Genomic DNA, 54,025 nt, shown 5'->3' on the forward strand with positions numbered 1-54,025 from the left:
GTGGTTAGATGTGTGGAGGGATATTTTTCAGCCGCGGAGAGGGGCGGACGTTGCGGGCGTGGTTTTTTTTTCTGGGAAAAGGGCGGAGGGGGGGGGACCGGCTTGTTTCCCGGGGAGCCGGGCCCCAGCCGTGCGTCCGCCGCCCAGCCGGAACCGGCGCGGCGTCGGGGGCCTCGGCGCCGAGCGGCGCCCCTCAGAGGCCCGGCTTCGACCGGATCGCCCCGGGTGTCCGCCGGGACTGAACGCACCCGGCGGGGCGCAGAACGGCGGTCGCGCGCCCGCTCGCCGTGGACGACCCCGTAGCGGCCAACTCCCGCACACCGGTTTCGGCGTCGCCGAGGAGATCGTGGTGGCCGGTCGTCAGTACGTGGGCCCAGCACGTCGGCGGCCTCCCGACACCGAGTCCGTATCCGTGGTGCTCTCCGTGGTCGGCACGGAGGCGGTACGCGCCCCGCGGACGGCAGTCTGTGGGCACGGTGATCGGGCCGGGAGGCCGGGAAGATCACGACCAGCGATTGAAGGAGCGACCATGGCCGGCACCGCCACCAGCACGTACGAGGGGTTCACCGCGGATGAGCGGGCCGCGATGAAGGCGCACGCCCTGGAGCAGAAGAAGGCGGCACGCCGTGCTTCGGCTGCGGAGAAGGCGGCGGAGTCGGAGCGGGACGTGCTGGCGAAGATCGCCGAGATGCAGGACTCGGACCGCGTCATGGCCGAGCGCGTCCACGCCGTCGTCACCGCCAACGCCCCGGTCCTCGCCCCGAAGCTCTGGTACGGGATGCCCGCCTACGCGCTGGACGGCAAGGTCATCTGCTTCTTCCAGAGCGCGGAGAAGTTCAAGGCACGCTACGCGACGCTCGGTTTCAGCGACCTGGCGAAGCTGGACGAGGGCCCCATGTGGGCGGCCGGTTTCGCGCTGACCGAGGTGACGCCCGAGGTGGAGGCGCGGATCGCCGAACTCGTACAGCGGGCGGTCTGAGGCCGCGCCTAGGTCCGCGTCGCCCGGCGGGACCGGGTCGGCTGTGTCGCCGCCGTCGTTCGTGACGGCCGCGTCGAGGCGCGGCTACCGGAGGGTCATCGGGGCGAGGCCCAGGTCGGCGAGCGCACGCGCGCCTCGGGCGCCGTGCTCGCCGCCCGCGAGGATCAGGGTGCGCGCCGACTGGTAGCGGCAGCCGGCGGCGTCGAAAGCGCCCGCAGCGGCGACCAGCCGATCCCCGTCGCCGTCGAGCAGGGCCGCCGCGCGCTCCACGAGGGCGGTGGCGACGGGGTTGCCGGCCACGGCGGTCCGGGCTTCCACCAGGCGGGCGGCGGCATCGGGAGCGGCGGCGAGCACGGAGGCCTCGGCGCGCAGTGCCACGTACCAGTGCAGCCAGATCCAGGTGGTCCACCGCCGTACCCGTGCGGGTTCGGGGGCCGTGCGTTCCAGCGCTGCTCGGGGCCGCCCCTGGTGGAGCATGAGGATCGCGTCGAAGACCGCCCCGTACCCGCAGGTGTTCCACGGCGAGGGGTCGACCTGCGCGAGCAGCGCACTCCAGTCGCGGTGGGCTTCCTGGTCGTCGCGCAGCCCGTGGATCGTCGCCATCGCTGCCGCGGGCGGACCGAGAACCGCCCGGGCGGGGCTGCCGGCCCGCTGCCAGGCGTCGCGGAAGCGGAGGCCGGCGGTGAGTGCCTCCTCCACATCGCCCGCCAGTGCGGCGGCGACGAGGAGCCGGCCCGTGGCCCGGTGGCCGACCTCGGCCAGTTGCGGGTGTTCCGCCAGTTCCCGCGCCCACTGGCGGGCGCCCGGCAGGTCTCCCACGCCGAGGGCGGCCTCGGCGGCCTCGCCGAGCGCCTCGATCAGCTCGTGGGTGCCGGCCGGGCCGTCGGGTGCGGACGAGACCAGCTCGACCCGGCGCCGCGCCGTCGCCGCCGCCGCGAAGGCGTCCCCGGCCCAGCTCAACGCGCCGGTAAGGGTGTCGAGGGCAGCGGGCTCCGCGAGCGGATGCCTTGCGAGGCGGGCGAGATCGACCGCTCGTTCGGCGGAGGCGATCGCCTCCTGGACGGTCGTACCGCCGGAGCCGCCGGCCGCGCGCGCCGCTTCGGGGGAAGCGTCGTCCGTGTCACCCGTGTCGTCCGTGCTCTGCGCGGCGCCGATCGCGTGGGTGAGGGCGCGTCCCGCCTCGGCCAGTGCGACCGCGGCCCGGGCGGAGGGGTCGGCACCGGCCAGTTCCCGCGCTTCAGTGATGAGCGCGTCGGCTTCCTGCGGCGGGAGGGTGCGCACGAACTTGCTGGAGAACCGGTAGGCGTTGCTGACGGCGGCGGCCAGGTCGCGGGCGGCCGCCGCGCTGTCGCCCGCCCGGACTGCGACGTCCGCGGCCGCCAGGTGGAGGCGGTACAGGTCGTCACCGTGCAGGCGGCAGGCGGCGACGGCCGCGGCGTGCCGGAGCATCGACGCCGTGTCGTCCGGGGTGACGGCGAGGGCGGCGGCCTGCTCGTAGCGCTGCTGGGATTCCCCGATCAGATGGCGGCTGAAGGCCAGCTCGGCCGTGCCGCGAGCGAGGCGGTAAGCGTCGGCGCGCTGCTCCGGCCGGCTCTCCGCCCACGCGAGGGCGGCGCGCAGCTCGTCGGCCACCCGGTCGAACCGGGCCCGCCAGTCCGCTCCCGGCACCTGGAGGTCGGCGCTTCGGCCGAGGCACCAGTGCAGGTGCCGGGCCCGGGTGTCGTCGAGTTCGCCGGCCTCGGTGAGGCGGTCGGCACCGTACTGGCGCAGCGTTTCCAGCGCGCGGTAGCGGGTGCCGTCCGGGGAGAGCGTGACGGCGAGCAGGCTCTGTTCGGCGAGACGGGCCAGCCCGTCGGCGGCGGTCGCCGCGTCGAGTGCGGCGACCTGTGCCGCCGCCCGGGCGGTGAACGGTGTCACGAACACCGACACCCGGCGCAGCAATGCCCGGTCGGCCGGGTCCAGCAGGTTGTGGCTCCAGTCCAGCGCCGCCCGTACGGAGCGGTGCCGGTCCTCCGCCCGGGAGCCGCCGGTGAGCATGCGCAGCGGGTGGGCCAGGGCGGCGGTGATGCCGTCCAGACCGAGCGTGGGGTAGCGGGCGGCGGCCAGCTCGATCGCCAGTGCCATGCCGTCCAGCCGTGTGCAGATTTCGGCGATCTGATCGTGCAGGGAGGGGTCCAGCGGCCGACCCATCGCTGTCGCCCTGTCGGTGAACAGCGCGACCGCGTCCGACCCGCCGTCGCCGGCCGTCGACGGGGACGACGGGGACAGGGACAGCGGCGGGACCGGGTACACCCGCTCGAACGGCACCATCAGCCGGGACCGGCTGGTCACCAGTACCCGCATCCGTGGACAGGCGGCCAGCAGGCGTTCGAGGAACAGTGCGGCCCCGTCGACGACGTGCTCGCAGTTGTCCATTACCAGCAGGGCGTGGCGGTCGGCCAGCGCGGCGGTCACGGACTCGGCCATGTCCTGGTCCAGTTGCTCGCCGAGACCGAGGGCTTCGGCGACCGCCGTTGCGATCATGGCGGGGTCGGTGACGGGGACCAGGTCGACGAACCACACCCCGTCGGCGAACGCGTCGGCCGCGTCCGAGGCCACCGCCAGCGCGAGCCGGGTCTTGCCGACCCCGCCGGGGCCGACTGCGGTCACCTGCCGGTGTTCCCCCAGCATCGCGCTCAGGGCGGCCCGCTCGCCCGCCCGGCCGATGAACGAGGTGAGCCGCGTCGGCAGCGCGGGCGCCGGGCGCGAACGCTCGGAGCGCGAGCCTTCGGTGCGCGACCGTTCGGACGCGCGGCGGGCCAGCGCCCGCCGGTCCGGCACCTCCAACTTGCGCAGCAGTGAGGAGACATGGGTCTCCACCGTACGTACCGAGATGTACAGCCGTGCTCCGATCTCGGCGTTGCTGAGATGGTCTCCGACCAGCTCCAACACCTCACTCTCGCGAGGCGAGACATCTGCTCCCTGTGCCATGGGCGCCATTCTGTCGCACGCTCGTTCGCGCTCCTGTTCCGTGAGCGCCTCCGGCCGTCTCCGTGATCCTCTCCGTGGTCACCACGGATGCGGGCCGACCGTGCCGGGCGTGACGCTGTGACGGCACACGACTTCGACATGACTTCAGGAGCGCCCATGTCCGGCCCGTCCACCTCCGGAATCAAGACCGTGCTCCACCCGGTGTCCGATCTGGGCCGGGCCAAGGCGGTGTACGCGGCCCTGCTCGGCGTGCCCCCGCACAACGACACGCCGTACTACGTCGGCTTCGAGGCCGCGGGACAGCACATCGGGCTGGTGCCGGGCGGCGGACCGCAGGCGATGACCTCACCGGTGGCGTACTGGCACGTGCCGGACATCGAGGCGACGCTGGTCGCGGCGGTCGCCGCGGGCGCGACCGTGACCGAGCCCGCGCACGATGTCGGCGGCGGCCGCCTGGTGGCGACCATCGCCGACCCCGACGGTAACGTCCTCGGCCTCCTCCAGGACCGGCAGGACCAGGCGGGCACCGCTGCTCGCTCCCGCGCCCAGCGCCGTGTCGACACCGAACACCGGCTCGCCCACGACGTCGACGTCTGGGTGGCCACCGCCTCCACCGACGGGGCGCCGTACCTGGTGCCGCTGTCCTTCGACTGGGACGGCCGGGCTCTGCGGGTGGCCACCCCGGCGGACAGCCCGACCGGCAGGAACCTGGCTGCCACCGGGACCGTCCGCCTCGCACTCGGCCCCACCCGCGACGTCACCATGATCGACGGCACCGTCGAGGTCCACGCCATCGATGCCCTCCCGAAAGAACAGGGTGACCGCTTCGCCGAACGCACCGGCTTCGACCCGCGCGCACTCGCCCGGGCCTACCGCTGGTTCCGCATCACACCGCACCGCATCCAGGCGTGGCGGGAGGAGAACGAGCTGGCCGACCGCGACCTGATGCGGGAGGGCCGCTGGCTCGCCTGACAGTCCGAGTACGGATCCTCATGCCGCCCTGCACGAGGTAGGGGAAGGAGGCAGAGAGCCGGGCGGCCGGGCACGCAGCGCGGGACGCACCGCGCCACCGTCGAAAACAGCCAGCCCGTAGAACGGTTGACGGAGCATCACCAGCGGTCCTGCGCGACCTCGACCACGACGGCGCGTCCCTGGCCGAGCGCATGCGGTACACCGCGGAGTGCCGACCGGGTCGGCCGGAAGCGGGGGTGGGAAGAAGCGGCAGCCCCTTACTGGACCAGCTGGGTGTGCGGGTGGCCTCCACTCGCCGGGCAGGCGTACAGCTGGAGATGATTGGCGTCCAGCACCGTGATCTCAGGCGGATTGGACCAACTGTCGCCGGACTCTCCGGGGACCCGGTCCTCGTACGGTATCCAACTCGTGCTGTGGCGGTGCCATTCGGAGGAGGCGATGGTCAGCAGCGGCGTCATCGCGGTACTGCAGGCCACACAGAACCGTGGCACGGGGTCGGTGAGCCCCCAGGGGGCCCAGCCGCCGATCTTCCAGCCGGGGGCGTGGGACAGCGCCCTGTCATAGAGCTCCTCCGGGCCGGCACCGTCGACCACGATGCCCGCCGCCCGCCAGGGCGCGGGGTCCGTGACCTGCTGCTTCAACTCCGCGGGGAGTTCCAGGTAATCGGGGTACTCGGTGACCTGCTCCGGCGCGAGCACGCACGGCTCGGGCACGTAGAGGTCCTCGTCCGCGTCGAACGGCTCGGGCGGCGCGGCCAGCACGTCGGTGACATCCGCAGCGGTCCGCCAGGACAGTGCGATCGGAATGCTTGAGTCCGGCGCGTGCTCCGAAGGGCACCACATGACCTGCAGCAGGTCGGTCCGCCCGGGGGGTCGCAGCAGGGGTATGTCCCGCGCGTACAACTGGGCCACTGGCACCAGGGGGTGCGGGCCATCGTGCTCGATGCGGCAGTACGGCCAGGGTTGCTGTGCGGGCCACAGCAGGGGCCCGCCGATCGAGCTGTCGTACACCGTGGGAGAGCCGGGTCGCGGGTGCAACCGGACGGCGGGGCGGGCCAGCGGGGCCAGCGCGGGGAAGAGCGCGGCGATGTCGACCGGCCGCGGCGGGGTGGTGCGTGTGCCGTTCATGGCAATGATCTTGCCAACACCCTCTGACAGCGAGCCAACCCAACAGGGCGAACCGCACCCCTCCTGCGTGCGGCACAATCGGTGAAGTGCTCGCTCCCGCCCTCTGTCGACGGTAACGACGCTCCCGGCTTCCGGAGCGCGATCAACGAAGTCTTCCCGAAACCCGCCATCAAAGGTGCTGGGTTCGGACGAAGGCCACGAAGGGGCCGGCTCCCGTGTGGCGGCCCTGGCGATGGTCTCCACGTTCGTCGAGTCCGTCCGAGTCCGCTGGCGGCCCGTGAACGAACCTGCCCTCGTCGCCCTCGTCCGGGTATTGGCGGTTGCTCACCGGAGGGTCTACGTATAGGGCCGGATGGCCACCGTGACATCCATGTTGAAGACGTTCGTCCCCGCCGCGGACGGCAGACCCAGGGCCCGGTCGAGCGCGCGACTCAGGGGGCCGCAGCCACTGGTGCCCGGGGCGGCGAACGCCGCGTCCTGGGCACCGAAGGCGACGACCAGGGGATCCCTGGATATCACCCGGGTCAGATGGGTGTCCTTGAGCACCAGGTGGACCGCGTCCTGATCGCTGCCCACCGAGCAGCCCGACGACGGCCGGGCCGGCAGCCCGTGCGGCGAGCCTATGGTGAACCTGAGGTCGAACTCGCCGCGCCGGGTGTCGTCGGACAGGAAGTCCGAGTAGCCGCCGTACTGCGGAGTCAGGGTCAACGGGGTGCGTCCCGCCCGGATCGGCGCAGCGGTCATCTGCCCGAAGACCTGGCGGAATTCGCCGTCGACACGGCCTTCCGCAAAGCTGATCTTCATGGGCTCGGTGAGCGGCTCGTCTATGGCGCCCATGCGCAGATGCCCCGTGGCGTGCATGACCTCGCAGCGCCAGGTCCCGGGATCCGCGCCCGCGGGCAGCTCATCGACGGTCGGGCAGGTGGAGAAGTCGAACTCGGGCAGATCCATGGCGCGTTCGGCTCCATGCGCGGGTGCGGCGCTCAGGACGAGTCCGGCAAGCAGGGCTCCCGCAACAGCACGTGTGAAGCGGCGGACTGTGCGATTCGAGGTCACTCGGTTCGGCGTCATACGCCACAGGATTGCAGACCTTTCTCTGCAGAGAAAGGTCTGCAGAGAAAAATCTGCTTTCTGGGTAGACTGCCGTCATGACGAAAGAGCGGAGAGCGGAAGCGCGAGAGCGGCGCACGGTCGACAGTCCCGAGGTGCTCAAGGCCCTCTCGCACCCTCTGCGCCTGCGTATCCTGCGCCACCTCGGCGCGGCGGGCCCGGCCACCTCAACCACGCTGGCCGCCGCCCTCGGCGAGAACACCGGGACGCTCAGTTACCACCTGCGCATGCTGGAGCGCAGTGGCCTCATCGAGGACATCCCCGAGCGCTCCACCGGGCGTGAACGCTGGTGGCGCGGGGTGCGCGGGCTCGACATCCGCAGACCGCCGCGGGGTGAGCTGACGGAGGCCGAGCGCGTCATGTCGGCCGAGCTGGACAGGATGAGGATGGAGGAGGACCTCGAGCTGGCCCGGCAGTTCACCGCCGAACAGGCGGACTCCGAAGGCTGGATGCGGGGTTCACGCAGCCTCACCCACCTCACGAAGGGTGAGCTGGACGCGTTCCACGACGACTATCTAGCCCTCCTCGCGCGCTATGCCCGCGGGCCCGAGGACGCCCCCGACGACGCACGCCCCGTACTCCTCCGCTGGTTCGGCCTGCCCGCTGACTGACCGGCAGCCGACCGCTGAGCTGCCTGGTTGGCCGACTGACCGTACGGGTGAGTCGAGGGGAGGGGACAGGTCGGGCCGACGTCTTCACAGGCAGCCACGGTTGCCGGAAGCGGCGCGGGCTCAGATGGGCCCGGTTCAGGGAGGGTCCTCAGAAGCCGCCGGAGCCAGTTGCGCTACCGGACCCCGGATTGCCCGACCCCCCGGCATTGCCGATTACGCCGGCACGGGCCGAACCTGACCGACGGGGCTTCGGCGGAGGCTTCGGCCGCCGGGTTCGGTGTGTCTGCAGCTGAACGGAGACCCCGGCCTCCGACAGGAGCGCATCCAGGGCCTCCTTCAGCTGCCGCCCGTCCGTATGCCTCGGGTGACCACAAGCCAGCTCGGCCGAGTCGCCTGCCCCGACCAATGCGACCATCAGGGTTCGGGTGGCCGGCAGGGGGTCGCCCTCGTACGGCTCGATGATGCTCTCGACCAGATCTATGCGCGCCAGGTCGGCGATCGGCATCCAGGGGTCCGGCCGGCTCGCCCGGATCAAGCGAAACCGGGGCAGGTCCCCGGCCGGGGCGAACCGAACTCGACGGACACGGCGCAGCGCACCAGCAGCGGCGAACGGAGCGGCGATCAGGGAGCCGGCCGCCGCCACGAGGCCGGGCACGATCAACGCGCTGGGAAAATCGACGCCGAAGAAAGCCATGAAAATCATGATCACGACTCCCACACAGCCGAACACGATCAGCACCCGCACCAGAGACGCGAACGCGATCAGCACCGCATGGCCGCGCGAACCACCGGTCTCGCGGAAGACGAGGTCGGTTGTGTCACCGTCAGGTCCAGGCCGCACCGGCCCACCGGCAGTCATGCGATCCAGCCTAGACCTGGCCGTCGACGGGCAGAAGGCGACGGACAAGCCGAGACGAGCGGACTTGACCGCCGGTTCCCGCTCACAGTGCGCTGGCGCGGCTCCTCCAGGTCGCGGGCCGCGGCGGCCACTCCGAGCTAGCGCCGCACCTCGCCGGCCCGGCAGGTCAGGTCCTTGGCGGGGAGCCTGCCTGTGGTCAGGTAGATCGTTGCTGCCTGGTCCGCGCAGGGATTGCCGTCGGGTGCGTAGAGGACGCCGTGTCCCTCACCACCGGCGACGGTGAGCATCCGGGAGCCGCGCAGGGCCAGATGCATGGCCCGGCCGGCGAAGAGGGGCGTCTGGGAGTCCCATTCGTTCTGAGTGATCAGCGCGCCGACCGTGTTGTCGATCCTGGTCTGCGGCTCGCTGCCCCGCTGCCAGAAGGCACAGGGCGCGATGGCAGCCGCGAAGTCGCCGTACAGCGGATACCGGGCCTCGTCACGGATCACCTCGCGGCGGTACCGCTCGGGGTGTGAATGCCTGCTCGGCCGCCTTCGCCATGTCCTGGAACATCCCCCGGTAGATCCGGGTGGGGTCGGTCGCGCTGTCCAGCACGATCCGGTCGGCCCGCTGCGGGAACAGGTGCATGTAGACAGCGCCGAGATGGGTTCCGTAGGAGATCCCCAGGTAGGAGATTCTCTTCTCGCCCAGGGCAGCGCGGATGATGTCCATGTCACGGGCGTTATTGCGGGTGGTGAGGTGCGGCAGCATGTCACCGGCCCGGGCCCGGCACTTCCCGGCGAAGGTACGGGCCCGATCCACGTCCTTCGCGAAGGTCTCCGCCTTGTAGGGGTGGTCGGCCTGTTCCTCGGCGGTCAGCCCGCAGCTGACGGGAGAGCTCTGCCCGACGCCCCTCAGGTCGAAGCCGACGAGGTCGTACCGCCGCTTCACTTCCGCGGGGAACTTCATGAGCGGGTCGGCAGGCAACTGCAGTCCCGGTGCGCCGGGGCCGCCCGGGTTGAGCAGCAGAACACCGTGGCGTTCCTTCGCGCTGCCCGCCTTCAGCCGGGATATCGCGAGGCGGATCGTCCTGCCGCCGGGGTCGCTGTAATCCAGCGGGACTTTGAGCGTCGCACACTGGAAGGTGTCGGGGCCCTTCGCGTCGCAGCGTTTCCATCGGAGCTTCTGCTGCGTGGACTGCCGCAGGGGGTCCTTGGCAGTGGAGGTGTCGGATGCCGTGGGCGCGGCGGAGGCCGTCGCGGGCGCCAGCGCCGAGAGGGTGGCCGCCGCGAGGCTGGCGGCGAGTAGGGGGACCTTGCGGGTGTTTCCGCTTCGCACGGTGATGCTCGTCCTTGTCGGGGAGAGTGGGCAGCCGGTCCACCGGTGAGGTAACGGGAAGGCCGTTCAGGTTCCGTTCAGATGCCCGCGGACGCACTGCGCGTACTGGTGGAAGCCGTCCGGCTGGTAGCACTCCTGCGTCTTGTTTGCAGAGCTGGGCAGCGGCGCTCTGCTGCCTGCTGCCTGCTGCTGGCGTCAGCTCTGTGCCTGGCGGTGACCTCCGCCCTGCGGTGGCTGGCGCCCAGGCTGCTGGGTCCGTCGCCGGCCGAGCGGCTCGCGCTGGCGGCCGAGCGGGAACGGGCACTGGCCGAACGCAACAGACCGGCCCACGAGTTGCACGACTCGATCGGGCACACCCTGACGGCCGCCACGATCCAGGCAGCGGTGGCGGGCGAAATGCTCTCTGCCGACCCCGTGGCGGCGCGGGCCGCCCTGCGCAGCATCGAGGAGTCGACCCGGGCCGCCCTTGAAGACCTGGACCATGTGCTGGGCATGCTGCGCGAGGAGAAGGCGGGCACGGCGCCGGCCCGGACCCTGGCCGACCTGCCCGAGCTGCTCGACCGGCTGCGGCACGCGGTCGCGGTGGTGGAGCCGGAGCTGCCGGGCGACTACGCACAGTGCAGGGGACGCTCTCCCGGGCGGCGTACCGGATCCTGCAGGAAGGACTGACGAACGCCCTGCGGCACGGAGCGGGCGGTCCGATCCGGGTCAGGGCGGCGACCGCGCCGGACTCGCTGGAGCTCGGCGTGGTCAACCGGACCGGAGCCGGCGGCGGATGAGCCCGGGTGCCTTCCCGACGTCCGGGCACGGCCTGCCCGGCCTCCTGGAGCGCGTACGGCTCCTGCACGGCGACATCGAATCCGGTCCGGACGGACCGGAGCACTGGCGGCTCGCGGTCCGGCTGCCGATGCGCTTGCCCGCATGATCGGCTCACAAGCGCACGCAGCGGTCGCTACCGGCCCCGACGCGAACGCAGCCGTCCCAACCGACACCTCCAGCTGCACCACCCTCCTGATCGCGGACGACGACGACGTGACCCGCAGCGGCCTGCGCACGCTGCTCGCCCTGCAGCCAGGGATCACCGTTGTCGGGGAGGCCGTCGACGGCATCGAAGCAGTCGAGCGGGCGCGGCAGTTGCGGCCGGACGTGGTCCTGATGGACGTACGGATGCCGCGCCGCAACGGCATAGAGGCCACCCGGGAGCTCCTCGCCGGGCCGGCCGACCCGCCGAAAGTCGTGGTGATCACCACCTTCGAGAACGACGACTACGTCACCGCCGCACTCAGCGCCGGAGCCAGCGGCTTCGTGCTCAAGCGGCTCCCCGTCCCCAAGATCGCGGAGGCGGTGCGGGTGGTCGCGGTGGGCGAGGCCATCCTCTTCCCGGCGGCCCTGCGCCAGATGGTCACCGCCCGCCCACTGGGATCCGCCGAGGCGCTGCCGCAGGCGGCGCTGACGAGCCGGGAGGAAGAGGTACTGCGCCTGATGGCCACCGGCAGGTCCAACCCGGACATCGCGGAGTCGTGCAGGGTGAGCCTGGAGACGGTGAAGACGCACGTGGGGAACGTGCTGACCAAACTCGGCGCGCAGAACCGGACCCACGCGGTGGTGATCGCCTACGAAACCGGCCTGGTCGTGCCCGGGTCACGGGCTGACATGACATCACCTGGTCTGACCCGGTCCGCCTGTGCCGCTGGACCAGCCGCCGGGCCGCCGTCGACCCGACCTGGAAGACCCTCCGCGACCGCCGTCTCGAAGGCGGCGGAGTCCACCAGGCCATGCTCCGCATCGCCCGACTCCACAACCCCCCTGGCCGAACTGGCTGCCCGTGACCGGCGGAGTCAGGAGACCAGTAGCGCTTGGGCGATGGCTTTCTGCTCGGGCTGGAGTGTGACCGCGCCGTCCTCGATGTCCCAGAGGCAGTTCTGCAGGACGCGGCCGAGTGTCCATCTGGTGGCCCGCTCCCGGTCCAGACCGACGACTTCTGTCATGGGGTGGAAGCGATGGCGTATGGCCCCGGGCACGTCTGCGGTGCCGATGATGTCGTCCCACCGGTTTCGCAAGGCGGGCAACAGCTCGAAGCCGGGGTCGCCGGCAAGGGGTTTGGGGTCGATGGCGAGCCAGGGAGCCCGTCCCGAGACCTGCAAGGACGGAAGAGGGGCGAGAACGTTGTCGTAGTGCAGATCCCAGTGCAGAAGCCGGTCGCCGGGCTCGTCGAGTAGTTCCCTCACCGCAGCCGCGCACGTAGCGAGCAGTCGTCGCTCAGAGGGGTCCGCCAGAGAGCGGGAGTATGCGGGGACCCGCTCGAGCATGGCCCGGGCAATGTCGGCCAATAGCCGCAGGCCGGCGGGGGCCGGAACGGCGGCCAGGTGCTTCAGCAGCTCGGAAAGGTGCTGGAGAGCCGCAGTGCCGTCGGGCACCGTCGCGAGGGACCGGGCGGCATCGAGACGTTCCAGGAGCATGGCCCCGGAGTCGGGGGCGGTGTTCAGAAGTCCGACCGCGTGGCGGGCGCCCCAGACGCGCAGGGCGAGCGGCTCGTCTCGCGTTTCCTCGTCAACGGGCTGAAGCTTGAGTACCGCGGGCGAGCTGTCTGCTTGGAGCACCGGCAGTACGAGTGCGACAGCCCCGTGAACGGGCGGCCCGTCCAGTCGCAGACTCCAGCGGTCCAAGAACTCCTCGGCCAGGGTCGGCAGGGCAGCGGTCCATGCCCGCCAGGCCTCGCCGTTCTGGGAGACGGCCAGGGCCGCTGGAACTCCGACCTGGGACTGAGACCGGCTGAAGGCCACGACGCTCCCGAATAGGACGGTGCTGGGGTGTCGGCGTGCCTGACCGTCTTCGTCATCGAGTCCTTCGGGCCGCCGTCGTACGATCGTACGACGTCCTCCTTGCTGCCCGCTCTGTGGCTCCCGGTGCCGTTGCGGAAGGCTCTGAGCGCGATCCACCGGTCGGCCCGCACGCCATCGCGTCTCGTCGCTCCGCGCGCCGGTCGATCCGGGGGCGTCGCCCAGGACATGGTCGTAGCGGCTATTCCACCGTGGTGATGGGGATCGCCGCACGGCCGGGAGAGACGGTGTTCGTGTCGGGCGGGCCTTCTGCGGTTTGCTTCCACACGCGAACGTACTTGGCCTTCTGCGCCCAGGCTCCCAGGTCCGAAGTGTCGGCGCTGTAGTCCTGCCAGGCCTTGCCCCGCTCGCCGTCGTCGGGGAGCCAGGAGTCCGGTCTTGACTCCCACACGGTGACGTTCGTGACCCAGCGCAGTGTTTGGTGGAACGGGTCGTCGGCAGGCACGGTCGGCGCCCGTAGGGAGCCAAGCCGGCTCAGACCCAGGTGGGCGAGCGAGTAGGCGACGGCAGCTTCTCCTTGATCCCGCTTGTCGGGCTGCACCCTGACAGCGGTCCCGCCGAAGTGTGTCGTCTCGTAGAGGATTGCCTGGACCACCGGGCCGGCGTCGTCTGCCATGGTTCCCTCTCCTGCCCGCCTGCCCGGCGTCTTCCCCACGGCGGCAAGCGCATCCCTCAACGAGCCGGCCAGACGCGATGTGGGTGACGCCTGCCGAAAATGCCCGGCTTTACGTCACTGGCCTGGCCTTCACGGCCCGCGACGCCCCATCCCGCGCAAGCGGCGCGGAGTAGCGGGCGTAAAGCCCCGGAAAGGCACGCGAGCGAAACTACAGCGGCCCTCGTGCGGGCGATAGGGTATGAAACGCGAGGAGGAGGGTGTCATGGGTGAAGCTGCGACAACCCCCCGCGAACGATACCGCCAGCAGGTGCGCGCGGAGATCAAGGAAAGAGCCTGGGAACAGATCGCCGTCGCCGGGGCGTCGGCGCTCTCTCTCAATGCGATCGCCAAGCACATGGGGCTGAGCGGCGCTGCGCTCTACCGGTACTTCGCCAACCGTGACGAGCTGCTCACGGAGCTGATACGAGACGCGCACCAGAGTCTGGTCAGCGCGTTTCGCGCAGCCGCCGCCAGAGGCGACGCCGACCTTTCCGGTCTGGCTCACGCGCTGCGCCAGTGGGCTGTTGATGATCCGCAGCGGTACTTTCTCATCTACGGCACACCAGTGCCGGGCTACCGCGGTCCGGCGGATGTCCTGGTGAGCGCGTCGGAAATCATGCAGATCCTCCTCGATGCATGCGCCGCGCTTCCGCCGGACGCTTCACCGACAGCGTTTGAGCAGCACTTGGAAGGTCACGGTGAGTGGGCGCCCGGGCATCTCGCGCGACCTGGAGCCCTGCGCCTTGCCGTCACGTTCTGGACCCGGTTGCATGGCGTTCTTTCCCTGGAACTCGGTGGTCATTTCACCGGTATGGGCTTGGATCCCGCGCTGCTCTTCCAAGCCGAGCTTGACCTCCTGGCAGGCAGCTGAAGGCGGGGCCGCCTGGCGGGGCCGACAGGCGGGCAGGGCGATCGATGCCGGTAGTTTTGGAATTCGACGGAAGGGCACAAGCTTTTATATCGGCCTTATGTGGAGAAGAGGTGCCCCATGGGCATCATCGGCTGGATTCTGATGGGACTGCTCGCCGGACTCATCGCAAAGTTCCTGATGCCGGGGCGGGACCCCGGCGGCTGCATCGTGACTCCCCTTATCGGTATCGCCGGGGGTCTTCTGGGAGGATGGCTCGGCAAGGTCATCTTCGGAGTCGACTCCATTGACGGGTTCTTCGAGATCTCCACGTGGATCGCCGCCATTGTCGGCTCCCTCATCCTCCTGGCCGCCTATCGTCTTGTCGCTCGCGCCAGGGATTGACCGGCAACACGCACGATGAGGGCCGAGGGCGCCGGTCCGCTTCAGTCGCGGGGCGGAAGCAAGGGGCCGAGCGGGCCCAGGTCGAGATTCAGGTCCTCCAGGCAGAACCCGTGCTGGGCGCACAGGTCGGCAAGACTGTCGTGCAGGGCCATGAGGGTCGCGCCGAGTTCCTCTTCTTGTTCGTCGGTGAGGTCTCCGGCGTCCACCCGGCGCAGGGCTTGGCGTTCGATGAGCTGGCGCAGGAGCTCGACGAGGGTGAGGACCAGTTTCAGGAGATCTTCTTCGACGGTGTCCTTGTCGGCGTGGATGCGGTGGGCCGGGCGTGGTGGCCGGTCGCCCTGGGAGGCGGGCGGCGCCTGGATGAGTCTGAAGGCCCGGGACATGGTGTCGCCGACGGCTTGGAGGCTCGGGGCCGGGCCGGAGCGGTGTGGCTGCCCCGCCCCATGCTCAGTACTCACTGCTGCCTGCTGGTGGGGCCTGCGCCTCGGGAGGGGCGTTCTGGGAGCTGACGGACACGATGAGGGCGCGCAGCGATATGCGGACGAGGTCGATGTCCGCGATGGACAGGACGATGTCGCCGGCGACGACCACTCCTCCGCTGAGCAGCCGGTCGAGGAGGTCGACCAGCGCGACCTGGCGGCCGGGCAGCGGTTCGCTGTGCTCTGCGAGGGTCATGAGGTGCTCTCCGGGACGTCGTCCGGGGCTGACGCTTCCACCGCCGGTGGCATGGCGAAGGAGTACGGGGCCCAGGGACCGGTGACCTCGATGCGGATGTCGGGGAAGTCCTGGGCGGCGTGGGCGATGGCGGTCTGGAACTGCTCGGCGTGCTGGTCGGGGATGAGGTAGGCGTCGTTGAGGACGTTCTCCTGGGGGCCGGTCAGGGCACCGCTCTGCGGGGCGTGGCGTACGCGCTGGGAGGTGTAGCGGGAGGCGATGGCCTCGATGTCCTCGGCGGCCCGCTGGGCTTGCTGGTAGATCCTTTCGCGTGCGTGGTGCTGGGCCCTGCGGCGCTGGAGGTATGCCTTGCCGGGGGTGGTGGGGGCGGCAGCGTCGGGGTCGGCGGGAGGGTTGGCCGTGGTGGGCGCGGTGGGGGCTGGGAGGTAGATCTTGACGCCGTACTCGGTGTGGGCGTCGAGCTGGGCCAGCCGCTGGGTGAAGGTGCGGTGCTGTTCGGTGAGGGCTTGGCGGGCCCGGTTTTCGTCCTGGTAGACGGTGGCCATGCGCAAGGGCAGGACGGTGGTGCGGGCGGCGATGGCCTGCACGACGTCGTGGTGGGTGCGGGCGACGTTTTCGAGCCACTGCAGATCCTCGAAGTGATCTTTGAGGGCGGTCTCGTTGAAGTCGTGGTACGGGACCGGGCTGATGACGAAGCCGAGGTCGGCGGGGCCGGCGTCAGGGATGTCGGCCAGGAGCTGTACGGGGGCTCGTGCGATGCCGCGCAGGTCGGGGAGGAGCTGTCGCAGGGGCTCGGTGGGCCGGGCGACGGCGTAGACGTAGGTGAGGGTGTCCCGGCCGGTGTTCACTGCGGACGCCCCCGTGTCTTCCTGCCGGCAGATCCGCCGGCTTCTTCGCCGCGTTCGGTGGGTTGCGGCTGTTCGAGCCGGTCGCGGCGGAGGGTCTCGAGCTCGGCGCGCAGGCGGCGGTTCTCCTGCTCCAGCGGGCTGCCGGTGTGCCGGGAGGACAGGGAAGGGTCGTGCTCCCACCAGTCGATGCCCATTTCCTTGGCTTTGTCCACGGAGGCGATCAGGATCCGGAGTTTGATGGTGAGCAGCTCGATGTCGAGCAGGTTGATGCGGATGTCGCCCGCTATGACGATGCCCTTGTCCAGGACCCGCTCGAGGATGTCGGCGAGGCTGGACGAGGAAGTCGACCCGTACGGGACCGGGGCGCGGGAGGGGAAGGCTCCCATTCGGCCGGGCAGGGGTTCAGTCACGGTGGCGGCCTCCCTTCCCCGTCAGGGTGTCCGGTTCCGGAAGTCGGCGATCTCGGCCAGTCGGTCGATCAGCTCGTTCTCCCGGAGGTCGAACTCTTCCTGGTCGATCTCGCCCTGGAGCAGCTGCTGCTCCAGGGAGGCGAGCTCCCGCCAGATCGGGGCGGGGTCGTAGTACTGCTCTTCGGCCTGTTCGACGATCCGCTGGGCGACCCAGGTGACGGCACGCATCGGCGCGAGGGGAAGCGTCAGCAGTTGGGTCAGCAGTCCCATGGTCTTCCTCCCTTCCGGCGAGTGGTGGCGGCGGTCACTGGACGAAGCTGTAGGGGGGCAGGGGGCCGTTGAAGCGGAGCTCGATGCCGCTGTCGATCTCGCGGGACAGGTTCGCCTGCGCGGTAAGGAAATTGTCCTTCTGATCGTCTGGCACCAGAAGCGAGAGGTTGAGGAAGTCGCTTCCGGAGGGCGGGTGGGCGACGTGCTCGCGGGCGAAGGGCAGCAGGGCCTGGACCAAGCCGGCAGCCAGTGTGTCCTGGCGTGCCCGCACCTCTCGGGCCACCAGTTCCCCCAGAGCGAGCGGCAGCTGCGGATCTGGGTCGCCGGCACGGATCCGGTCGTTGAGGTCCTTCGCCTCGGGCGACTCCAGGAGGATCAGCCGCAGCAGCGGTTCCTCGTCCTGCTGGGAGGCTCTGAGGTGGTACTCGGCGCAGCTCTCAAGGCGCTGGAGGGTGGCCAGGTAGCTGTCGGCGTTCTCCTGGAGGACCTGCCGGACCGCGAGATCATCGGGGGCGGTGTAGCCGAACTGCAGCGGCAGGACCACGCCGTCAGCCATCAGGCGCTCCTGCACCTCCTGGTGGACGAGGAGGTCACGGCGCTTGGGCCGGATCTCCTCGGAGATGTCGCTGACGACCGCGCACAGGGATCCGGCGGTGACCGTCCGCAACGGTGTGGGGTGGCTGCCCACGCCGGCCATGCCGTCGAGGCGGTGGGGATGCGCCTTGGCAGTGATCGAGTACACGTAGAGCGCCATCGGTTACTCCTTCTCCCGGCGTACCGGGCGCCGGGCGGGGCGCCGCCGCCGGGGCGCTTCCACTTCTTCCTCTTCCTCTTCCGGCTCCGGCTCCTCACGTCGGGACGACTTGCCGGTCAGGGAGTCGGCCACCGCTTCGACGGCTCCGCTCAGCGCCCCCTTGGACTTTCCGCGGGCGCCGCTTTCGAGCATGTTGCCCATGACATCGGGCAGCTGGGCCGGTGCCTTGCGGCCTGCTTCGAGGTCGAGGCGGTTGCATGCCTCGGCGAACCGCAGGTAGGTGTCGACACTCGCCACCACGATCCGTGCGTCGATCTTGAGAAGCTCGATGCCCACCAGGGAGACCCGCACGAACACGTCGATGACCAGGCCCCGGTCGAGAATCAGCTCCAAGACGTCGTAGAGGCTGCTCGTGCCTCCTCCTCCTCTGGCGACGCTGCCGCCTTGCGGCACCATGGTCATGGCGCCTCCTTTCCCCGGCGGCCTGTTCTCAGGTCGGCCGGTCGATCATTCCTCGGCTGTAGCGGCGGGTCCGTTCGTACGAGATCAGCTCGCCCTCCTCGTCCAGAGCGACTCTGTAGCTGGCCATCACGCTGGTGGTGTCCGGAATGCGTTCCAGCTCCACCACCTCCACCTGCGCCTCCCAGCCGTCCTCGGTGGGCTTGAGCGAAGAGACCGAATCAGGGGCCCGGCCAAGGAGTTCAGCCAGCTGTTCAACCGCCAGCCGCATCGCCGACGCGGCGCCTGGTACACCGGAGCGCCGCCGGGAAGCAGCGCGGCGGGACGGTTGCCGGTCCTGCTCTTCGCCCTCGCCGGCAGCTCGCGGAGAGACCCGCCGCGGGCGTGCGGGTTCTGCTGCGGCCATAAGCCACTCCCTTGGGGAGACAGCCTCACAGAAACTAGAATGTCACTGAATATGCGTATAAGTCTCGCAGTAGGGGCAGGAGCTTTTCCGAGGAGCGCCCCGGCATGCCTGCTGTCGTCGGTTGGCAGCGCCAACCCGGTGGCCCGCTGTCTGCGGGTGGCACCGAAGAGTCCGCAAGTGCCCTGGTAAAAGGGGATGATCATGCAGGACACGACCAAGATCGCGCTCGCAGCCGCCCTGGCCGGCGGCTACGTGCTCGGCCGGGCCAAGAAGGGGCGCATGGCTTTCGCCGCGGCGACCTATCTCGCCGGCCGTCGTTTCGGCCTCGAGCCCGGACAGCTGCTGAAGGAGGGCGTCGCCAAGGTCAAGGAGATGCCGCAGTTCGCCGACCTGGGTGACCAGCTCCGAGGAGAAGCCCTCGATGCCGGCCGGCAGGCCCTGACCGCCGCGGCCAACCGCAAGCTCGCCGACCTCGCCGGCTCCCTGCACGAGCGCACGCTCGAGCTCTCACGTGTAGGCGCACGTCGGGACGAGGACGACGAAGACGAGGAACCCTACGAGGACGAAGAAGCCGAAGGCTACGAGGAAGGCCGGGCAGAAGAGGACTACGCCGAACCCGAGGAAGAGGAAGAAGAGGAAGAGGAACCGGAAGAAGGCGAGGAGGAGCCGGAAGAGGAAGAGGCAGAGCCGGAAGAGCCGGAAGAGGAGGAAGAGGAAGAAGAGGAGGAGGAACCACCCCCACCGCGCCGACGGGCCCGCTCCACAGCCGACGGCCGCGCCGACAAGACCCGCCCCGTCCGCAAGCCCGGGCAGCGGCCGGCACCCTCCAAGCCCAGAAAGAGCGCTCAGGCCAAGAAGGCCGCACCCGCGAAGAGGACGACGCCCGCCAGGACGACAGCGGCGAAGAAAGCGCCGGCGAAGAAGACACCGAGCGAAAAGCCGGCGGCCAAGGCCGCGCCCGGGAGGAAGAGCACATCCTCCAAGACCGCCGCCGCGAAGACCGCCGCCAAGAAGACCAGCGCGGCACCGAAGAAGCGCACCACACCTCAGAGCGGCGCGCGCAAGACAGCAGCCAGGAAGACCACGGGCAGCAGCCCGGCCGGCAAGGCGGCCGCCAAGAAGACGGCGACCCGCAAGCAGTCCGCGCGGAGGTAGGCCATGGCAACGTCACACCGCGCCAGCGGGAAGGAACCCACCTCAGGGCTGGACCAGTTGCTCACCGAACTGTCCGGTTTCCTCGCCGCCCAGGCAGACCAGCTGGCCGAGAAGGCGACCGACAAACTCGGGGACATAACCGACCAGCTCTACGACGTCGCCGAGCAAGGCGGCAAGCTCTCCGATGTCGGAGGGATCGGCGGCCGGCTCCTGCAGGGCGACTCGCCGTTGAAGGCCATCGCCGGCCAGGCCCTGGGGAACCTGAAGGACAAGGTGGTCGACACCGCGTCACAGGCGTTCGGCAAGGGCCGGGGCCGCAAGAGCGGCGGCAAAGTCGTCAACATCGTCGAGACGCTGGACGTGGGCCTGCCGTTGCGCACCACCTACGACCACTGGACGCAGTACGAGAACTTCAGCAGCTTCGCCAAGGGCGTCCGCGACGTGTCGCGCAACGACGAAACCACCAGCGACTGGAAGGTGAAGGTCGGCCCCTCCACCCGAGCCTGGAAGGCAACCGTCCAGGAACAGATACCCGACGACCGCGTCGTATGGACCTCCGCGGGCGCCAAGGGAACCACCCGCGGCTGCGTCAGCTTCCATGAACTGGCTCCCGCGCTGACCCGGATCGTCATCGTGGTCGAGTACCACCCGGCAGGCCTGTTCGAGAAGACCGGCAACCTGTGGCGGGCCCAGGGCCGCCGCCTGCGCCTGGACCTCAAGAACTTCCTGCGCTACGCCACCCTCAGCACCGACGAGCCGGAAGGCTGGCGCGGAGAAATCCGAGACGGCGAAGTGGTCCAGACCCACGAAGAAGCCCTCGAGGAGGAAGAACAAGGCGAGGAAGAACAGGGCGAGGAAGAAGAGGGCGAGGACCAGTACGAAGACGCGTCCGCGGGCGCCGAGGAATCTGACGAGTACGAGTACGAGTACGAAGACGAAGACGAAGACGAGGGCAACACGGACTACGCCGACGAGCCTGGTGAAGAGGACGAGGAAGCCGAGGAACCCGAAGAAGAAGAGGACGAGGACGAATACGAAGCCCCTCCGCCCCGGCGACGCAGGCGGCAAGCCGCTTGAGCCGACGCGACCGCACCGCGCCGCGCATGGCGGACCGGTCCGCCATGCGCCTCGGGTCCTCTCCGGAATCCTGCCTGTCTCTTGCGAGCCCGCCGGTCGCTGCCCATCCTCTGAAGCCGGCAGGAGGCGGTCGTCATGTTGGTCCCGAGGCGGCGTAGACGTAAGTGGGGTAGGCGCCGACGCCGGAACCATGCCCGCTGGACACCTCGCTCCGTCATCCGCCGGATGTTCTTGCGGCTGACCGGGTGGGGAGTGCGCCTCATGTTGTGGGGTACGCGGCGGGCGCTCCGGCGTCTGCTGCGCGCGGTGTTCCTTGGCCAGGCGGTCCGGCTCTGTTGCTGCGGGCAGGGAGCTGACCGGAACCGGTCGTCGGCACGAGGGATCCGTACAGGGAGGCGCGGGCAGGGTTGGCGTTTCCGGCGCAGTCGGCCGGAGGGCAGGACACTTCCATCCTGTCGGCCGCGGCTGTCAAAGCTTCAGCACGGTCATCGGAACTTGTCCTTGCCCTTTTCCTTGGTCCGGCGCGCCTGACCGCGTGCCTCCAGTGCGGCGCCCTTGGCCGCCAGGGTCTCCTTGCCCATGGCGTGGGCCGCCTTCCTCACTGCCTTGCCGGCGACTACTTCGATCTCAGCCTTTGCCTTCTCGCCAGCACTCATGTCCGTCCCCTTTCTGGTGCACCCGCTTGGCGTGTATCCCCGTGACCGCCTCGCAAACGGTCCGGGCCACCGGGTGGTGGCAATTTCCCGCGGACTCGGTACCCGGCCGAGGCCCACGAGCGCGGGGAGGCTGTGCCGGTGCGGCGACGCCGTCGCGCGCACCCCGGACACCGCCCTCGTCGAGGTCGGCAGGCGGTCTCAGCGCCGTGAGGGCGGCACCAGGCGCAGCACCGCGTGCAGCAGGGCGTCGATGCTGTCGCGGGCTGGTTCCTCGGGCGTGACGTGGGTGAGCAGGCGGGCCAGGGCACGCAGCAGGGGCGGGGAGGCCATGACGCGGGGATGGAGCACCGGCCGGAAGCCGTGCCGGGCGAAGATGAGGTCTCCGGCGAGGTTGCCCAGCCGGAAATAGCGCCCCCAGCGGCGGTGGATCTCAGCCGGGTACTGGTGCAGCGCGTGTTCCCGCCGCGGTCCGGCCGGCCGGGCCAGAGCCAAGGCGATGATCTCGGCGGCCACCTCCGCGGCCTCCATGGCCTGGGCGATGCCCTCACCGCTCCACGGACTGACCATGCCCGCGCTGTCTCCGACCAGCAGCAGACCCCGACGGTACTGGGGCCGCCGGTTCAGTCCCATCGGCAGGGGGGCGCTGCGCAGCGGTGAGTCGGCGTTCTCCTCGCGGATGCCCCACTCCTCGGGCAGACGCGGGAGCCAGTGCTGCAGGGCCGCGCGCAGGTCCACCGGTCGGCCGTGGCGCTGCGGCAGCGCACCGAGGCCGACGTTTACCCGGCCGTCCCCGAGGGGGAAGACCCAGCCGTAGCCGGGGAGGTCCTGCCCATCGGGTGGACAGCGTAGATCTGCCCACAGCTCCAGGTATTCGTCATGGGTGCGCGCGGGGCTGCGGTAGTAGCGGCGGGCCGCCGCGGCGACCGGCCGGCGCGCGTCGCGGCACAGGCCCAGAGCCACCGCGGTGCGGGCGGAGGCGCCGTCGGCGGCGACGACCAGGGGCGCCCGGAAGCGAACCGGCTGCTTCTCCGGCCCTCGTACGGCAGTGACCCCGGTGATGTGCCCGGCCCGGTCGGTGAGCGGGGCCGTCACCCTCACGTGGGTATGCAGGCGCGCTCCGGCGGCCCTGGCGCGCGCGGCGAGAAGGTCGTCGAAGTCGTGTCGGGTGCGGGTGAGCCCGAAGTCGGGAGCGCTGCCCAGGCGGGGCCAGGCCAGCTCCACCTGCCTGCCTTCACACACCCAGCGCATTCCCCGGTTGCGCTTCCATCCCGGTGCGCTGATGTCCACGCCCAGCCGCACCAGCTGGGCCACGGCGCGCGGCGTCAGCCCGTCGCCGCACACCTTCTCCCGGGGGAAGCCGCTCTTCTCCAGCAGCAGCACGTCCAGCCCCGCGCGCGCCAAGTGCACGGCGGCAGCGGATCCGGCCGGCCCTGCCCCCACCACGATGACCTGCGCATGGTCATCATCCCCGTTCCCCGTCGGGCCCGGCGAGCTGGTCTCGGGGTCGCGGCCGCCGCTCACGTCATCACGCTCGATGGTCACTCCCCTCACTATGCCGCGTTCCACGCGTGCCGAACATGAAGCAGGGCCGGAGCGTCACACCAGCTCCGCAGGGTGCCGCTCCCGCTCCTCCGGCCGGGTGTGACGGCCTCGGCGGGGGCCACCTCGCCCGAGCGGGCCGGCTGGTCTCTCGGCCGGACGAGGCCGCCCGCCGGCTCGGTGTCCGGCGTAGCGACTTCGACCAGGTGGTGCGGGGGACCACGGTGACGCCGCCGTGGTCTTGTAGCCGGTCTCCACCGAGCCGACGCGGTCATCCTTCCCTCAGCTCGCCCGTTCGCCGCTCGGCACGCGGGAGGGCTCCAGTACGGCGTTGACTTCCACGTCGACGGTGGTGACGGCGAGGCCGGGGATGTGCTCGGCGGCGTGCAGGACGGCTTGGCGTACTGCTTCGGCGCGCTCCGGCAGCGGCTTGTCGAGCATGGCCGCGACCGTGATGGCGACCATGTGGACGGCGTGGCCGCCCTTGGAGGAAGTCAGTCGGCAGCTGGCGGCGCGGGCGCCGGGGACGGTGTCGGCGGCCCGGCGCAGCACCTTGGCGGCGGAGCTCTCGGCTATGCCCAGCCGTACCTCGGCGCGCACCGCGTTGATGACGCGGTTGGCCAGGTGGTGGCTGTCGGGTTGTTCCGCCGTGCGCAATGCACGGGTGGCCCGGTCCAGGGCTGTCAGTCCTTCGATGGCTTCGCGGCAGTAGGGGCAGTGGCTGCTGTGCGGGTCGGTCGTGCTGGCCGGGGCGCGAACCTGTTCCCAGGCGCAGCCGAGGGGGCGCCCGCAGGGGAGGAACGCCGCGCCGGCCAGCAGCTTGGTGTTGCCGCGGGTGGGTGTGGCGCTTGCGCTTTCGGGCTGGCCGCCGGAGGTCAGGTGAGGATTGTCTAGCGCCATGGGCGCATCGCCTCCATCAGAGCGCGTCGGGCGCGGGAGAGTCTGCCGCGCACCGTTTGCTCGCTGCTGCCCACCATGTGGGCGATTTCTTCGTAGCGCAGGCCGTGGAGTTCCCGCAGGACCCAGCACACGCGTAGCTCGGGGCGTATGTCCATGAGCGCTCGCCTCAGAGCGGCAGTGGCTGCTTCTGTCTCGGCCACGTGGGGCGGTGAGCTGTCCGCGTCCGCGGCAGCGGGTTCCGGGACGCTTTCCAGGGGCAGTGGGGGCCGACGGCGCAACATGTTGAGGCAGCGGTTTGTCACGATCCGGTACATCCATGTGCCGAACGAGGCGCCGTGGCGGAATTCAGGCAGCTGCCTCCAGGCGCTGAGGAAAGCGTCCTGGACCGCGTCCTCGGCGTCTGCACGGTTGCCGAGCAGGTGCTGGCCGAGGGCGAGCAGACGGCCGCTGTGTCGGCGGACCAGGACCGCGAAGGCTTCGTCGTCGCCTTCGCACGCCCGTACCGCCAGCACGCCGTCGTCCAGGTCGCCGGGAGCGTCCGGGCCGGGCGCAACACCGTCGACCGGGGATGATGCCGGTCGCGATGGGAGGCCCGCGTCATGCGGGGGAGAGGGGCTAGTCCGTGAGCGCATGCGCCGTTCACTTTCTGCCGAGGACGGTCGCCGCGGCTTGCGTACGCACTCCTCGATGGTAAATCGGCGCGCTGCGGGAACGGGGGTGAGGAATGTCCTCGCGGTGGGTCTAAGCAGTGAGGGCGTCGCATCGGCGCCGAAATGGATGGACATCCTGGGGAGGTCCTCATGTCGGACACCACCAACCCCGCCGCGAGTGCCTCACTTCCTGCGGGCGATGCCCTTACGGGCCAGAGCGGCGCCGGCGCGGCGCCCGGGACGCGGGGGCGGACGACCATCGCCGACAGTGTGGTCGAAAAGATTGCAGGTATGGCCACCCGTGAGGTTTCGGGCATCCACAGCCTGGGCTCCGGCATGTCCCGCACGCTCGGGGCGGTTACGGACAAGGTCCCCGGCGGCCGCCCTAGCGTGTCCCGCGGTGTGAAGGTCGAGGTAGGGGAGCGGCAGGCCGCCGTCGATCTCGATGTCGTCGTCGAGTACGGCGTCGCCATCGTCGACATCGCCGCCGACGTCCGCACCAGTGTCATCACAGCCGTGGAGCGCATGACGGGCCTCGAAGTCGTCGAGGTGAACATCGCCGTCGACGACGTCCACCTGCCCGACGAGGAGGACGACCAGGAATCCGCGGGCCGCGTGCAGTGACCCCTCGACCCGGCACAGCCCCCGGGTCGAAAACGACCGACGTGAAAGTACAGGTGAGTGACATGAGCGCAGCAACCGTGGGCTTGCTTGCAGGCATGGCCCTGGGCTTCGCTGCCTATTTCGGCGGCTTCTGGGCGTTCCTGCTGGTGGCGTTTTTGGGCCTGGTGGGCCTGATCATCGGCCGCATGCTGCAGGGTGACCTCGAACTGTCCGACTTCACCCGTTCCCGGGACCGGCAGTGACAACGCAACCCGGCGCTTCTCTGCCCAGGGCGGCAGCTCCCGCCCAGGCGGCGGTCCTGCCGGCGGCCGAGCGCGGTGCCACCGTGATTCCGGAGAAGGTGGTGGCCCGCATCGCGGCCCGCGCCGCGAAGGAGGCACTGGCCGCACACGCAGGCGCCTCGGCCGCGCACGGGAAGCCGGCGGCCCCGCACGCCTCCGCGACCACCGGCAGCGGCTCGGCCCGGCTGAGGCTGACCGTGGACCTGCCCTACCCGACAGACCTCGCCACTGTCTCGCAGCAGATGCAGCACTACGTCAGCGAGCGGGTCGCCCACCTCACGGGGATGCGCGTCACCGAGGTGACCCTCGCCATCGAGCACCTGATATCCGCCGATGGCCGGGAACACCGGCGCGTGCAGTGAACCGGAGCGCATCCCCCGGGAAGGAGAGCCGGTATGGAACGCCACCCCGAACCCCCGGCCGCAACGCAACAGCTCACCGCGACGGACGAGGTAACCTCACGCACCGTGGAGCAGCTGGGCAAACAGCCTGCGGCCGAAGGCCGGCCGACTCCCCGCCCTTGGTCCGCGCGCCGGATACCCGCCGCGCTCACGGCCCTGCTCGTCGGGGCCGCGGCAGGCACCCTCTTGTTCGACGTCGTCAGGGTCCGTGCCGGTCGGAGTGCCGCGGCCTGGCGCGCGCGCCTGGCCGACGAGTTGGCCACCCGCCCCTTGGATGACATCTGGATACGGGTCGGTGCCGCCGTCATCGCCGTCCTCGGCATCTGGATGCTCGTCATGGCACTCACCCATGGTCTGCGCCACAAGCTGCCCCTGAAGGCTCCCGACGCGCAGACGCACGCCGTCCTGGACCGCGCCAGCGCAGAGCTCCTGCTGCGGGACGCAGCGATGCGGGTCCCCGGTGTCAGCGCGGCCAGGGTCCGGATGCGCCACCACCGCCTCGGGGCGCGCGCGGACGTGCGCTACCGCGCCCCCGCCGACGTCAAGGCCGATCTCTTGGTGGCTCTCCTGGCGGAGCGCGACCGGCTCGAACTCGCACGTCCTCCTCGGCTCGCCGTCAAGGTGCGCCCCCGCCGCAAGTAGTCCGCACCGGTGCGCGCCTGCCGCTGAGCGAGAGACAGGATGGGGATCCCATGAAGAGGAAAACCGCAGTCAACCGAGTCCTTCTGGCCTTGGCCGGCATCATCCTGCTCGGCACCGGCCTCCTGATCCTGGCGGGCAGTTTCGACCTCTACCGGCGCTGGCGCATGACACCACCCGACGGTTGGCCCCTGACCACGTCCGAGGGTGTCCTGCTCGATGACGCCACCCGCACGCGCTGGGTCGGCGAGGGATGGTGGTGGCCCGCAGTCATCGCCGTCCTGGCCATCGTCGTCCTGCTCGCCCTGTGGTGGCTGCTGGCACAACTGCGCCGCACTCATCCCGGCCCCCTACCCGTCGGCGCAGACCCCGTGGAGGCAGTGGAACTGAGCGAGCGTGCCCTCAGCGACGCCATGACAGCCGACGCCCGGCGCCTGCCCGGCGTCCAGCAGGCCCGCGCACGCATGACCGGCTCCTCCCGCCGTCCCGAAGCGCACTTCGACCTCGCCCTCACTCCCGACACCGAGCCGGGGCCGGTCCTGCAGGCGCTGTGCGACGGACCGCTGGAACGTGCGCGCCAGTCCACCGGCCGGACCCTTCCGGCAAGGGCGCGCCTGCAGGTGTCCCCGCACAAAGCCCACCGCGCCGCATAGCTCCTGCGATGCGGCCCCAGAAGACGCCCCCACAGTGGGCAAGCGCATCACCACGCCCGGAGTCGGCCCGCGGCCGGGGCTCTGTGCGGATACCGGGGTGCGGGCGGCTCGCCGCGCCGCGCCCGCCGTGTCAGCCTGGCGGCCGCGCTGCGGCGCTGTCCGGGGCCACGCGGAAGCCGATGTTGCCGGTGGAGCTGTCGGGGGTCTTGGAGCTGCGGGCCGCGACGCGGTAGCGGTTGCAGTACGAGTCGTGGCAGAGGTGGGAGCCGCCGCGCATCACACGGCTGGTTCCGGGCGTGAACCAGTCGGCGCACCATTCCCACACGTCGCCGACCATGTTGTAGAGGCCGAAGCCGTTGGGGCGGAAGGACCTCGCCGGTGCCGTGCCCTCGTAGCCGTCCCCCGCGGTGTTCAGGGTGGGGAAGTCGCCGCGCCAGATGGTGCACATGTGCCGCCCGTGGGGGGTGAGTTCGTCGCCCCACGGGTAGCGTCGCTGCTCGAGGCCGCCGCGTGCCGCGTACTCCCATTCGGCCTCGGTGGGCAGGCGGGTGCCGGACCGTGCGCAGTACGCCTGGGCGTCGTTCCAGGAGACGTGCACCACTGGGTGGTTCCGGCGTGCGGTGACGGACGAGCCGTCGCCCTCGGGGTGGCACCAGCTCGCGCCGGGGACGGCCCGCCACCAGGGGACGGCCGCCACCGGCCGGGACACGGCGGCGACGTCGTCGGACAGGAAGCCGCCGAAGACGAAGGAGAAGCCGAAGCGTTCGGCTTCGGTGACGTGACCGGTGGCCTTGACGAAGGTGGCGAACTGGGCGTTGGTCACCGTCGTCGGGGCGATGCGGAACGGCTCGACGGAGACCTCGCGCACCGGCCCTTCACCGTCGGCCGCGAAGCCGTCCGGGTCGTCGGTGCCCATGAGGAACCGCCAGCCCGGCAGGTCGGCCAGCAGCCGGGAGGCCCGCTGCGCGGCGGGGGCCGGCGGCCGGGGTGCCGGGGAGAGCACGACGGTGGTGGCGTCACGGTGTCCGGGGGTGCAGCAGGAACGCATGGGGCGGCTCCGTACGGGTGTGTGTGGGCGGGTGCCCGGAGTCCAGCCTGTTCGTCAGCTCGTACGGGGGAGAGGCGTGCTGACCGTCATGCCGGGGTGACCGGATACGGACAGCTCGCCGGCCTGCCCCGACCGAGGCGGCGGCGAGCGGTGAGAAGGCTTACTGCTGCCATGCCGATGAGGTTAAGACCGGTCCAACGGGCGCAAGGCGGCCGGAGACGGCACGCCGATCTCCTTCGGCGGAGTGACGTACGCGAAGGGCCTCGGCGTCCACGCGCCCTCCGAGATCGTCTACCACCTCGGCGGAGCGGCGGACCGCTTCACCGCACTCGTCGGCATCGACGACTCTCCACGAACCAGGCGGCCACCGGCGCGACGAAGGCCTCGGTGCGGGGCGACGGGAAGGTGCTGTTCACCAGCGGCAAGCTGACCGGCGCGGGGGGTCCCGTACCGGTGGACCTCGACGTGCGCGCCGGCTTGTCGGTGGACAGGTGGATTACCCGGGGATCTCAGCATCAAGGGCTGCACCGGTTGCGCCCAGGCGCGACTCCTACCGTCCGTGGTCGCTCAGGCTCCGGTTGCTTCCTGATCCGGACGAACGCCATCGAGATCAACCGACGCGGTGATCTGCGCAAGGGCGTCCTGGAGTCGGCGGACGGCATCCTCCGCTTCCGTGTATTCCTCGGGACTCGGGAGGACGGTGCCGAAGGTGCCGCCACGGTCAGCCGGCAGGGCGCGCCAGCGCAGGACCGGTTCGAGCGCGTTGAGAGCTCCGGAGATGAACCAGGCCATACGGCCGTGAGTACGCGCGAGGGAGATGGCCAGGACGGCGAGAGTTTCCCGCAGGTGTTCGAGCCGCTTGATCTGCGGCAAGGCCTCCTGGACGTCCGGCGGGCCGACGACGCCGCGCAGACCGGCCGCGGCCTCAAGGGCGAGCGCACGGTCGCTCGGCGCGAGTTTCCACACCTGGTCTTGGACCTGCTGTACAGCTTCCTCGGCCAGCACCGCGACGATCCTCCGCATATCCATGTAGATCACTCTAGATGAACCGGCCCCGCCGCCCGATACGACCGTCGCTCGGTTCCTGCCCTGGCAGGCACTTGTGGAAGTGGGGCCAGGTGGTGGTCGCGCCAGCGCGGCCGTCCGCTGCAGCAGAGGACCGCAGTTCCGTCGAGAATCCCGTTGCCCGCGAAGCAGTACCACTCGACCAGGCGCACCCCACTGCAGACCACTCGCTGGGCTCCCGCCGAAACCGGCAGCTCAGGGGGGCCGGACCAACCCGGTGGCGGGGCCCCTCATGGCGATGTGCTAAGGGGCGGGGTTGTAGTGGACGACTTGCTCGTCGCAGGGGCCGGCGGCCCAGACACCTGATGGTGTCGATCTCGTCCTGGTCGGCGGACATGCCCCAGCGGAGTTTGGTGGCGACCCAATCGCGACAGGTCCGCATGTGGACCGTCTCCATCGCCGAACGTGGCAGCTTGGGCCGCGAACTCGGCTCCGACAGCGAGATCGCCGACTCCAAGCAGACCCTGCTCTGCACCTACTTGTCCGCATCTCCCGCTACCTGCTGACCCCGTACTGGGGATCGACGGCCAGAGAATCCTCCAGAGCGGGCGCGGCAAGGCGCTGCCGCTCAACTTCGGGGACCTGGCCTCAAGGTGATCGAGCGGCATCCGCGCAGTCCACGCCCGGCATTACCTGGCAGGTAATCGTTTTCCCCGGCGCCCTCGATGAAGCTTGATCCATCGAAGCGATCGGACAATCAAGCGATCAGGAACGAGGAACAACATGAACCTACGGCGGCACACGCGCACCGGACTGCTCGCGGTGGCGACTCTCCTCGCCGGCCTCACCATCGGCGCGCCGGCCATCGCCGCCGCGACCGCCGAGGGCGGCGAGTGCGCCGAGGTCCGCGAGAAGGTGGACCGCCTCGAAGGCCGGATCACCCCGAACGCCTGCGCCTTCATGAAGCGGCAGATCGCCTTCGGCGAGGCCCCCAGCCTCCAGACCTACCTGGACATCTTCGACGAGGAGGCCAGCCTCTGGGAGGCCGGCGGCAAGCCCCAGCGCGGCCACGACGCCATCGGCGCCTCGATCACCAACTCGCTCCGCCTCGCCCCGGATCTGCGCTACCGCGGCACGAACGTGGTCGCCGACGGCTCGGTGATGATGTTCGGCCAGCAGAACACGGTCACCCTCAAGGGCCAGAAGGTCAGCTACCCGCAGATCGCCCGCAACGTCCTCGGCGACGACGGCAAGACCATCCAGGCCCGCCGCTACTACGACCGCTACGAGCTGTTCGAGGTCCTGCCCGAGTCCCAGCGGCCCCGTCCCCTCTTCACCGGCATCGCCGACCCCGCCGGCCCCGGGCCCCGTGGAGCGGCCCCCGACCGGTTCCACGCCCAGGAGATCGCCGCCCGCCTCGCCGCCTGGAACAGCGGGGACTCGGCCGCGCTGGCCGCCCGTACCGGAAATGCCGAGTTGGCGGGACCGGGCCTGGACCGGCCGCTGACCACCCAGGCGGGTAAGACAGCCTACCTGCAGCGGCTGTTCGAGAACGCCGACGTCGAGTTCAAGGCCGGCCAGGTCGCATTCGGCCGCACCACCACATACGTCGAGTGGCACGGCACGATGAACGACCCCGGCGACCCCAGTGGCACCGGCATCCCCTTCGGGATCGTCGAGCGGATCGGCCCGAAGGGGGAATGGGAGCTCTACTTCGACACCCTGCCGGTGATCGCGGACCAGGACACGATCCGCGGCCTGTTCAAGGCACTTGCCAGCTAAGGACGTCGCTACTTACGGCGTGCTTTCAGCGGTGAGGGATCGCGATCGGTTCGCCGGACGCGGCTGCTCCGGTCAACGGGGCATGCGGGATCCCAGCTCCCGTGCCCTCTCGCGCAGGCCCGCAGCCCAGGCCGCCCCTCCCGCAGGGGCGGACATCCCGGTGACGGTGGAAACCTGCACGTCTTGGAGCGGGCCTTCCGGAGCGGCTCCGTGTCGTGCCCAGTCCACCTTGACCGCGGCGCGTTCTGCGAGAACGAGCACGGTGGCAGTGAAGCCTTCGGAGAGCGCGAGCCAGATGGCGTGGCCTGATCTTCGGTGCTGCGTCAGGAGGGCGTTGACGAATGTTTCGAAGGTGTCGGGGCTGATCTGGCACTCGTCGTTCTCCATCGGCCCGATGCCCGATGGGAGTTCCAGCTCCGCTTCGAAGACCGCTATCTGGCGCTGGAACATGCGGGAAGCTCCGTTGGACGGGTTCCACAGAGTCTCGTCGCCGAGGTCGAAGTACTGGCTCATCGCGGCACCTTTCAGCTGGTCATGACAGGCCAGCGTATCCAGCCGAATCGTTGCCGTCGTCAGGGTTAGGTCTTGGCCAGACGGCGGTGGCAGATGACCGCCGCAGACCGCTCGTACTTCCTGCAGACGGGTCTGCGGATCGGGCAGACCGAGGACGACCGCGTGGCGATCAGGCGGATCGTCGCCGACCCCCGCGAGCAACGACGCGCTGCGCGCAGCGGCGCAGAAGGCTTCGAGGGCACTCCGGAGGTGCCGCCTACCTGGTGAAGCGCCTGACCGTGCGGGGCTGGCCCAGCCTTCACAACCGCGGATGCTGAACGTCGGCCCCGTGGTCCATCGACCGGGGAACGTGACGCCGCCGCGGCCAATGGGGGCCTACGACTCTTGCCGGTCGAGCCCCCATTTCCCGGTGCCGTGCAACACAAGGCGGCGAACGAGATGGCGTATTTCCGCCAGCGTCGGTGGTGTCGCTCACGAGAGAGTCGGCGAAGGCTCGCGTACCCGATCGCGCTCCTGTTCATTTGGCACTTGGCGAAAGGCGCAGCGCATGCACGTCGTCCCGGGACTCAAGGTCCTCTACTTCGGAACCCCAGTGGTGCTGATCAGCTCGCTCAACGAGGACGGCACCGCGAACCTCGCGCCGATGTCCTCGGCGTGGTGGCTGGGCCAGTCATGCATGCTCGGTCTTGGCAACAGCGCCCAGACCACAGCGAATTTGCTGCGAGAAGGCGAGTGCGTGCTCAACCTGCCCTCGTCGGCGATGGTCGATGCCGTCGACCGGATCGCGCTCACCACCGGGAAGCCGGCCGTGCCGGACCACAAGACGAAGCAGGGTTACCGGTACGAGCCGGACAAGTTCTTGGCAGCCCGACTGACCGAGCAGGCGTCTGACCTGGTCCGGGCGCCCAGAATCTCGGAATGTGCGGTTCAGTTGGAGTGCCGGGTGGTCGCCACCCATCCGTTCGGCGGCCCCGAGTCACACGCCACCGCCTTCGAGGTCGAGGTCCTTCGTGCCCATGTTGAGGAACATCTGGTCATCCCCGGCACGCGCTACATGGACCCGCTCGGCTGGGACCCACTGATCATGAAGTTCTGCGAGTTCTTCGGCGGTGGGCACAACATCCACCCCTCGAGGCTCGCCGAGGGCTGGAACATGCCGCACCAACGCCCGTCCACGACCGTCTGAGCAGCATGTGGCGCCCGCCCGCACCTGGTGACCAATGTGCGAGACGGTCACGGCATGCAGGGGATGGGGATACGACTCAAGGCCGCCCGACCGGCGGGCGCCCTGCGTGCCCAAACCAGAAGGTGGAAAAGAGCCCGTCATGTGCACGCCGGGAACCCGTCCCCGCGTGGACGGGTAGCCGTGCGCCCATGCGGCGGGCTGCCGCCCTCCGCTCGCCGGCGTCCACCCGTTCGCCCCGGCCAGCGACCGGGTGGTCCTGGCGGAGGTGGCGCGAATTGACAGGGTGGGCCGGACCCCGGTGGTGAACTGGCGCTGCCGGCAGATCGACTTCCCCGCCCCGGTGGCCGGCACGGACACGCACCCGTAGTTCGACCGGTGCGCGGTCATCGCCTGGCTCCTCGACCAAATTCCAGCGGTCGGGTGGACTGCGGGTGCCACTGGCATGGCCAGCCCACCTGCGGGGTGCCGCCGTGGAAGGGGCGGCGGCCGGGGCGGTCCGATATCGGGGAGTCGTCCTGTCTCCAGGTGCGCTGGACACAGGGACCGCAGGTGGCCCGGTGATCATGGGCAGTACCGCGAAGCCACGTCAGCTTCCGACCCAGGCCAGGCGGGGGTCAATCGAAGATTTCGCTGGACCAGTACTGCTTTACGCACTGCTCCGGGTCGCCCCGGTCGTACCCCAGGGCGTAGGCCGTGGTCCGTTCGTACTTGCTGCCGTGGGGGTGCCTGACTCCGCCGACCACCTGGTCGGCGACGGATATCAGGGCGTTGACGGCCGCATTCAGATCGGCCCGGTCCACATATCCCTGCTCCTTGGCGTGACGGCTCCACGCACCGCTGAAGCAGTCCGCGATCAGCTCCAACTCCTTCACCGGTACCGGGCGGCCCTGCTGGTCCAGGACGGGCTCGTTGTTCCTCATCAACACGATGTCCCGCCAGCGCCTCTGCTCCATGTAGGCCTGCTGGACCTCGTGGCCGTACTCATGGGCCATTACGGTCGCGGCCGCGAAGTCGCCGTTCGCGTCGCGCAGCTTCACCGCCTCGTTGATCGGGAAGAAGATCCCGCCGGTGTATGTGATGCCGTTGTCGTTGGTGAAGCGGTCCGCCGGGCAGTAGAAGACGCTTTGCGTGTTCGATGTGATCGGTTCCGCCGCGCAGGCGCTGCGGTAGGTTTCACCGGCCATCGGGATGGTGTAGAAGGCGGAGGACCCGGTCAGGCCGAGCTTCTTGAAGTGCTCTGCCCAGTAGACGGCGATGTTGCCGTAGGAAAAGCGCAGGTACTCGGCGAGTCCCTCGGGCGTTCCGGTGGGAATGTCCTGCGCGTGCGCTGGCGGGCCGGTGGGAGTGGGTGGCGGCACGGGTGCGGCGGCCGCACCGGGCGAAACGCCCGTCACCACGACCAGCGCGGCGAGCAATCCCGAGCACACGCCGACGAGCCCTTTGCAGCATCGCATGACAATCTCCCGACGTCTGGCCTTCACCTCCACCCTGCGCCCGCCCCCGGCCGCGGGCAACCTGGCCTCGCACACCCCTGAGCGGCCTGCCGTCCACGTACTGGCGGACGGCCCGCCGGGAGGTCGGTGCAACTGTCAGCTCGCCACCGCGTTCCGGGCCGCACCGCACCTCGTCGGCACTCTGATCCGGGTTCGGCGACAGGCCGGCGCTTCAGCGATCGAAGCCCCGTGCGTCGGCAGACCCGTTCCCGTGCTGACGATGCGCTCAACGCGCTCGGTGTTCGTCACAAAGTCCAGCGATCGACCCGGCGAGCTGGTCAGCTACGGACGATGTCAGTGTCGCCGCCGTCACCGCCGTCGGCGCCACTCCCGCCGCCGCATGCCGTCGCTGCGAGGGCGACAGTCACCACCCCAGCGGCCCACTTGGTGCGACTGGCTATGCGCATCGAGCACCTCCCTGGTCCCAAGACTCATCCAGGACCCAATGTCACCCCACGAGGAATCCCGCACACCTCCGGCTGGGCTGTTTGCAGCCCCACACCCTGCGGTCCATCCGCACCCGGCGGCCGGACGGCACGGTGGGCAACCAGACGGCCGGCTCCTTTGATGACGCACATCGTCGCGGCCGACGCCCTCTACACCCTCCTGATGACGAAGGAGGTCTCGGCACGGCTCGGGTGGGCGTGCGAACCGCGGGAGGTGCCGCCCGGTCGCCGCCCGGTCAGGGAGATCGCCGGGATGGACCAGCGGCTCATCGGCTGGCAGTCCACCAGCCGCCAGCAGATCGAGGACGCGCTGCCCGTCCTCACCGCCGAGTAGGAGGAGTGGCAGGGGCACCCGCCGGGGGAGCGGGCCGCCTACGCGCTGGCCTGCCAGGCCGCCGACCCGACCCGCGCACCGAAGCGAACGGTGCCGCTGTCGCTGACCGAGCTGCGCGAGCGCTGGCGGGCCTCAGCCGTCGCCGCGTTCGGCGCCTGCACCGTCTACCGGCGCGGACCGCCTGAATTCCCGGGCCCGGCCGCGCACCGTCGCCGTGACGACCACTCCGAGCCCGCGCCCCAGCTTGCGCCCGGGGGGAGGAGGAGGGGCGTCGCCGCGGTGGAGCGTGTGAGAAGCCGTTGCCATACCGATCACGGAGTCTGTCGATCGAACGGGGGTCTCGATCGGGTGATCGCGGGCCCTGCCCGGCATGAGAGCAGGGCCTGGCGGTATACGGGGAAAATCCAGAAGAGCGGACGGCCGCGCGCTGCTACGGTCGGGCGCCATGAGCTGGCTTCCCGATGACTTCGTCCACCCCGTCCTGGTACCGCTGCCGGGCGGTGGCCATCACCTGCGGCCGATCCGGGAGGCGGACATCCCGCTCGACTATCCGGCTGTGATGGGTTCGCGCGAGCGGCTGTGGACCATCTTCGGCCCGGCCTGGGGCTGGCCCGCGGCCACCATGACCTATGAGGCCGACCGGGCTGACCTGTTGCGGCACGAGAAGGAGATCGCCGCACACCAGTCCTTCAACTACGCGCTGTTCGACGCGGCGGAGACAGCTCTGCTCGGCTGTGTCTACATCGACCCGCCGGAGAGGGCCGGCGCGGACGGTGAGATCTCCTGGTGGGTGGTGGACGAGCTGGTGGGCAGCAAGGTCGAGCAGGCCCTCGACGCGCTGGTGCCGCAGTGGATCGCCGCGGACTGGCCGTTCGAGCAGCCGCGCTTCCTCGGCCGCGAGATCTCCTGGTCGGACTGGCTCGCCCTGCCGGAGCATCCGGACACGTAAGTGGTTGTTGCCCGTACCGATCTCGAAGGCCGTCGATCGAACGGGAGTCTTGATCGGGTGACTGCGGCGGTTTCCGCGCGTGAAAGCAGGGCCTCCTGGTAGCTCGGGGTGCGATTCCATTCCGAGTGGTTCCAGGAGGCCCTGTTGTCTTTCTTGTACGTTCCCGAGCATGTTGGCTTCAACCCGCCCGCCGCGTCGGCGGGCCTGCTGATGCGGCTGCGCCGTCTGCACCGCGACATCACCCTCGTGCTGGCCGACGGCGGCTACACCGGCTCCCCCGTCGGCTGGTGCCGGGACGAACTCGCCCTGACCTTGGAGATCGTCAAGCGCACCGACGACATGGCAGGGTTCGTGGTGCTTCCGAGGCGGTGGGTGGTAGAGCGCACGTTCGCGTGGTTGATGAACTGCCGCCGTCCGGCCCGGGACTACGAGACCCTGCCCGCCACCAGCGAGGCGGTGATCGCTGCCGTTCCCGCACGCCCAGAATGCGCGGCCGTTACGAGGCTGCCCCCGTCGACCTGTACACCGGCCGTGGCATGCTCATGAAACAGATCACCCGCGAGGAACAGCAGCGCCGAGCCCTGGGCGAGTCCATCGGCCAGTGGGACGCGCGAGCGGGCGACCGCCCTAGGCGATCCTGGTCACGATGAAGGCGGTGACGAGGACGGCGGCGACGGCCACGATGAGGCGGAGCCAGGCAGGCAGCCTCTTGGGGGCCGGACGGTCGGAGGCCGCACTGTCAGGCGCGCCGGGCAGGGAGGGCGGCGTGCTCGGCGGCGCAGGTGAGGCCGTCTCCCCGCCCGTCCACCGTCACCAGGACGTTCTGCGGTTTGAGGTCCCGGTGGATCAGGCGCGCCGCATGGATCTCGGTCAACGCCCGTGCCAGACCGCTCTCGAGGGAACGTACCGAGGCCTCCGGCAGCGGACCGAAGTCCCGGACCACCACGTCCCGCAGCGACGGACCGGCGACGTACTGCGTCGCCACCCACGGCACAGCCTCGTCGGTGTCGGCGACGAGCACCGCCGCCGTCCAGGTCCCGCCCACCCTCCGCGCGGCGGCCACCTCGTGGGCGAACCGCCGCCGGAACTCGGCGTTCTTGGCGTACTCGGCCTGCACGACCCTGACCGCGACGGTCCGGCCGACGTCCGAACGGCCCACATAGACCAGCCCCATGCCGCCGGCGCCGAGGCGGGCGATGAGGCGGTACGGGCCTATGCGGGACGGGTCTTCAGCGATCAATGGCTCCACGGCAGGACCGTAGCCCACGGGGCAGGTCCTGTCCGGCGGGTCGCGGGCCCGAATCAACGGCGGCTCGAGCCCGCGTCTCTCGTCCGCTACGGTCACCCTGCCGGTTGCGAGGCGCCCTGTGCGGGGACGGACCGGCCTGCGCCGTGCCGTGGCCCGGTGAAGTAGTTCGCGTCTTTGGGACGCGCGGGGTCATGGCCGGTGGCGTGTGGGGCCGGTTCCAGGTGGGGTATGTACTTCGAGCAGTGGATGTAGGCCTCCTCGACGCTCAGGTGGACCCACATCTCGGGATCACGCCCGGGTGAGACGTCGGTGGGCAGGCCGGGGTGGAGGGCGCGCAGGCCCGCGTCGGTGTAGAGCCGGGCCACGCCGTTGACGTGGAGACCCACGCGGTGGTGGGTGAAGTCCACGAACAGCATGCCCAGGTGGGGGTTCTGCGTCATGTTGCCGGCGCTGGCGAACACCCCGTTTCCGCGGAATTCGGGGTAGGCGAGCGTGCGGTCGTCAATGACGTGGACGAACCCCGGCGGCCCGGCGCGGAAGCTGGCGTCGCATTCTCCACGGGCGTCGGCGGTGGCGAGGAAGACCATGGACTGACGGCCTATGAAGTCCCGCATGTCGGGCGTGAGGCAGGGGCGTACCTGCTGATCGTAGAACCGCGCAGCGCGGTCGCCGGTGCCCAGTTGCCGCTGCAACCGGTGTTCACCTGCTGATCCAAAGTGCGTCGGGGGCAAGCTCACGGGGCGTACTCCTGGCAGGACGGGCGAGCGCTTGGCTCAGGGAAGGGACAGGACGGGCGTCTCGAACGGGTCGTGATGGATGCGGTCGGGCGAGGTGCCGCCCAGAGTGAGCGTCTCGGTGGCGGAGACGACCATCTGCGCCGGGCCGCTGAGATAGACGTCGTGCTGGTACCACGGTCCGTACTCGGCCAGTACCTCCGGCAGGGACCCCCTGATGCCGGGGATGTACTCGTCGGACACCGCACCCCTGACGGTCAGCCAGTGGTACCGCTGTGCCATCCGCAGCATGTCGTCGACCCCGTACAGCTCGGCGCCGGTGCGGGCTCCGAGGAACAGGTCGACCTGGTGGCGTTCGCCGCGCCGGGCGACCTCTTCGACGAGCGCGCGGATCGGAGCGAGTCCGGTGCCGCCGGCGACGCACAGCAGGTCGCCGTACATGGCGGTGTCCAGGACCATGTCCCCCATCGGGGGCCCCAGCTGGATGACGCTGCCGACCACGGCCCGGTGTACCAGCGCGCTGCTGACGGTACCGCCGGCCACCGCGCGTACGTGAAAGGTGAGGGTGCCGTCCTCGCGGGGCGCGTTGGCGGGGGAGTAGTAGCGCCACGCCTTCGGCCACCACGGGGTCTCGACGCTGACGTACTGCCCGGCGGCGTACGCGTAGGGAATGTGGGGGCGCACCGTGATCTCGGCCAGGCCGTGTCCGCGTGAGAGGTGGTGCACGACCGTAGCGGGCCATACGGCGGGACGTACCGCTTCGTCCTGCTCGGCAGCACTGATCATCACCTGGGCGACCGCGCCGTAGGCCTTGGTCCAGGCGGCCGCGATGTCCGCGGTCCACGCGGGGCCGGCGTAGCGGGCCAGGGAGGCGAGGAGGCACTCGCCCACGGCTGGGAAGTGCGCGCTGAGCGTGCCGAACTTGCGGTGATCGCGCCCCAGGTGTCCGCAGAAGCGCACGAGGCCCTCGGCATCGTCGACCAGGTCCACGATGCGCAGCAGCGCGCGCAACAGGCGGCCGCGCTGGGCGTCCATCCCGGGCGGGAACATCGGACGGACCTCGGGGTAGCGGGCGAAGAGGATCGCGTAGAAGTAGACCGTCATGTCTGCGGCGAGGGGCTCCACCACAGAGACCGAGGCACGTATGAGCTCTATCTCGTGGGCCGACAGAGGTGCTTCGACGGCCGTCGGCTCCTGGGCGGGTACGGCCGGGGTGGGTACCGGGAACTCCGGAGATGGCGGCGCGGGCGGGCCGCTCGGGCGATTCAGCCGGAATCTCAAGGGACCAGCGCTCCTCCATCCGCTATGCGGGATGACCTGCCCTCAGAGCGGGGGTCGGCACCGGTCTTCGGGGCGGGCTGTCGCAACGTGCTGAGGGCGGGACCCGCGGGGAACCCTCGTCTCAGGGCAGCGGCGATCGGGGCGTCGCAGTTGGCGAGCATGAGTCCTCATCGGGCTGGCGTCAGGGAAACGGATCAAGCGCTTCCGGACGCTACATGACCGCGTGGGTGACTCAGAAGTAGCTAAGGGGTATGTCCGGTACGGGCCTGTTCCGTTCGGGCGATATACCCGGTAAACGGCGCTTCGCCGCCAACCGTCGCCGACGGCCACCGAGTCCCTGTCGGCCGCAGGGTCTGCCGCCGTCAGAGCAGCCGAGGGGGCAGGAGCGCCGGGAAGGCGGGCAGCTGCTCCGGCTGCCACACCCCCCACGCCGCCCACGAGCAGCCCGCGCAGCGGCTCCGCGAACGCGGGAAGCTCCCGGGCCGACTACTTCGGTGACGACCCAGAAGACACCGCCGGGCGCGAGGACGCGCCGTACGCGGTCCAGGAAGGCGGGCTTGTCGTCAACCCACCGGTAGACCAGGCGCCAGGTCACCGCCGCGTACGCGGGCTCTGGCAGTTCCCCGAGGTCGTCGTCGGCGAAGTCCACCAGCCGCTACTCCGGCCCGGAACCCTGCTCGGAGCACCGCGCGGCGGCGAGGGCGCTGGGGGCGCAGTCGACCCCGGTGTCGCGGTAGCCGAGCCGGTGGTGGAGATGCCGGACGAGCCCCCCGTCCCCGCAGCCGATGTCGAGGAGCCGGGGCGCCGAAGCCTGTGCCTGTGCCGGGGATCCTGCGCCGAAGGCGCTGCGGTCGATGATCATCGTCGGGAGGGAGGCTGGCGAAGCACCCGGCTGAAGAAGGCAGCTTGTGGAGCATTCACGCAGGTTTGCCTGGAATGCCGGTATCAGCAGAAGTGCTTCAGAACAGCCGACTGCTCGTCTAACGTTGCAGCTCACGAAGCCTGCTCCCCGCACCCGCGGGGATGACCCCGCGGCCGTGACCGCCTCACTGGCACCGCTCTTCTGCTCCCCGCACCCGCGGGGATGACCCCCGGGCCTCCGTCGGCGACAGCCAGTCCCGGGGGCTGCTCCCCGCACCCGCGGGGATGACCCCCGAATTCCACCACTCCTGAATAAGGCGGGTGAACTGCTCCCCGCACCCGCGGGGATGACCCCAGGGCCCGGCTGCCACCGGGCCCAGTCCCATTCTGCTCCCCGCACCCGCGGGGATGACCCCTGAGTAAGCAGACTGGTCAGCGCGGAGGACGCCTGCTCCCCGCACCCGCGGGGATGACCCCGGCGCTCACTTCGCGGTCTCCTGGTCGGCCGGCTGCTCCCCGCACCCGCGGGGATGACCCCGGGCAACTCCTTCCCCTGAGCTGGCGGGGGCACTGCTCCCCGCACCCGCGGGGATGACCCCGGGACCATGTCCCAGCGGACAGTGTCCGAGTGCTGCTCCCCGCACCCGCGGGGATGACCCCCGATGTGAACGGTGTTCATGCCGCCCCGCTTTCTGCTCCCCGCACCCGCGGGGATGACCCCGGGTCTGGCCTCCCTGCCCGCCCACTACTTCTCTGCTCCCCGCACCCGCGGGGATGACCCCGCCCCCACCCCTCGCGGGTGGGGGCGTTCTGCCTGCTCCCCGCACCCGCGGGGATGACCCCTGCTCCTTCGTGGGCTTGTCGAAGGTGCTGCCCTGCTCCCCGCACCCGCGGGGATGACCCCTGGTCGAACTCCGCGCTGGCGGTGCGCAGTTTCTGCTCCCCGCACCCGCGGGGATGACCCCGCCGGTCAGGGCCATCCACCAGCCGTTGTGCTGCTGCTCCCCGCACCCGCGGGGATGACCCCCGCCGACAGGAGCTTGTCCGCCGCCGCGTACTCTGCTCCCCGCACCCGCGGGGATGACCCCGTGCGCGGCCCGTCCGTGTCGACGAACTCGTGGCTGCTCCCCGCACCCGGCGGGGATGCCCCTGGCCGCAGGCCTGAGCGATGTCGCGGACCTTCTGCTCCCCGCACCCGCGGGGATGACCCCCCTGCGGGACGACAAGAGCAAGCCGAGCCTGGACTGTTTCCTGCACCCGCGGGGATGACCCCCCTGCGGGACGGCAAGAGCAAGCCGAGCCTGGACTGCTTCCTGCACCCGCGGGGATGACCCCCGCCGCCTCGTGGCGGCCCGGCAGTACGGCCGCTGCTCCCCGCACCCGCGGGGATGACCCCATCCGGTTCCTCAACGAGGAGGGCAAGCCTCTCTGTTCCCCGCACCCGCAGGGATGACCCCAAGCCGCTGGGCCAGGGACTGCTCACCGGAAACTGCTCCCCGGACTCTCGGGGATGACCCCGGACCGGCCTCGACCGTTGGGACGGCGCGACCTGGGATGACCCCGGCGCCGCCTGCGCGGTGGACATGGGGGTGCCCTGTTTCCCGCACCCGCGTACGTCGGCAGTCACGACGCCGTCATGCTCCCCGCACCCGAGGGGCGCTCGCGGGCGGCGGGGTTCTCGTGCGAGGAGGCGAAGCCGATTCCGCGTGTGGTTCGCCATCCTCGCGGGCCGGCCGCTCGACGCTGTACACCCGGGCCGCCCGCTGGTGGAGGGGGCAGCCCGGGTGAACCGGCCCCGGCGTCAGCCGGGCGCGTCGTGCGGCCTGGTGGTGCGGGGGCTGTGAGCCCGCTCAGTTGCCGATACCGGCGCTGCCGATGCCTGAGTTTCCGATGCCGGCGCTGCCGATGCCCGTGTTGGCGATGCCCGCGGTGCCCAGACCCGTGTTGGCGATGCCCGCGTTGCCGATGCCGTCGTTGAAGGCGCCCGCGTTGCCGATGCCGTCGTTGAAAACGCCTGCGTTGCCGATGCCGTCGTTGCCGATGCCTGCGTTGCCCAGGCCGTCGGCGCTGGCCGCGGTGGCGCCGCAGATGGCCAGCACCGCCGCGGCACCCAGCGCCGCCGTCGCACGGAGAAGAGTTGTGCGCATGGTCCTATACCTCCTGATTTGGGAGTATTTGCCCTCCATCTCTAGCACGCGGCCGTACCGAATACGGGGATAGAAGTCCGAAGCCGCCGTGTCGCCCAGCTGCCTCGTCCGATGGCGTAGCCGGGCCACAGGCCGACGGCACAGAAGACCCGCCCCTCGTCGAGGCAGCCGTTGCCCTGGAGCACCGCTGTACCGGTGCTCTCCGAAGGCCGCCCCCGGCCCGGGGGACGCCCCGACCGGCGGTACGACTTTCCAGCGGTGGGCGGTGCCTCCCGTAGTCATGAACAACGGCTCGGCGCGATGGCCAGGGTCACTCCTGAACTCTGTCGAAACGCTGCTCTTCGGCGGGCTCCGGCACCACTTCTGCGGACCTGATGCGATGTGGCGGGTCCATGCGCTGGACCAAGTCCAGGTCGGCTGCAGTGTCGACGGCATTCGAACCCGCGGACAGATAGGAGCAGGTCCGCCCCGTCTCCGCCAGTCGCCGTGGGAGGGACCTCCCCCACGTCGATCGCAATGGGCCGCTCTGCCACGGCACCGCAACCTGCGGGAATGCGCGCACTCCCGCTGCGACTCAGGGTAGAGAGACCGTTCTCTGCGGGCGAACCTTTGTCTGGGAAGCCGGAGACCGTTGCCACGGGTCCGCCGACGTTGGGCCTGAGCCCTTCGACGTGTACAAAGCGACCTCGGAGAAGGCCGTCCCGAATAAGGCCTGGACCTGCTCCTCCCGCACCAAGGGGACGACCCCCGCATGGCCAGCACGGTCGGCCTCACCACCGGCTCCTCCCCGGACCCGCGGGGATGCCTTCCGTACATCCCTTCGTGCGGGTCCCCTGGACGCGGCGCGCTTCCACCATGAGGCGGTAGGGGCGGCTCTGGGGACCCCGTTCCCTGCACCTGCGAGTGCGTGCGGTGCTACCGGCCAGCTGGAGCATCGAGCCACGCGTTTGGTGGTGGCGCGAGGCCTTCCTCTCCGCCTGGTCGACGTTCTTCCAATGCCGGATGTACGTCTACCCGCTCGCGTATCGGGCGGTGCAGCTGTGCCCGTCCTTCGTGACCCCCCTCGTATGCCCGCGCCGAGGGTGGGCATCACCTAGGGTCCCCCGTAGCACCCGGTGCCGGACCGAGCGCCTGGCGATGCCGCAGCACGGTAGGACTTGGGCGTCGCTGCCTGCTCCGGCTTGTACACGTCCCATTGAGCTCTGCCACCTTTATGTGGACGGTCAAGGGGCTGGTGGGACCGCTCGCGGGTGCTGACGCTCGTCGCGGGCGGTGGTCCGCGCAGCAGACCGTCCGCTCCGCCGGCACAGCTCGCCCCCGACCCCTGTCATGCCTGCTCCGCCGCCGGTGATCACTCACGAGTCAGGCGCTTCGGGTGGTCCAGGGCGCGCGACATGCCCGGGCGGGACATGCCCCGAGGGCATCGGCCGTTTGTGCCCCTGCCGGTGGCTTGCTGTGACCTCGATATGAGCCTGTGTCCGAATTGCCGGAATCTTTGAAAGTGCCTGAAAACAGGTCCCTGCCCGCGTAGAGTCCCAGCTCAGGAAGCCTGCTCCCCGCACCCGCGGGGATGAACCCACCGCACCGCCTGCCGCCGTTCAGGAAGAGCCCTGCTCCCCGCACCCGCGGGGATGAACCCAAGCCATGGAGAGGAATTCAAGCCACGGCTTTCTGCTCCCCGCACCCGCGGGGATGAACCCTGCATGCGGCCATCAAGCCCGAGGGCTGCTGTCTGCTCCCCGCACCCGCGGGGATGAACCCGAGGACGACGACCTGCGGGCCTTCCTCCTCGGCTGCTCCCCGCACCCGCGGGGATGAACCCAAGGCCTTGCTCCAGGCCGTGGAGGCGGCCGGCTGCTCCCCGCACCCGCGGGGATGAACCCTGTCCGGGGTGCCGGTGACGTCCACGACGGCGCTGCTCCCCGCACCCGCGGGGATGAACCCGACGGCTGGTACGACACCCGGGTCAAGGACTGCTGCTCCCCGCACCCGCGGGGATGAACCCGCACCGCCGCCTCACAGCCGCAGACGCCTGCACTGCTCCCCGCACCCGCGGGGATGAACCCATGGCTCGGGGTCTACTCCGGGGAGGCCGGCTCTGCTCCCCGCACCCGCGGGGATGAACCCCACTGCTGCCCAGACACTCATCCGTCCTCTGCTCTGCTCCCCGCACCCGCGGGGATGAACCCGTGACGGCGTTACGCCGGCCTCGCACTCGATGCTGCTCCCCGCACCCGCGGGGATGAACCCGGCTCCCCGGGCATGCCCTACCTGGTCGCCTGCTGCTCCCCGCACCCGCGGGGATGAACCCTCCCTGCTGACCAAGGCAGTCGAGGAACTGGACTGCTCCCCGCACCCGCGGGGATGAACCCCGGCCCTCGTCCATGACGAACGAGTCGTTCTGCCGCTCCCCGCACCCGCGGGGATGAACCCTCGACCCGGCGGTAACGGTGCTGGTGGTCGGGCTGCTCCCCGCACCCGCGGGGATGAACCCTCGGCAATCGACTCCTCCGATCAGTCATTCCCACTGCTCCCCGCACCCGCGGGGATGAACCACCGGGGCCGCGACAAGCACCGTCACGCGGGCACTGCTCCCCGCACCCGCGGGGATGAACCCCCGACAATCCCGCCCCGCTACCGCCGTTGGCCCTGCTCCCCGCACCCGCGGGGATGAACCCTCAATCGAGCGGCCCTGAGTCGCGTGCTTGTACTGCTCCCCGCACCCGCGGGGATGAACCCGGCGCCGCCCACTTCGACCGCAGGGTCCTCCTCTGCTCCCCGCACCCGCGGGGATGAACCCAGGTTCGTGAAGAGCCCGACGACGGTCGACGCCTGCTCCCCGAACCCGCGGGGATGAACCCCACTTCGCCTTCTACGCGCCGCGCGCTGAGATCTGCTCCCCGCACCCGCGGGGATGAACCCGACAGGCAGCGGATCTGAGTTGCGAGGAACTCCTGCTCCCCGCATCCGCGGGGATGAACCTGTCGGCGTACGGCTTTGGCTCCCCAGCCGCGTACAGGTGAACGTCCCCAGGTGCTGGTACGCGTTCGTGAGCGGACCTCGTAAGGTCGCAAGAACGTCTGCGGTAGTCGGATTGTCTGCTCAGGAATCCGACTCATCACTGCCCGACTCGCCGCGCCCCCAGGAACGTACCGTGCTTCGCACGACAGCCTCCTTGAAAGCCGCCGCAGCGCGTCCTGTCACGACGAACCTGCGCGGGCGGTCGTCGGCATGGGTGAACTGGACGACACCGTCACGCCTGCCAAGGCTGATGTTGGTGAAGGCGTAACCGATCCGAACGGGCCCGGGTTCCCTCCCTGCCAGCCGAGCCGCGATGACATCGGCCACACCTCGGCCCATGTGCAGGGCTGTCTGGCAGGACATTCGGCACGGTGCCCCGCTCATCGACATCCCGGCTGCCGCGTCGCCGACGGCGTACACCTCGGGGTGCGAGACCGAGCGCAGGGTGGCGTCGACGAGCATCCGGCCGCTCTCATCTGTGGCGAACCCCGCCGCGCGAGCCAGCTCCGGCGCACGGAACCCGGTGGTCCATACAACGGCGTCAGCGGCGAACGGTGCGCCATCGCGGAGGTCCAAGCCGTCCTCGCGCACTGCGGCGACGACGGTCTTCGGATGAAGCGAGACATCCAGTCGCTTGAGAGCACGCCGTAGGTGGGTCCGGGCCCGCGGCGTGAGCCCGGACCCGACGTCATCGGCATCGGTGAACAGCCGGACTCGCAGATCGGGGTAGCTCTCGGCCAGCTCCGAGGCGGTTTCCAGACCGGTCAGCCCTCCGCCGACCACCGCAACAGTGCCGCCTGGCGCAATCTCGGCAACCTTGTGCCGCAACCGCGTCGCCTGCTCAGGGGTGGCGACGGTGTACGCATGCTCGACTGCCCCCGGGGCCTCGTCGAGCCGCGCCCCGCTGCCCACCGCATACACCAGGGTGTCGTAGCCGATCGCTCCGGGCGCGAGGTCCAGATACACGGTTCGGTCAGTGGTGTCGATCGAGGTCACACGACCGACGACCAGTTGGATCGATGTACCGCTGAGCTGCTGACGCAACGATGGCGCCGCCCATCTCTGCCCGGCGGCCAGCTGATGGAGCCGGACCCGTTCCACGAACCGGTCTGAGGCATTGACCAGTGTGATGGCGACATCACTGCGGCGCAGCTTGCGGGCGAGGCGCTTGGCCGCCAGCAGACCGGCGTAACCGGCGCCCACGACGACGAGGCGATGGCTCATGGCATGACTTCCTCTGGGAGGATGGGCGGCTTCGGTGCCACCTTGGACAATTGGCCGCACATCGGTGTCAGACCGCGGATCTGGACACGGCGACTGCCCAGGCGATGTACAGCACGTTCACCACCAGCCGAGCCACCGCGCCGGCCGGCCGTTCCAGCAGCCGGGGCCGGTCCGGCCGCGCGCGTCGCAGCGCGTCCACGTGGGACACCAGGTAACAGCCGATCAGGACGGCGGCGGCCCAGCCTCCGGTCGGCCGGCTGCACGGAACCAGCACCAGCGCACCCACCACCACCTCCGCCGCCCCCGTGACCGCCACGAGGAACCTCTCCCGGCGGAGCCAGACGGGCACCAACATGCGGAAGTAGCCGGGGGCTAGGAAATGCATGACCCCCGTGACGATCAGGAACACCGCCAAGGCGACGGCAGCGATAGCGTGCATGGCACGATGATCCATTCACCTCGCACATGGGCACTTGAACAAAACGATCGCCGCATCGTCTTCGCCTCCGGCGCCGAGGCGACGATGTTCGCCGAATCCCGCCCGTTCCGCGTTGCCCCACACCAGCTGCCCGCGTGGAAAGCCGTGCTGCCGATCGGCGGCCACGCCGAACTCCTCCAGGCGGGACGGCCCATGGTGACGGCGCCCGGGCTGATCGTTCCGCCCCAGCTGACCCACAGCTGTGCGGCGACCTCGCCCTACATCGCCCTGTTCATCGACTCCTGGCTGCTGCCCTCCTGCCCGGAACCGGTACGGCTCGGTGCCGGCGAGGTCCGCCGCCTGCTCGCCGCGCTCGGCGCCACCGATTCCGACGGCCCCGGCACCGGTGTGGACCTGGCCGCCGTACACATCGAGCTGCGGGCACTCGCCGGGTACCCGCCCCCGCTCGATCCGCGAGTGGCTCACGCCGTCCATCTGTGCACGTTTCGCGATCCGGACATGCCCATCACCTCCATCGCCAGCGAGGTCGGCCTGTCGGCCCCCCGGCTGCGCGCCCTGGTCCGGCAGGACGTGGGCATTGCGCTGATCCGCCTGCGCCGATGGGGCCGGCTCCGCACCGCGATCGCCGGTCTGCCGGATTCGACTGCCGCCTTGGCCGCAGCCACCGCCGGCTTCGCCGACCAGGCCCACTTCACCCGTACGGCGCGGGACTTCATAGGGCGTACGCCTGCCTCTCTGCGGCGCACTGAAGCGTAGGGCGGCCCTTGCCGGCCCGACATGTCCCGTCCCCTGAGGGATCTGGCGGCCCCGGTCCTCCTCAGATACTCAACCGGCTTCAGAGCGGGGGACGTATTGCTGTACCGGACTGTCCGCGTTCAGGTGTACGCCGACAGAACCCGACGGCCGGGAGGCCGGCAGCGGTCACTGCTGCTGCTCCGCGCACCGTGGGGATGAACCCACCTACACGCACGGCGACCCGTCACCTGACTACCTGCTCCCCGCACCCCCGAGGATGAAGCCTGACCGTGCACCACTGGACCGGACTGGAGGCCAAGGCCCTGCGGAAGGCGGTGAGGCTGAGCGGTCGCGCGTTCGCGGAGCACCTTGGTGTCGGCGTGCGGACCGTCTCCAAGTGGGAGAAGCCTCAAGCGTTAACCGAGCCCCGCCCGGGCACCCAGGCGATCCTCGACACTGCATTTGCGGTTCGAGGTCTTCCTCTCCGAGGCTGGACGCCCCGGGGCGGAGGCATCAGGTCGGCGGGTGACACCAGCCGGGCCGGTAGCCCGGGCGTACGATGCGGACCGGAGAGCACTGCTCCCCGCACCTGCGGGGATGAACCCTCCAGGCCGCGCGGGACCAGCTCCTCGTCCAACTGCTCCCCGCACTCGCGGGGATGAACCCGCCGTGTACGACCTGCGCCGCATTGGCCGAGGCTGCTCCCCGCACCCGCGGGGATGCCCCGCTCCGGCTATGTACGGCGCGGTCGGCGGTCGCTGCTCCCGCGTCTGCGGGATGCTCCTTGCTGCGCTGATCGTCCAGTGACCTATCTCGTCGAGGCGGTGGATCACAGCCTGCGACGAGCAGCCCGGCGAGGTTCGCGGGTACAGCACTAAACACCGAGGGGTGAGGTCTCCGGTGAAGGGGGCACGGGCGCTAGCGATGCCTGTGCGAGAACGTCCAACGCGGATGCCGCCGCGTCGCTCCCCTCACGGTTCGCCAGTACGCGCAGCTGCGGTAGCTGCGCGCGGCACTCCTGCATCCGGCCCAGGGTGAGGTGGGCCACGGCCAGCAGCAGGCGGTCCTGGAAGTCCTCACGGGAGCTGACGTTGCCCAGCCGGCCCGGCGGGCACAGGCTGTAGAGCATCGCGATCACCTGAGGGTAGTCGCCTTCCTTGAAGTACAGCCGCCCCAGGCTGCGACGGATCTTGTCAGCACGTTCGGGGTCGGCGCCGCTCGTCTTCAAAGCGACAGCGAGCTTCCTGATCGCACCTTGGCGGTCGCCGAACCTGGCCGCCAGGAGCTTCGCGATGTTGACGCCCAGCAACGCGAAAGCCCAGCGCGCCAGATCGGGCCGCGTCTCAGTCAGGCTGCCGGCCGTCACCTCCGCCTGTTGCTCCAGGCTCAGCGCGGACTCGTTCTTCCCCTCGAAGTAGTCGACCAGGGCCAGGCCGTTGAGCAGCGTGATCTCCAGCCTCGCGCGTTGGGCGGTGTCCTCGACGGTGCGCAGCTCTTCCAGACCCTCGGCGTACAGTCTTCTGGCACGGTTCAGCGAGTCCGGCGTCCGCTGTTTGGCCAGATGATTGGCCAGTTCGTAGGTGAGGTCCAGCCGCTCGACCGGTTCTGTCGACAGACGGAGGGCAGAGCGGAAGTGCTTTGTGGCCTCCGCTTCTCCCAGGCTCTCCGGCCGAAGTCGAGGTGCCAGTCGGGCGGCCGCCAGGTGTGCGGCGACCCGCTGGTCAGGAGACACCGGGGGATCGCCGCTGGGGACCTCGAGCGCGATGGCCGTCGCGGCGGCATGTCGCTGGAGGAGGTCTCGTCCGATGATGGCGCACCCTGCGAACAGGGCAGCGTGCTGTGCGCGCAGGCGGGCCCTGTCGCCGCTCATGACGGCCAGTTCGGCGCGCCTGATGTAGTCCCAGCCGGCAGGCTGCCAGGCATCGAAGAGAGCGGCGGCGTGGCGGGAAGAGTCACGGGCGTCCAGACCACTGCGCAACGTGTGCCGTGCGGTCGCGGTGAGGCTGATCCAACTGTTGCCTCCGGGCCCCGGGCGTCCCAGCTGATCGGCCGCCTCACGGCTCAGTCCCAAGCGCAGAGCAGCGGTGACGGGAGCACCCCAGTGGGAAATCGCCACCATGGTGAGTGCCAGGCGGTCCGCCGCTGCCAGCTCGGTCACGGAAGTCTCGGGGGGAGCGACTGCCTCATCCGGGGGGCGGGCGGTACGCCGCACCACCGCCGTCGCCGGAAAGGCGGAGGCATCGCCGACGCAAGCCAGGCTGAAGCCGGTCCCCTGGGCCATGCGGGCCAGGTGGGTGGCGAAGTACCGGAGGTTGGGTCCGGAGTCCGCGCTGACGGCGAGTGCGTAGCCGAAGCCCGCGCCGAGCTCGCTGATCGCCCGAGCAGCTCCGTACAGCACCAGCCGCTCCTCGGCGTCGTCCTCCTCGCCGGTCGAGTCCGCGCGGTGGGGGTCGCTCGGCTCCTGGGCTTGACCCAGTTCTTCCCAGCGCGGGGCCAGAGCACCGGCTGCGGCTCGGAGCATGGGCGTGGGCCGCAGAATCAGTGCCGACTCCACTGCGTCGAGCACGGGAGGGTAGGGCGGCGCGGCCTCGGGAGCGGCGCCGCCGAGCCAGGCGACGCCAGGTACGGACCGCTCCCAGTCGGTTGGACGGGCGCAGTGGTAGGCGGTCATTTCCTGCTTCCCGGCCCGTCCTGCGGTTCAGCGGATGCCTCCCCTTCGCCATCCGATCCCTCGGTGTCCATGTCGCCTTCCGCCTGCGCGAGTTGACGACGCAGTTCGTCGACCCGCCGTGCTTTGAGTTCCTCACCCGCCTCCGGATTCGTGTCGGTGAAGGTGAGCGCCTGCACGCTGCCGGCACACGAGCACCGTGTGGTCTTGCACTCGCACCGGACGTCGCAGTCCGTTCCGACACCCGGTTCGCCCAGTAGTTCGGCCAAACCGCCGTACTTGAGCAACTGGATGAGCTCAGCGATTTCGTTGAGAGCGACGAAACCCTGGGAAGGGTTGTTGTTACTGGCCACGGGTGAGCAACTTTCTCTCGGGTGCCGGGGACTCTCCTCTGGATCCCACCCCAGGTTGAACGAACGTGTACGGGAGCTGGGCTCAAGCAGTCGCCACCGAACCCCCTCAGCCCGACGTTTCGCCGCCTCTGGACTGGTCGGGGCCGGCTTCGGAGACTGGTCTCTCAGCCTGCTCGAGCTGGCGTTGAAGTTCGGCGATCCGCTCCGCCTTCAAGACCTTCCCGCCGGGCGGCCTCGCGTCTGCGAGCGTCAACTGCTGAACCGAGCCGGCACACGTGCAATGCGTGGTCTTGCACTCGCACCGGACGTCGCAGTCCGTTCCGACACCGGGTTCGCCCAGTAGTTCGGCCAAGCCGCCGTACTTGAGCAACTGGATGAGGTCGGCGATTTCGTTGAGAGCGACGAGGCCCTGGGAAGGGTTGTTGTTACTGGCCACGGGTGAGCAACTTTCTCTCGGTGCCGAGCACTCTCCTCTTGACCCCGGCTCAGGTCGAACGAACGTGCAGCAGTGCGCCTTCTTCGGCGCTACCGGCCCGGCCGTTGGTTACCTGGACCAACGGCAGCCTACGGAGATGCCTCCGGGTCGGCAGGGGTCCGTCGAGCAACTGCTGTTCGATCTCGGTGTAGGACTCCGCGAGTGTGTGGGGGAAGTAGGTCTGGAAGCCCTCGCAGGCGGCCGCGAAGAGGGTGCCGCTGTCGTTGCGGGCATGATTGCCGCATCCGGAAGTGTGGATGAGGGCGTAGGGGCAGCTCGAACACTGCTCGATGGAGCCGGGGAAGCGAGAGAGCCAGGCACCTGCGGCCTTCCGGTCCAGGCTCAGCGTTCCGCCACGGTAATGACCGATCCTGCGGTCGGCCAGCCCGATCTCCTCCCAGCAGCCGTACAGGTCGCCGCGGGGATCGAACATCAGCAATCCCGTCTCTGCGGCGCAGTGGGCCACTCGCTGGAACGGGTACTTACTGCTCAGAGCACGCACGAGGGTGTTCATGGCGTAGTGCTCGTAGCTGTTCACGCAGTTCGTGTTCTCGGCACGGAAGGTGCTGGTCAGCTTGACGAGGTCTGCATGGGATACGAGCGGCTCGTGCTTCGCCTCCCCTGTCACCACGGCAGCACCGGCCGAGAAGGACGGATGCCCGAGCCAGCCGCGCTCGGCGAAGAGGTCGTTGAGCATCGCCACGTGGTCGACGTTGCTGCTGTCGACGTTGATGCGGGCCTTCACCTGCGCGCCTGCCTCCAGCGCCAGGTCGATGTTGCCGACGATGCGATGGAACGTCTCCCGGAAGCGCGGTCCGACCCGGCGGCGGTCGTGCAGTTCCGGCATTCCGTCGAGGGTGATCTGGAGCTCCGCCAGGCCGTCGGGGCCCAGCAGGTCAGCGAACAAGTCAAGCTGCACACCGTTGGTGATGGCCCACAGAGCCGAGCCTCGGTTGCGGGCCTCGCCGACGATGTACTCGACGATGTCGCGGGTCGTCTCGTCCAATGGTTCTCCGCCGAACAGGCCCAGCAACGGAGCGGCGGTGGCACGCTCGGAATCGCTTGCGGAGGGCTGCGGGGGCGGACACATTCCCAGTTCGCGGGCCACGGCTCCGGGACGGTCGAACCGGTCGATGACCCGGAAGGCATCGTCGACCCGCTCCCGCGTCATGATGGTGGCGTAGCTGCCCTTGCCGGCGTGCATCTCGTGAGACTGGAAGCAGTACGGGCAGCGCAGGTTGCAGGTGTAGGCGGGGACGAAGCAAAAACTCGGCGGACTGGACGCGAGGTCGGCCTCATGCAGTGCGGCTGCCATGTCCACCATCAGCAGGCGCTCCTCCTCTACGGAGGAATCCGTGAGGTAGCCGCGTTCCTGGAGATGCAGCTCCGCCTCGTCTCCCGGATTCCACGGAGGGGCCCCCACGTCCTTGCCGCGATGCTCGACGAGATAGTTCCCGACGCTCGCCGGGACTTTGTCCAAACTGCCTCGGAGCCCATGCAGGAGAAGGGTGAATCTCCTGTCTGGAAGCGGCGCCCCAATGACATAGGTGCTGATCCGCACGTGTGCTGCCTTTCGAGCTCTGGCACTGTGCCAACGATGGGGGGAGGGGGATCCTGGAGAGCGGCTGCCTGGCATCCACCGGCGAATTCATGACGCTCGGGCCGCTATCGGGTCATGGGCCCATGAGCCCCAAACTAGGTGGAAGCCTGTCCTCCAGCCACCGCGGCGCCTGCCACTCCCTCGGACAGCCGCACGAGATACCCCGAACGGCAGCCGCCCCGGGCCGGCTGCCACGTCTTTCGGGCGTAGCGGCAGCAGCCACAGCTCAGCACATCGACGGCCAGGCTCGTCGAGGACGCCATCCGGGTGAGTACGGCGTCCGACGCGCAGATCCTTGGGTCGTGACGGCTACCAGCAGGGAAAGGTACCCATACCCCGTCACGGCCAGGTGTCACCGCACGAGGAAGAGTCCGCATGGCGAAAACCAGAGTGTTGCTGGAGGTGCAGGTGCAGGACGCTTACACCCGCGGTTTCGCCGCCTTCGAGGACGCTGCCGGATCGGAGAGCAGTGCCTACGCACAGATCACCCGTGCGCTCGCACCGGTTGCCGGGCTCGGGGTGGAGCCGGATCCGAGCTTGCTGGTGATCCCGATGTTCACCCCGCCGATGCCAGGAGGCCGCTCCTCCGCCCCTCCCCCCTCTGGGCTCTCCGCCTTCGGGCGGGCGGAGACCAACGACGACATGCCTGCCGTCACCCTTGTGCTGCCCGTGGAGGTCGACCGGGGCAACCTGGAGACCCTCAGCGAGCGCGGTGGCGTGGTGGGGGTCTGGCCGAACTCGCGTCTGCAGCTTCACAGCGATGAGGGGATCCCGGCATGTCCGGGGACGAAGCGGACCGCAGCCGAAGCCTTCGACCGCGCCCGATCCCGCGTCGGTGTCGACTGCCGGCCCTTCCGGCCTGCGGTCGACACCGAGGTGGTCCGAGACCTTCTCGGTGTGTCCGCATTGTGGCGGGAAGGCTTGCGCGGCCAGAACGTCACGGTCGGTATCCTCGATGAAGGTGTAAATGGAGTGGTGTACCCGGTAGTGGGCGGCTTCACGCACGTCGGCAGCGACACCTACCCCGGTTCGGCACCGGTCACCAGTCACGGGTCCATGTGCGCCGCGGACGTACTGGTCGCCGCGCCGGCGGCACGCCTGTACGACTACCCGTTCATCGGAGTCCCGGACTCGGGGGGCGCCCTTGCGATGTTCCAGGCCGTCCTCGACCAGCGCCGCATCGACGGGACGCCCCACTTGACCACCAGCAGCTACGGCTACGCCTCGGTCCCTCCCCCCGAAGAGTCACCCGGAAGCGAAATCCACGACATCGATCACCCCCTCCACCGCAAGGTGCGCGAGGTCGTGGCGTCCGGCGCGGCCGCGTTCTTCTCGGCAGGCAACTGCGGTTCACAATGCCCCAGCAGCAGATGCAAACCGAGCGGCATCGGGC

Annotated in this window: 53 protein-coding genes, 8 pseudogenes and 2 CRISPR repeat arrays (1 of these 63 only partly in view); of the genes and pseudogenes, 27 read left to right on the forward strand and 34 right to left on the reverse strand. The window is 70.0% G+C overall.

Going from position 1 to position 54,025, the window contains the following annotated elements:
- The first annotated feature begins 529 nt into the window (after positions 1-529).
- Positions 530-979 (forward strand): iron chaperone, encoded by a 450-nt coding sequence (locus tag ACZ4WZ_RS14330; RefSeq protein ID WP_467889634.1) that lies wholly within the window; start codon positions 530-532, stop codon positions 977-979.
- 84 nt (positions 980-1,063) lie between these two features.
- Here the strand turns inward: ACZ4WZ_RS14330 and ACZ4WZ_RS14335 are convergent, their stop codons facing one another.
- Positions 1,064-3,949 (reverse strand): ATP-binding protein, encoded by a 2,886-nt coding sequence (locus tag ACZ4WZ_RS14335; RefSeq protein WP_467889635.1) that lies wholly within the window; start codon positions 3,947-3,949, stop codon positions 1,064-1,066.
- 156 nt (positions 3,950-4,105) lie between these two features.
- On the opposite strand from ACZ4WZ_RS14335, the pseudogene ACZ4WZ_RS14340 reads away from it, so the two are divergent.
- Both ACZ4WZ_RS14340 and ACZ4WZ_RS14345 read left to right on the forward strand, forming a co-directional pair.
- A pseudogene (locus ACZ4WZ_RS14340) lies at positions 4,106-4,429 on the forward strand (VOC family protein); the annotation flags it as partial.
- Positions 4,415-4,921 (forward strand): pyridoxamine 5'-phosphate oxidase family protein, encoded by a 507-nt coding sequence (locus ACZ4WZ_RS14345; protein WP_467890093.1) that lies wholly within the window; start codon positions 4,415-4,417, stop codon positions 4,919-4,921. The pseudogene ACZ4WZ_RS14340 and the gene ACZ4WZ_RS14345, both read left to right, overlap by 15 nt.
- 257 nt (positions 4,922-5,178) lie before the next feature.
- Here ACZ4WZ_RS14345 and ACZ4WZ_RS14350 read toward each other — a convergent pair whose 3' ends face one another.
- Both ACZ4WZ_RS14350 and ACZ4WZ_RS14355 read right to left on the reverse strand, forming a co-directional pair.
- Complete coding sequence (locus ACZ4WZ_RS14350; protein ID WP_467889638.1) at positions 5,179-6,048, reverse strand: YwqG family protein; 870 nt, start codon at positions 6,046-6,048, stop codon at positions 5,179-5,181.
- 336 nt (positions 6,049-6,384) lie between these two features.
- On the reverse strand, positions 6,385-6,999 hold the full coding sequence (locus ACZ4WZ_RS14355) for a hypothetical protein (protein ID WP_467889641.1): 615 nt from the start codon (positions 6,997-6,999) through the stop codon (positions 6,385-6,387).
- 197 nt (positions 7,000-7,196) lie between these two features.
- Here ACZ4WZ_RS14355 and ACZ4WZ_RS14360 point away from each other — a divergent pair, with 197 nt between their 5' ends.
- Positions 7,197-7,769, forward strand: a complete 573-nt coding sequence (locus ACZ4WZ_RS14360; RefSeq protein WP_467889644.1) for an ArsR/SmtB family transcription factor — start codon at positions 7,197-7,199, stop codon at positions 7,767-7,769.
- 148 nt (positions 7,770-7,917) lie between these two features.
- Here the strand turns inward: ACZ4WZ_RS14360 and ACZ4WZ_RS14365 are convergent, their stop codons facing one another.
- Positions 7,918-8,628, reverse strand: coding sequence for a hypothetical protein (locus ACZ4WZ_RS14365; protein ID WP_467889646.1), 711 nt, complete (start codon positions 8,626-8,628; stop codon positions 7,918-7,920).
- Positions 8,629-8,765: 137 nt separating this feature from the next.
- Positions 8,766-9,876, reverse strand: a pseudogene (locus ACZ4WZ_RS14370) (alpha/beta hydrolase).
- Between the two features lie 150 nt (positions 9,877-10,026).
- On the opposite strand from ACZ4WZ_RS14370, the gene ACZ4WZ_RS14375 reads away from it, so the two are divergent.
- The 3 genes and pseudogenes from ACZ4WZ_RS14375 to ACZ4WZ_RS14385 all read left to right on the forward strand — a co-directional run.
- A complete protein-coding gene (locus ACZ4WZ_RS14375; RefSeq protein WP_467889647.1) occupies positions 10,027-10,614 on the forward strand; it encodes a histidine kinase in 588 nt (195 codons plus the stop codon).
- 106 nt (positions 10,615-10,720) lie between these two features.
- Entirely contained in the window at positions 10,721-10,870 is a 150-nt protein-coding gene (locus ACZ4WZ_RS14380) for a hypothetical protein (protein WP_467889649.1), read from the forward strand.
- A pseudogene (locus ACZ4WZ_RS14385) lies at positions 10,867-11,586 on the forward strand (response regulator transcription factor); the annotation flags it as partial. The gene ACZ4WZ_RS14380 and the pseudogene ACZ4WZ_RS14385, both read left to right, overlap by 4 nt.
- 197 nt (positions 11,587-11,783) lie before the next feature.
- Here ACZ4WZ_RS14385 and ACZ4WZ_RS14390 read toward each other — a convergent pair.
- Together ACZ4WZ_RS14390 and ACZ4WZ_RS14395 are read right to left on the reverse strand one after the other, a co-directional pair.
- Positions 11,784-12,728, reverse strand: coding sequence for an aminoglycoside phosphotransferase family protein (locus ACZ4WZ_RS14390; protein ID WP_467889652.1), 945 nt, complete (start codon positions 12,726-12,728; stop codon positions 11,784-11,786).
- A 238-nt stretch (positions 12,729-12,966) separates the two neighbouring features.
- On the reverse strand, positions 12,967-13,401 hold the full coding sequence (locus ACZ4WZ_RS14395) for a hypothetical protein (RefSeq protein WP_467889655.1): 435 nt from the start codon (positions 13,399-13,401) through the stop codon (positions 12,967-12,969).
- 262 nt (positions 13,402-13,663) lie between these two features.
- Between ACZ4WZ_RS14395 and ACZ4WZ_RS14400 the strand changes: the two genes are divergently transcribed.
- Both ACZ4WZ_RS14400 and ACZ4WZ_RS14405 read left to right on the forward strand, forming a co-directional pair.
- On the forward strand, positions 13,664-14,311 hold the full coding sequence (locus ACZ4WZ_RS14400; protein WP_467889658.1) for a TetR/AcrR family transcriptional regulator: 648 nt from the start codon (positions 13,664-13,666) through the stop codon (positions 14,309-14,311).
- Between the two features lie 117 nt (positions 14,312-14,428).
- Positions 14,429-14,692, forward strand: coding sequence for a GlsB/YeaQ/YmgE family stress response membrane protein (locus tag ACZ4WZ_RS14405; RefSeq protein WP_467889661.1), 264 nt, complete (start codon positions 14,429-14,431; stop codon positions 14,690-14,692).
- Positions 14,693-14,733: 41 nt separating this feature from the next.
- Here ACZ4WZ_RS14405 and ACZ4WZ_RS14410 read toward each other — a convergent pair whose 3' ends face one another.
- The 8 genes from ACZ4WZ_RS14410 to ACZ4WZ_RS14445 form a co-directional block, all read right to left on the reverse strand.
- Positions 14,734-15,075 carry a gas vesicle protein K gene (locus tag ACZ4WZ_RS14410; protein ID WP_467890095.1) on the reverse strand — a complete coding sequence of 114 codons (342 nt, stop codon included), beginning with the start codon at positions 15,073-15,075 and terminating at the stop codon, positions 14,734-14,736.
- A 64-nt stretch (positions 15,076-15,139) separates the two neighbouring features.
- Positions 15,140-15,367, reverse strand: coding sequence for a gas vesicle protein (locus tag ACZ4WZ_RS14415; RefSeq protein WP_467889664.1), 228 nt, complete (start codon positions 15,365-15,367; stop codon positions 15,140-15,142).
- Positions 15,364-16,215: a GvpL/GvpF family gas vesicle protein gene (locus tag ACZ4WZ_RS14420; protein ID WP_467889667.1), complete on the reverse strand. Its 852-nt coding sequence runs from the start codon at positions 16,213-16,215 to the stop codon at positions 15,364-15,366. Before ACZ4WZ_RS14420 ends, ACZ4WZ_RS14415 begins: the two co-directional genes overlap by 4 nt.
- A complete protein-coding gene (locus tag ACZ4WZ_RS14425) occupies positions 16,212-16,625 on the reverse strand; it encodes a gas vesicle protein (RefSeq protein ID WP_467889670.1) in 414 nt (137 codons plus the stop codon). Before ACZ4WZ_RS14425 ends, ACZ4WZ_RS14420 begins: the two co-directional genes overlap by 4 nt.
- A gap of 21 nt (positions 16,626-16,646) precedes the next feature.
- Entirely contained in the window at positions 16,647-16,895 is a 249-nt protein-coding gene (locus ACZ4WZ_RS14430) for a gas vesicle protein GvpG (protein WP_467889673.1), read from the reverse strand.
- A 34-nt stretch (positions 16,896-16,929) separates the two neighbouring features.
- Positions 16,930-17,649 (reverse strand): GvpL/GvpF family gas vesicle protein, encoded by a 720-nt coding sequence (locus tag ACZ4WZ_RS14435; protein WP_467889675.1) that lies wholly within the window; start codon positions 17,647-17,649, stop codon positions 16,930-16,932.
- 3 nt (positions 17,650-17,652) lie between these two features.
- Positions 17,653-18,111, reverse strand: a complete 459-nt coding sequence (locus tag ACZ4WZ_RS14440; protein ID WP_467889678.1) for a gas vesicle structural protein GvpA — start codon at positions 18,109-18,111, stop codon at positions 17,653-17,655.
- A 28-nt stretch (positions 18,112-18,139) separates the two neighbouring features.
- On the reverse strand, positions 18,140-18,514 hold the full coding sequence (locus tag ACZ4WZ_RS14445) for a gas vesicle protein GvpO (protein ID WP_467889680.1): 375 nt from the start codon (positions 18,512-18,514) through the stop codon (positions 18,140-18,142).
- Between the two features lie 201 nt (positions 18,515-18,715).
- On the opposite strand from ACZ4WZ_RS14445, the gene ACZ4WZ_RS14450 reads away from it, so the two are divergent.
- The gene (locus ACZ4WZ_RS14450; protein ID WP_467889682.1) at positions 18,716-19,669 is read left to right on the forward strand and encodes a histone protein; all 954 of its coding nucleotides are present in this window, start codon (positions 18,716-18,718) and stop codon (positions 19,667-19,669) included.
- A 3-nt stretch (positions 19,670-19,672) separates the two neighbouring features.
- Positions 19,673-20,746, forward strand: a complete 1,074-nt coding sequence (locus tag ACZ4WZ_RS14455) for an SRPBCC family protein (protein ID WP_467889685.1) — start codon at positions 19,673-19,675, stop codon at positions 20,744-20,746.
- Between the two features lie 485 nt (positions 20,747-21,231).
- Here the strand turns inward: ACZ4WZ_RS14455 and ACZ4WZ_RS14460 are convergent, their stop codons facing one another.
- The 4 genes from ACZ4WZ_RS14460 to ACZ4WZ_RS14475 all read right to left on the reverse strand — a co-directional run bounded on the left by ACZ4WZ_RS14460 (position 21,232) and on the right by ACZ4WZ_RS14475 (position 24,473).
- Complete coding sequence (locus ACZ4WZ_RS14460; RefSeq protein ID WP_467889688.1) at positions 21,232-21,402, reverse strand: hypothetical protein; 171 nt, start codon at positions 21,400-21,402, stop codon at positions 21,232-21,234.
- A gap of 198 nt (positions 21,403-21,600) precedes the next feature.
- Positions 21,601-22,938: a geranylgeranyl reductase family protein gene (locus tag ACZ4WZ_RS14465; RefSeq protein ID WP_467890098.1), complete on the reverse strand. Its 1,338-nt coding sequence runs from the start codon at positions 22,936-22,938 to the stop codon at positions 21,601-21,603.
- A 285-nt stretch (positions 22,939-23,223) separates the two neighbouring features.
- Positions 23,224-23,841 carry a hypothetical protein gene (locus ACZ4WZ_RS14470; RefSeq protein ID WP_467889690.1) on the reverse strand — a complete coding sequence of 206 codons (618 nt, stop codon included), beginning with the start codon at positions 23,839-23,841 and terminating at the stop codon, positions 23,224-23,226.
- Positions 23,832-24,473, reverse strand: a complete 642-nt coding sequence (locus ACZ4WZ_RS14475; protein ID WP_467890100.1) for an RNA polymerase sigma factor — start codon at positions 24,471-24,473, stop codon at positions 23,832-23,834. The genes ACZ4WZ_RS14470 and ACZ4WZ_RS14475 overlap by 10 nt, the downstream gene beginning before the upstream one ends.
- Before the next feature lie 168 nt (positions 24,474-24,641).
- Here ACZ4WZ_RS14475 and ACZ4WZ_RS14480 point away from each other — a divergent pair, with 168 nt between their 5' ends.
- The 5 genes from ACZ4WZ_RS14480 to ACZ4WZ_RS14500 all read left to right on the forward strand — a co-directional run bounded on the left by ACZ4WZ_RS14480 (position 24,642) and on the right by ACZ4WZ_RS14500 (position 27,089).
- Positions 24,642-25,115 carry an Asp23/Gls24 family envelope stress response protein gene (locus ACZ4WZ_RS14480; RefSeq protein ID WP_467889693.1) on the forward strand — a complete coding sequence of 158 codons (474 nt, stop codon included), beginning with the start codon at positions 24,642-24,644 and terminating at the stop codon, positions 25,113-25,115.
- 62 nt (positions 25,116-25,177) lie between these two features.
- Positions 25,178-25,357 (forward strand): DUF2273 domain-containing protein, encoded by a 180-nt coding sequence (locus tag ACZ4WZ_RS14485; RefSeq protein ID WP_467889696.1) that lies wholly within the window; start codon positions 25,178-25,180, stop codon positions 25,355-25,357.
- Positions 25,354-25,758 carry an Asp23/Gls24 family envelope stress response protein gene (locus tag ACZ4WZ_RS14490; protein WP_467889699.1) on the forward strand — a complete coding sequence of 135 codons (405 nt, stop codon included), beginning with the start codon at positions 25,354-25,356 and terminating at the stop codon, positions 25,756-25,758. Before ACZ4WZ_RS14485 ends, ACZ4WZ_RS14490 begins: the two co-directional genes overlap by 4 nt.
- Positions 25,759-25,791: 33 nt before the next feature.
- The gene (locus ACZ4WZ_RS14495) at positions 25,792-26,439 is read left to right on the forward strand and encodes a DUF6286 domain-containing protein (RefSeq protein ID WP_467889701.1); all 648 of its coding nucleotides are present in this window, start codon (positions 25,792-25,794) and stop codon (positions 26,437-26,439) included.
- A gap of 89 nt (positions 26,440-26,528) precedes the next feature.
- Positions 26,529-27,089, forward strand: a complete 561-nt coding sequence (locus ACZ4WZ_RS14500) for an alkaline shock response membrane anchor protein AmaP (RefSeq protein WP_467889703.1) — start codon at positions 26,529-26,531, stop codon at positions 27,087-27,089.
- A 130-nt stretch (positions 27,090-27,219) separates the two neighbouring features.
- Here the strand turns inward: ACZ4WZ_RS14500 and ACZ4WZ_RS14505 are convergent, their stop codons facing one another.
- Positions 27,220-28,137 (reverse strand): formylglycine-generating enzyme family protein, encoded by a 918-nt coding sequence (locus tag ACZ4WZ_RS14505; protein ID WP_467889706.1) that lies wholly within the window; start codon positions 28,135-28,137, stop codon positions 27,220-27,222.
- Positions 28,138-28,381: 244 nt separating this feature from the next.
- Here ACZ4WZ_RS14505 and ACZ4WZ_RS14510 point away from each other — a divergent pair, with 244 nt between their 5' ends.
- Positions 28,382-28,567, forward strand: a complete 186-nt coding sequence (locus ACZ4WZ_RS14510; RefSeq protein WP_467889708.1) for an NPCBM/NEW2 domain-containing protein — start codon at positions 28,382-28,384, stop codon at positions 28,565-28,567.
- A 137-nt stretch (positions 28,568-28,704) separates the two neighbouring features.
- Here the strand turns inward: ACZ4WZ_RS14510 and ACZ4WZ_RS14515 are convergent, their stop codons facing one another.
- Positions 28,705-29,166 carry a hypothetical protein gene (locus ACZ4WZ_RS14515; RefSeq protein WP_467890103.1) on the reverse strand — a complete coding sequence of 154 codons (462 nt, stop codon included), beginning with the start codon at positions 29,164-29,166 and terminating at the stop codon, positions 28,705-28,707.
- Between the two features lie 425 nt (positions 29,167-29,591).
- Here ACZ4WZ_RS14515 and ACZ4WZ_RS14520 point away from each other — a divergent pair.
- Together ACZ4WZ_RS14520 and ACZ4WZ_RS14525 are read left to right on the forward strand one after the other, a co-directional pair.
- Positions 29,592-29,690, forward strand: a pseudogene (locus tag ACZ4WZ_RS14520) (cation transporter); the annotation flags it as partial.
- A 235-nt stretch (positions 29,691-29,925) separates the two neighbouring features.
- Positions 29,926-30,924: a nuclear transport factor 2-like protein gene (locus tag ACZ4WZ_RS14525; RefSeq protein ID WP_467889710.1), complete on the forward strand. Its 999-nt coding sequence runs from the start codon at positions 29,926-29,928 to the stop codon at positions 30,922-30,924.
- Between the two features lie 72 nt (positions 30,925-30,996).
- On the opposite strand, the gene ACZ4WZ_RS14530 is transcribed toward ACZ4WZ_RS14525, so the two are convergent.
- The gene (locus ACZ4WZ_RS14530; RefSeq protein ID WP_467889713.1) at positions 30,997-31,437 is read right to left on the reverse strand and encodes a DUF6086 family protein; all 441 of its coding nucleotides are present in this window, start codon (positions 31,435-31,437) and stop codon (positions 30,997-30,999) included.
- A 93-nt stretch (positions 31,438-31,530) separates the two neighbouring features.
- Here ACZ4WZ_RS14530 and ACZ4WZ_RS14535 point away from each other — a divergent pair, with 93 nt between their 5' ends.
- Both ACZ4WZ_RS14535 and ACZ4WZ_RS14540 read left to right on the forward strand, forming a co-directional pair.
- Positions 31,531-31,704 (forward strand): hypothetical protein, encoded by a 174-nt coding sequence (locus tag ACZ4WZ_RS14535; RefSeq protein ID WP_467889715.1) that lies wholly within the window; start codon positions 31,531-31,533, stop codon positions 31,702-31,704.
- A 280-nt stretch (positions 31,705-31,984) separates the two neighbouring features.
- Positions 31,985-32,623, forward strand: coding sequence for a flavin reductase family protein (locus tag ACZ4WZ_RS14540; RefSeq protein WP_467889718.1), 639 nt, complete (start codon positions 31,985-31,987; stop codon positions 32,621-32,623).
- A gap of 614 nt (positions 32,624-33,237) precedes the next feature.
- Here ACZ4WZ_RS14540 and ACZ4WZ_RS14545 read toward each other — a convergent pair.
- The gene (locus ACZ4WZ_RS14545; protein ID WP_467889720.1) at positions 33,238-34,110 is read right to left on the reverse strand and encodes a neutral zinc metallopeptidase; all 873 of its coding nucleotides are present in this window, start codon (positions 34,108-34,110) and stop codon (positions 33,238-33,240) included.
- A 509-nt stretch (positions 34,111-34,619) separates the two neighbouring features.
- Here ACZ4WZ_RS14545 and ACZ4WZ_RS14550 point away from each other — a divergent pair.
- The 3 genes and pseudogenes from ACZ4WZ_RS14550 to ACZ4WZ_RS14560 form a co-directional block, all read left to right on the forward strand.
- Positions 34,620-35,067, forward strand: a pseudogene (locus ACZ4WZ_RS14550) (relaxase domain-containing protein); the annotation flags it as partial.
- Positions 35,068-35,341: 274 nt separating this feature from the next.
- Entirely contained in the window at positions 35,342-35,845 is a 504-nt protein-coding gene (locus ACZ4WZ_RS14555) for a GNAT family N-acetyltransferase (protein WP_467889723.1), read from the forward strand.
- Positions 35,846-36,037: 192 nt separating this feature from the next.
- Positions 36,038-36,391 (forward strand): annotated as a pseudogene (locus tag ACZ4WZ_RS14560) (transposase); the annotation flags it as partial.
- A gap of 253 nt (positions 36,392-36,644) precedes the next feature.
- On the opposite strand, the pseudogene ACZ4WZ_RS14565 reads toward ACZ4WZ_RS14560, so the two are convergent.
- The 7 genes and pseudogenes from ACZ4WZ_RS14565 to ACZ4WZ_RS14595 all read right to left on the reverse strand — a co-directional run.
- Positions 36,645-37,094 (reverse strand): annotated as a pseudogene (locus tag ACZ4WZ_RS14565) (protein kinase domain-containing protein); the annotation flags it as partial.
- A 92-nt stretch (positions 37,095-37,186) separates the two neighbouring features.
- Complete coding sequence (locus ACZ4WZ_RS14570) at positions 37,187-37,786, reverse strand: pyridoxamine 5'-phosphate oxidase family protein (protein WP_467889726.1); 600 nt, start codon at positions 37,784-37,786, stop codon at positions 37,187-37,189.
- Between the two features lie 81 nt (positions 37,787-37,867).
- Positions 37,868-38,953, reverse strand: a complete 1,086-nt coding sequence (locus ACZ4WZ_RS14575; RefSeq protein ID WP_467889729.1) for a globin domain-containing protein — start codon at positions 38,951-38,953, stop codon at positions 37,868-37,870.
- Between the two features lie 811 nt (positions 38,954-39,764).
- Complete coding sequence (locus ACZ4WZ_RS14580; protein WP_467889731.1) at positions 39,765-39,971, reverse strand: SAM-dependent methyltransferase; 207 nt, start codon at positions 39,969-39,971, stop codon at positions 39,765-39,767.
- 140 nt (positions 39,972-40,111) lie between these two features.
- A CRISPR array of direct repeats spans positions 40,112-41,059; the repeat unit is 29 nt; unit sequence CTGCTCCCCGCACCCGCGGGGATGACCCC.
- Between the two features lie 761 nt (positions 41,060-41,820).
- Positions 41,821-42,117, reverse strand: coding sequence for a hypothetical protein (locus ACZ4WZ_RS14585; RefSeq protein ID WP_467889734.1), 297 nt, complete (start codon positions 42,115-42,117; stop codon positions 41,821-41,823).
- Between the two features lie 1,549 nt (positions 42,118-43,666).
- Positions 43,667-45,100: direct repeats of the CRISPR family, unit length 29 nt; unit sequence CTGCTCCCCGCACCCGCGGGGATGAACCC.
- Between the two features lie 119 nt (positions 45,101-45,219).
- Positions 45,220-46,362 carry an NAD(P)/FAD-dependent oxidoreductase gene (locus ACZ4WZ_RS14590; protein WP_467889737.1) on the reverse strand — a complete coding sequence of 381 codons (1,143 nt, stop codon included), beginning with the start codon at positions 46,360-46,362 and terminating at the stop codon, positions 45,220-45,222.
- A gap of 67 nt (positions 46,363-46,429) precedes the next feature.
- Positions 46,430-46,801: a MauE/DoxX family redox-associated membrane protein gene (locus ACZ4WZ_RS14595; RefSeq protein ID WP_467889739.1), complete on the reverse strand. Its 372-nt coding sequence runs from the start codon at positions 46,799-46,801 to the stop codon at positions 46,430-46,432.
- On the opposite strand from ACZ4WZ_RS14595, the gene ACZ4WZ_RS14600 reads away from it, so the two are divergent.
- Together ACZ4WZ_RS14600 and ACZ4WZ_RS14605 are read left to right on the forward strand one after the other, a co-directional pair.
- Positions 46,796-47,557: a helix-turn-helix domain-containing protein gene (locus tag ACZ4WZ_RS14600; protein ID WP_467889741.1), complete on the forward strand. Its 762-nt coding sequence runs from the start codon at positions 46,796-46,798 to the stop codon at positions 47,555-47,557. The genes ACZ4WZ_RS14595 and ACZ4WZ_RS14600 overlap by 6 nt on opposite strands.
- Before the next feature lie 263 nt (positions 47,558-47,820).
- Positions 47,821-48,100 (forward strand): annotated as a pseudogene (locus ACZ4WZ_RS14605) (helix-turn-helix domain-containing protein); the annotation flags it as partial.
- 310 nt (positions 48,101-48,410) lie between these two features.
- Here the strand turns inward: ACZ4WZ_RS14605 and ACZ4WZ_RS14610 are convergent.
- From ACZ4WZ_RS14610 to ACZ4WZ_RS14625, 4 genes are all read right to left on the reverse strand, one after another.
- Positions 48,411-50,102 carry a hypothetical protein gene (locus ACZ4WZ_RS14610; protein ID WP_467889744.1) on the reverse strand — a complete coding sequence of 564 codons (1,692 nt, stop codon included), beginning with the start codon at positions 50,100-50,102 and terminating at the stop codon, positions 48,411-48,413.
- Between the two features lie 101 nt (positions 50,103-50,203).
- A complete protein-coding gene (locus ACZ4WZ_RS14615) occupies positions 50,204-50,557 on the reverse strand; it encodes a hypothetical protein (RefSeq protein WP_467889746.1) in 354 nt (117 codons plus the stop codon).
- 106 nt (positions 50,558-50,663) lie between these two features.
- Positions 50,664-50,993: a hypothetical protein gene (locus ACZ4WZ_RS14620; protein WP_467889748.1), complete on the reverse strand. Its 330-nt coding sequence runs from the start codon at positions 50,991-50,993 to the stop codon at positions 50,664-50,666.
- A 49-nt stretch (positions 50,994-51,042) separates the two neighbouring features.
- A complete protein-coding gene (locus ACZ4WZ_RS14625; protein ID WP_467889751.1) occupies positions 51,043-52,593 on the reverse strand; it encodes a radical SAM protein in 1,551 nt (516 codons plus the stop codon).
- A gap of 414 nt (positions 52,594-53,007) precedes the next feature.
- Between ACZ4WZ_RS14625 and ACZ4WZ_RS14630 the strand changes: the two genes are divergently transcribed.
- Positions 53,008-54,025: the 5' portion of a S8 family serine peptidase gene (locus tag ACZ4WZ_RS14630; protein WP_467889754.1), read on the forward strand. Its footprint extends 407 nt past the window's final position; 1,018 of the gene's 1,425 nt are visible here — the first part of the coding sequence; its start codon is at positions 53,008-53,010; the stop codon falls past the right edge of the window.

This window comes from Streptomyces sp. NPDC029122, assembly GCF_055569445.1.

Coding starts and splice junctions, on each gene's coding strand:
- ACZ4WZ_RS14335 (WP_467889635.1), bottom strand. CDS start 3,949: ATGGCACAGGGAGCAGATGTCTCGCCTCGCGAGAGTGAGGTGTTGGAG.
- ACZ4WZ_RS14350 (WP_467889638.1), bottom strand. CDS start 6,048: ATGAACGGCACACGCACCACCCCGCCGCGGCCGGTCGACATCGCCGCG.
- ACZ4WZ_RS14405 (WP_467889661.1), top strand. CDS start 14,429: ATGGGCATCATCGGCTGGATTCTGATGGGACTGCTCGCCGGACTCATC.
- ACZ4WZ_RS14585 (WP_467889734.1), bottom strand. CDS start 42,117: ATGCGCACAACTCTTCTCCGTGCGACGGCGGCGCTGGGTGCCGCGGCG.
- ACZ4WZ_RS14580 (WP_467889731.1), bottom strand. CDS start 39,971: ATGATCATCGACCGCAGCGCCTTCGGCGCAGGATCCCCGGCACAGGCA.
- ACZ4WZ_RS14595 (WP_467889739.1), bottom strand. CDS start 46,801: ATGCACGCTATCGCTGCCGTCGCCTTGGCGGTGTTCCTGATCGTCACG.
- ACZ4WZ_RS14555 (WP_467889723.1), top strand. CDS start 35,342: ATGAGCTGGCTTCCCGATGACTTCGTCCACCCCGTCCTGGTACCGCTG.
- ACZ4WZ_RS14355 (WP_467889641.1), bottom strand. CDS start 6,999: ATGGATCTGCCCGAGTTCGACTTCTCCACCTGCCCGACCGTCGATGAG.
- ACZ4WZ_RS14395 (WP_467889655.1), bottom strand. CDS start 13,401: ATGGCAGACGACGCCGGCCCGGTGGTCCAGGCAATCCTCTACGAGACG.
- ACZ4WZ_RS14530 (WP_467889713.1), bottom strand. CDS start 31,437: ATGAGCCAGTACTTCGACCTCGGCGACGAGACTCTGTGGAACCCGTCC.
- ACZ4WZ_RS14365 (WP_467889646.1), bottom strand. CDS start 8,628: ATGACTGCCGGTGGGCCGGTGCGGCCTGGACCTGACGGTGACACAACC.
- ACZ4WZ_RS14455 (WP_467889685.1), top strand. CDS start 19,673: ATGGCAACGTCACACCGCGCCAGCGGGAAGGAACCCACCTCAGGGCTG.
- ACZ4WZ_RS14470 (WP_467889690.1), bottom strand. CDS start 23,841: ATGGCGCTAGACAATCCTCACCTGACCTCCGGCGGCCAGCCCGAAAGC.
- ACZ4WZ_RS14375 (WP_467889647.1), top strand. CDS start 10,027: ATGCCCGCGGACGCACTGCGCGTACTGGTGGAAGCCGTCCGGCTGGTA.
- ACZ4WZ_RS14525 (WP_467889710.1), top strand. CDS start 29,926: ATGAACCTACGGCGGCACACGCGCACCGGACTGCTCGCGGTGGCGACT.
- ACZ4WZ_RS14440 (WP_467889678.1), bottom strand. CDS start 18,111: ATGACCATGGTGCCGCAAGGCGGCAGCGTCGCCAGAGGAGGAGGAGGC.
- ACZ4WZ_RS14400 (WP_467889658.1), top strand. CDS start 13,664: ATGGGTGAAGCTGCGACAACCCCCCGCGAACGATACCGCCAGCAGGTG.
- ACZ4WZ_RS14360 (WP_467889644.1), top strand. CDS start 7,197: ATGACGAAAGAGCGGAGAGCGGAAGCGCGAGAGCGGCGCACGGTCGAC.
- ACZ4WZ_RS14485 (WP_467889696.1), top strand. CDS start 25,178: ATGAGCGCAGCAACCGTGGGCTTGCTTGCAGGCATGGCCCTGGGCTTC.
- ACZ4WZ_RS14410 (WP_467890095.1), bottom strand. CDS start 15,075: ATGTCCCGGGCCTTCAGACTCATCCAGGCGCCGCCCGCCTCCCAGGGC.
- ACZ4WZ_RS14380 (WP_467889649.1), top strand. CDS start 10,721: ATGAGCCCGGGTGCCTTCCCGACGTCCGGGCACGGCCTGCCCGGCCTC.
- ACZ4WZ_RS14590 (WP_467889737.1), bottom strand. CDS start 46,362: ATGAGCCATCGCCTCGTCGTCGTGGGCGCCGGTTACGCCGGTCTGCTG.
- ACZ4WZ_RS14450 (WP_467889682.1), top strand. CDS start 18,716: ATGCAGGACACGACCAAGATCGCGCTCGCAGCCGCCCTGGCCGGCGGC.
- ACZ4WZ_RS14515 (WP_467890103.1), bottom strand. CDS start 29,166: ATGGATATGCGGAGGATCGTCGCGGTGCTGGCCGAGGAAGCTGTACAG.
- ACZ4WZ_RS14475 (WP_467890100.1), bottom strand. CDS start 24,473: ATGCGCTCACGGACTAGCCCCTCTCCCCCGCATGACGCGGGCCTCCCA.
- ACZ4WZ_RS14430 (WP_467889673.1), bottom strand. CDS start 16,895: ATGGGACTGCTGACCCAACTGCTGACGCTTCCCCTCGCGCCGATGCGT.
- ACZ4WZ_RS14445 (WP_467889680.1), bottom strand. CDS start 18,514: ATGGCCGCAGCAGAACCCGCACGCCCGCGGCGGGTCTCTCCGCGAGCT.
- ACZ4WZ_RS14460 (WP_467889688.1), bottom strand. CDS start 21,402: ATGAGTGCTGGCGAGAAGGCAAAGGCTGAGATCGAAGTAGTCGCCGGC.
- ACZ4WZ_RS14435 (WP_467889675.1), bottom strand. CDS start 17,649: ATGGCGCTCTACGTGTACTCGATCACTGCCAAGGCGCATCCCCACCGC.
- ACZ4WZ_RS14480 (WP_467889693.1), top strand. CDS start 24,642: ATGTCGGACACCACCAACCCCGCCGCGAGTGCCTCACTTCCTGCGGGC.
- ACZ4WZ_RS14415 (WP_467889664.1), bottom strand. CDS start 15,367: ATGACCCTCGCAGAGCACAGCGAACCGCTGCCCGGCCGCCAGGTCGCG.
- ACZ4WZ_RS14505 (WP_467889706.1), bottom strand. CDS start 28,137: ATGCGTTCCTGCTGCACCCCCGGACACCGTGACGCCACCACCGTCGTG.
- ACZ4WZ_RS14535 (WP_467889715.1), top strand. CDS start 31,531: ATGACCGCCGCAGACCGCTCGTACTTCCTGCAGACGGGTCTGCGGATC.
- ACZ4WZ_RS14540 (WP_467889718.1), top strand. CDS start 31,985: ATGCACGTCGTCCCGGGACTCAAGGTCCTCTACTTCGGAACCCCAGTG.
- ACZ4WZ_RS14330 (WP_467889634.1), top strand. CDS start 530: ATGGCCGGCACCGCCACCAGCACGTACGAGGGGTTCACCGCGGATGAG.
- ACZ4WZ_RS14495 (WP_467889701.1), top strand. CDS start 25,792: ATGGAACGCCACCCCGAACCCCCGGCCGCAACGCAACAGCTCACCGCG.